General features: G+C 41.8%; 43 protein-coding genes and 5 pseudogenes (1 of these 48 running past the window's edge). 14 read left to right on the top strand and 34 right to left on the bottom strand.

Annotated elements, in window-relative coordinates; all coding sequences use genetic code 11:
* Positions 1-753 carry the 5' portion of a class 1 fructose-bisphosphatase gene (locus tag H5232_RS04200; protein ID WP_145234740.1) on the bottom strand. 216 nt of this gene lie to the left of the window's left edge, so the window shows 753 of its 969 coding nt (coding positions 1-753); its start codon is at positions 751-753; its stop codon lies off the left edge, out of view.
* Between the two features lie 161 nt (positions 754-914).
* Between H5232_RS04200 and H5232_RS04195 the strand changes: the two genes are divergently transcribed.
* Both H5232_RS04195 and H5232_RS04190 read left to right on the top strand, forming a co-directional pair.
* On the top strand, positions 915-3344 hold the full coding sequence (locus H5232_RS04195; protein ID WP_182718328.1) for a zinc-dependent metalloprotease: 2430 nt from the start codon (positions 915-917) through the stop codon (positions 3342-3344).
* A 104-nt stretch (positions 3345-3448) separates the two neighbouring features.
* Positions 3449-4222, top strand: coding sequence for a YggN family protein (locus H5232_RS04190; protein WP_149983146.1), 774 nt, complete (start codon positions 3449-3451; stop codon positions 4220-4222).
* A gap of 66 nt (positions 4223-4288) precedes the next feature.
* Here H5232_RS04190 and H5232_RS04185 read toward each other — a convergent pair whose 3' ends face one another.
* Both H5232_RS04185 and rsuA read right to left on the bottom strand, forming a co-directional pair.
* A complete protein-coding gene (locus H5232_RS04185) occupies positions 4289-5959 on the bottom strand; it encodes a methyl-accepting chemotaxis protein (RefSeq protein WP_182718327.1) in 1671 nt (556 codons plus the stop codon).
* An 83-nt stretch (positions 5960-6042) separates the two neighbouring features.
* Complete coding sequence (rsuA, locus tag H5232_RS04180; protein ID WP_182767276.1) at positions 6043-6741, bottom strand: 16S rRNA pseudouridine(516) synthase RsuA; 699 nt, start codon at positions 6739-6741, stop codon at positions 6043-6045.
* Positions 6742-6799: 58 nt separating this feature from the next.
* On the opposite strand from rsuA, the gene zapE reads away from it, so the two are divergent.
* Both zapE and tnpC read left to right on the top strand, forming a co-directional pair.
* Positions 6800-7909, top strand: a complete 1110-nt coding sequence (zapE, locus tag H5232_RS04175) for a cell division protein ZapE (RefSeq protein WP_182830581.1) — start codon at positions 6800-6802, stop codon at positions 7907-7909.
* 317 nt (positions 7910-8226) lie between these two features.
* A pseudogene (gene tnpC / locus H5232_RS04170) lies at positions 8227-8958 on the top strand (IS66 family transposase); the annotation flags it as partial.
* Positions 8959-9023: 65 nt separating this feature from the next.
* Here the strand turns inward: tnpC and H5232_RS04165 are convergent.
* The 6 genes and pseudogenes from H5232_RS04165 to H5232_RS04140 form a co-directional block, all read right to left on the bottom strand.
* Positions 9024-9577: pseudogene (locus H5232_RS04165) on the bottom strand (IS1 family transposase); the annotation flags it as partial.
* A gap of 2 nt (positions 9578-9579) precedes the next feature.
* Positions 9580-10044, bottom strand: a pseudogene (locus tag H5232_RS04160) (transposase); the annotation flags it as partial.
* 265 nt (positions 10045-10309) lie between these two features.
* Positions 10310-11572, bottom strand: coding sequence for a hypothetical protein (locus H5232_RS04155; RefSeq protein WP_038898430.1), 1263 nt, complete (start codon positions 11570-11572; stop codon positions 10310-10312).
* 112 nt (positions 11573-11684) lie between these two features.
* Complete coding sequence (locus tag H5232_RS04150; protein ID WP_220493354.1) at positions 11685-11897, bottom strand: hypothetical protein; 213 nt, start codon at positions 11895-11897, stop codon at positions 11685-11687.
* Between the two features lie 310 nt (positions 11898-12207).
* Positions 12208-13118: pseudogene (locus H5232_RS04145) on the bottom strand (IS5 family transposase).
* A 297-nt stretch (positions 13119-13415) separates the two neighbouring features.
* Positions 13416-14315 carry a LysR family transcriptional regulator gene (locus tag H5232_RS04140; RefSeq protein ID WP_182717227.1) on the bottom strand — a complete coding sequence of 300 codons (900 nt, stop codon included), beginning with the start codon at positions 14313-14315 and terminating at the stop codon, positions 13416-13418.
* Between the two features lie 200 nt (positions 14316-14515).
* On the opposite strand from H5232_RS04140, the gene H5232_RS04135 reads away from it, so the two are divergent.
* Positions 14516-15004 (top strand): GNAT family N-acetyltransferase, encoded by a 489-nt coding sequence (locus tag H5232_RS04135; protein ID WP_064626658.1) that lies wholly within the window; start codon positions 14516-14518, stop codon positions 15002-15004.
* Between the two features lie 38 nt (positions 15005-15042).
* On the opposite strand, the gene H5232_RS24110 is transcribed toward H5232_RS04135, so the two are convergent.
* The 3 genes from H5232_RS24110 to H5232_RS04125 all read right to left on the bottom strand — a co-directional run bounded on the left by H5232_RS24110 (position 15043) and on the right by H5232_RS04125 (position 16462).
* Positions 15043-15174 (bottom strand): hypothetical protein, encoded by a 132-nt coding sequence (locus H5232_RS24110; protein WP_259398433.1) that lies wholly within the window; start codon positions 15172-15174, stop codon positions 15043-15045.
* Positions 15175-15371: 197 nt separating this feature from the next.
* Positions 15372-15818 carry an NUDIX pyrophosphatase gene (locus H5232_RS04130; RefSeq protein ID WP_114867254.1) on the bottom strand — a complete coding sequence of 149 codons (447 nt, stop codon included), beginning with the start codon at positions 15816-15818 and terminating at the stop codon, positions 15372-15374.
* 314 nt (positions 15819-16132) lie between these two features.
* Positions 16133-16462: a 5-carboxymethyl-2-hydroxymuconate Delta-isomerase gene (locus tag H5232_RS04125; RefSeq protein WP_149983139.1), complete on the bottom strand. Its 330-nt coding sequence runs from the start codon at positions 16460-16462 to the stop codon at positions 16133-16135.
* A gap of 342 nt (positions 16463-16804) precedes the next feature.
* On the opposite strand from H5232_RS04125, the gene H5232_RS04120 reads away from it, so the two are divergent.
* The 7 genes from H5232_RS04120 to H5232_RS04090 all read left to right on the top strand — a co-directional run bounded on the left by H5232_RS04120 (position 16805) and on the right by H5232_RS04090 (position 22953).
* Positions 16805-17275, top strand: coding sequence for a CreA family protein (locus H5232_RS04120; RefSeq protein ID WP_182717226.1), 471 nt, complete (start codon positions 16805-16807; stop codon positions 17273-17275).
* A gap of 15 nt (positions 17276-17290) precedes the next feature.
* The gene (locus tag H5232_RS04115) at positions 17291-18073 is read left to right on the top strand and encodes a hypothetical protein (protein WP_182784606.1); all 783 of its coding nucleotides are present in this window, start codon (positions 17291-17293) and stop codon (positions 18071-18073) included.
* Positions 18074-18075: 2 nt separating this feature from the next.
* Positions 18076-18699, top strand: coding sequence for a LysE family transporter (locus tag H5232_RS04110; protein WP_182739846.1), 624 nt, complete (start codon positions 18076-18078; stop codon positions 18697-18699).
* A gap of 34 nt (positions 18700-18733) precedes the next feature.
* Positions 18734-19228, top strand: a complete 495-nt coding sequence (locus H5232_RS04105; protein ID WP_145234768.1) for a gamma-glutamylcyclotransferase family protein — start codon at positions 18734-18736, stop codon at positions 19226-19228.
* 29 nt (positions 19229-19257) lie between these two features.
* Positions 19258-20802: a serine hydrolase gene (locus tag H5232_RS04100; protein WP_182784604.1), complete on the top strand. Its 1545-nt coding sequence runs from the start codon at positions 19258-19260 to the stop codon at positions 20800-20802.
* 72 nt (positions 20803-20874) lie between these two features.
* A complete protein-coding gene (locus H5232_RS04095) occupies positions 20875-21798 on the top strand; it encodes a histone deacetylase family protein (RefSeq protein ID WP_182784602.1) in 924 nt (307 codons plus the stop codon).
* A gap of 78 nt (positions 21799-21876) precedes the next feature.
* Entirely contained in the window at positions 21877-22953 is a 1077-nt protein-coding gene (locus tag H5232_RS04090) for a DKNYY domain-containing protein (RefSeq protein WP_182784600.1), read from the top strand.
* A 65-nt stretch (positions 22954-23018) separates the two neighbouring features.
* Here H5232_RS04090 and H5232_RS04085 read toward each other — a convergent pair whose 3' ends face one another.
* The 9 genes from H5232_RS04085 to H5232_RS04045 all read right to left on the bottom strand — a co-directional run bounded on the left by H5232_RS04085 (position 23019) and on the right by H5232_RS04045 (position 38888).
* Entirely contained in the window at positions 23019-23171 is a 153-nt protein-coding gene (locus H5232_RS04085) for a hypothetical protein (protein WP_179959234.1), read from the bottom strand.
* Between the two features lie 121 nt (positions 23172-23292).
* A complete protein-coding gene (locus tag H5232_RS04080; protein ID WP_182717220.1) occupies positions 23293-25098 on the bottom strand; it encodes a hypothetical protein in 1806 nt (601 codons plus the stop codon).
* Between the two features lie 22 nt (positions 25099-25120).
* Complete coding sequence (locus tag H5232_RS04075; RefSeq protein WP_182717219.1) at positions 25121-26230, bottom strand: VWA domain-containing protein; 1110 nt, start codon at positions 26228-26230, stop codon at positions 25121-25123.
* Positions 26215-28446 carry a DUF5682 family protein gene (locus H5232_RS04070; protein ID WP_182830580.1) on the bottom strand — a complete coding sequence of 744 codons (2232 nt, stop codon included), beginning with the start codon at positions 28444-28446 and terminating at the stop codon, positions 26215-26217. The genes H5232_RS04075 and H5232_RS04070 overlap by 16 nt, the downstream gene beginning before the upstream one ends.
* Complete coding sequence (locus tag H5232_RS04065; protein ID WP_182830579.1) at positions 28434-29489, bottom strand: AAA family ATPase; 1056 nt, start codon at positions 29487-29489, stop codon at positions 28434-28436. The genes H5232_RS04070 and H5232_RS04065 overlap by 13 nt, the downstream gene beginning before the upstream one ends.
* An 84-nt stretch (positions 29490-29573) precedes the next feature.
* Positions 29574-33302 (bottom strand): DUF4132 domain-containing protein, encoded by a 3729-nt coding sequence (locus H5232_RS04060; protein ID WP_182830578.1) that lies wholly within the window; start codon positions 33300-33302, stop codon positions 29574-29576.
* Between the two features lie 81 nt (positions 33303-33383).
* A complete protein-coding gene (locus tag H5232_RS04055) occupies positions 33384-37103 on the bottom strand; it encodes a DUF4132 domain-containing protein (RefSeq protein ID WP_182830577.1) in 3720 nt (1239 codons plus the stop codon).
* Between the two features lie 256 nt (positions 37104-37359).
* Positions 37360-38337, bottom strand: a complete 978-nt coding sequence (gene hemB / locus H5232_RS04050) for a porphobilinogen synthase (protein ID WP_182717214.1) — start codon at positions 38335-38337, stop codon at positions 37360-37362.
* Between the two features lie 254 nt (positions 38338-38591).
* Positions 38592-38888: a DUF4144 family protein gene (locus tag H5232_RS04045; protein WP_182717213.1), complete on the bottom strand. Its 297-nt coding sequence runs from the start codon at positions 38886-38888 to the stop codon at positions 38592-38594.
* A 79-nt stretch (positions 38889-38967) separates the two neighbouring features.
* Between H5232_RS04045 and H5232_RS04040 the strand changes: the two genes are divergently transcribed.
* Entirely contained in the window at positions 38968-41484 is a 2517-nt protein-coding gene (locus tag H5232_RS04040) for an EAL domain-containing protein (protein WP_182784591.1), read from the top strand.
* On the opposite strand, the gene H5232_RS04035 is transcribed toward H5232_RS04040, so the two are convergent.
* The 13 genes from H5232_RS04035 to rsmD form a co-directional block, all read right to left on the bottom strand.
* A complete protein-coding gene (locus tag H5232_RS04035; RefSeq protein ID WP_149983115.1) occupies positions 41463-42272 on the bottom strand; it encodes a DUF2797 domain-containing protein in 810 nt (269 codons plus the stop codon). The two genes, H5232_RS04040 and H5232_RS04035, sit on opposite strands and share 22 nt — an antisense overlap.
* A 67-nt stretch (positions 42273-42339) precedes the next feature.
* On the bottom strand, positions 42340-44859 hold the full coding sequence (locus H5232_RS04030; RefSeq protein ID WP_182830576.1) for an EAL domain-containing protein: 2520 nt from the start codon (positions 44857-44859) through the stop codon (positions 42340-42342).
* Positions 44860-44951: 92 nt separating this feature from the next.
* The gene (purD, locus tag H5232_RS04025) at positions 44952-46235 is read right to left on the bottom strand and encodes a phosphoribosylamine--glycine ligase (protein WP_149983113.1); all 1284 of its coding nucleotides are present in this window, start codon (positions 46233-46235) and stop codon (positions 44952-44954) included.
* A 14-nt stretch (positions 46236-46249) separates the two neighbouring features.
* Positions 46250-47068 carry a class I SAM-dependent methyltransferase gene (locus H5232_RS04020; protein ID WP_182717209.1) on the bottom strand — a complete coding sequence of 273 codons (819 nt, stop codon included), beginning with the start codon at positions 47066-47068 and terminating at the stop codon, positions 46250-46252.
* Between the two features lie 108 nt (positions 47069-47176).
* Positions 47177-48763, bottom strand: a complete 1587-nt coding sequence (purH, locus tag H5232_RS04015; RefSeq protein ID WP_182717208.1) for a bifunctional phosphoribosylaminoimidazolecarboxamide formyltransferase/IMP cyclohydrolase — start codon at positions 48761-48763, stop codon at positions 47177-47179.
* Between the two features lie 211 nt (positions 48764-48974).
* A complete protein-coding gene (gene fis / locus H5232_RS04010) occupies positions 48975-49265 on the bottom strand; it encodes a DNA-binding transcriptional regulator Fis (protein ID WP_002957804.1) in 291 nt (96 codons plus the stop codon).
* 20 nt (positions 49266-49285) lie between these two features.
* A complete protein-coding gene (dusB, locus tag H5232_RS04005) occupies positions 49286-50257 on the bottom strand; it encodes a tRNA dihydrouridine synthase DusB (protein WP_179959235.1) in 972 nt (323 codons plus the stop codon).
* Between the two features lie 281 nt (positions 50258-50538).
* A complete protein-coding gene (gene prmA, locus H5232_RS04000; protein ID WP_149983109.1) occupies positions 50539-51420 on the bottom strand; it encodes a 50S ribosomal protein L11 methyltransferase in 882 nt (293 codons plus the stop codon).
* A gap of 68 nt (positions 51421-51488) precedes the next feature.
* Positions 51489-53330: an RNA polymerase sigma factor RpoD gene (gene rpoD / locus H5232_RS03995; RefSeq protein ID WP_145234798.1), complete on the bottom strand. Its 1842-nt coding sequence runs from the start codon at positions 53328-53330 to the stop codon at positions 51489-51491.
* A gap of 131 nt (positions 53331-53461) precedes the next feature.
* Complete coding sequence (dnaG, locus tag H5232_RS03990) at positions 53462-55216, bottom strand: DNA primase (RefSeq protein WP_182797866.1); 1755 nt, start codon at positions 55214-55216, stop codon at positions 53462-53464.
* A gap of 169 nt (positions 55217-55385) precedes the next feature.
* Positions 55386-55832: a GatB/YqeY domain-containing protein gene (locus H5232_RS03985; protein ID WP_145234803.1), complete on the bottom strand. Its 447-nt coding sequence runs from the start codon at positions 55830-55832 to the stop codon at positions 55386-55388.
* A 20-nt stretch (positions 55833-55852) separates the two neighbouring features.
* The gene (gene rpsU / locus H5232_RS03980; RefSeq protein ID WP_002957797.1) at positions 55853-56068 is read right to left on the bottom strand and encodes a 30S ribosomal protein S21; all 216 of its coding nucleotides are present in this window, start codon (positions 56066-56068) and stop codon (positions 55853-55855) included.
* Between the two features lie 163 nt (positions 56069-56231).
* Positions 56232-56831 carry a 16S rRNA (guanine(966)-N(2))-methyltransferase RsmD gene (gene rsmD / locus H5232_RS03975; protein WP_145234805.1) on the bottom strand — a complete coding sequence of 200 codons (600 nt, stop codon included), beginning with the start codon at positions 56829-56831 and terminating at the stop codon, positions 56232-56234.
* Positions 56832-57043: 212 nt separating this feature from the next.
* Between rsmD and H5232_RS03970 the strand changes: the two are divergent.
* Positions 57044-57671: pseudogene (locus H5232_RS03970) on the top strand (signal recognition particle-docking protein FtsY); the annotation flags it as partial.

Genomic DNA, 57671 nt, shown 5'->3' with positions numbered 1-57671 from the left:
GGTAAAAATACCACCGCGACATAACACGCGATGAACATCACCGACCATGGCGGCAATCCAGCGCATGTTAAAGTTACGCGCTCGTGGGCCTGTTTCGCCAGCCATTAAGTCATTTATGTAGTTTTGCATCGCAGGCTGCCAATGGCGTTGATTTGACGCATTGATGGCGTATTCGTTGGTCTCTTCTGGTACTTGGGCAAAATCTTGAGTTAATAAGAAGCTGCCGTGTGTTTTATCTAGCGTGAAGAAACGTGTACCTTTGCCAGTCGTTAATGCAAGCACTGTAGATGGGCCATATAATACATATCCCGCAGCGACTTGGCTTTTACCCGGCTGCATAAAGATACTTTGATCTGCAGGATCTGAGCCTTCAGGCGCTTTCATTACTGAGAAAATAGTACCAACCAATGAATTGATATCGGTATTTGATGAGCCATCAAGTGGGTCAAACGCAACGATATATTCTGCATTCGGGTTGCCAGCTACAGTGTAGTCTTCTTCTTCTGAGGCTATCGCTTTTACGTAGCCTGACTCCAGTAAAATATCTTTAAGTAGTTGGTTGGTCAGAACATCGAGTTTCTTTTGTGTTTCGCCTTGAATGTTTTCATCAAGCGTTGAACCTAGTACACCGGACAGGGCACCTTGGCCGACGCGGAACGAAATTTCTTTACAGGCCGCTAAAATCGTTCTGATCAATGAGATTAACTCTCTAGGGCAACCGTCTTCAAGTAATACCGGAGGTAGTCTACGCATTCTATTTTCCTGATAACGTTATGGGCCATGATAATCATAGGGTGAGAGGGATCATCACAGCAAGCGCTGAATTTCGTCTTAAATAACTGTATTTTAGGTGCAACATCCTATACTGGACACACCTTAACCGTATTTAAAACGCGAATAACAAAGATAAGATTATGCAAAAAATACCATTGATACGTTACATACTCTTTACTGTGTTGCTAACTATGATAACCCAAGCGCACGCAGCAATTAAGTCTATTAATGATTTTACTGAACAAATGAATCATTTTCCGGGCTACTTCTCTTTTTATTACGACACTCAAAACGGTAAAATTTATTTAAAAGTTGATAAACTCAAGCAGCAATTTTTATTACAGCAAAGCTTGCCTTATGGTGTCGGCTCTAACGATATTGGCCTTGATCGCGGCCAGTTAGGCAATACGCATCTAGTACAGTTTGAGCGCTTTGGCGATAAAGTGATGTTACGGGCTATTAATACCTACTACCGTGCAAATACCAGCAATAAAGCCGAACAAAAAAGTATTCAAGAAGCCTTTTCATCAAGTATTTTAGCGGGTTTTAAAGTGGTTGCACAAAGCCCGCAAGCTGTATTGATTGATTATACGCCCTATTTACTGAGCGATGTGCATGGTGTGGGTCGAACGCTTGCTGCACGTAAACAAGGCAATTTTAGCCTTGATGAAAGTCGCAGTGCAGTAAATATGGATCGCTCAAAAGCGTTTATGAAAAATACTGAACTTGAAGCTGTGCTGACATTTAATGGCACTCAACCGGGTGAGTATATTCGTCAGGTCAGTGCTGACCCTTACGCATTAACCGTGCATATGCATCACTCTTTAATACAGTTACCTGATGATAATTACACGCCACGTGCGTTTCATCCGCAATCAGGTTATTGGAGTATTGAACATAAAGATTATGCCGCGCCATTAAGTGAATCAATGTTGGTACGTTATATCCCGCGTCATCGTCTAGCGAAAAAAGACCCAAGCTTACCTATTAGCGAACCCGTTGAGCCGATTATTTATTATTTAGATCCTGGTGTACCAGAGCCGGTAAAAACAGCGTTACTCGACGGCGCAAAATGGTGGGATGATGCGTTTTCTCAAGCGGGTTATAAAAATGCATTTATTGTTAAAGTGTTACCAGATAACGCCGATCCTATGGATGTGCGTTATAACGTGATCCAGTGGGTGCATCGTGCAACGCGCGGTTGGTCTTATGGCAGCTCGGTGATCGATCCGCGTACAGGTGAGATTTTAAAAGGTCACGTTACATTAGGCTCACTGCGTGTGCGCCAAGATATTTTAATTGCTGAAGCACTTGCAGCGCCTTATTTAGAAGGTAATGAAGTGGCAAAAACGTTACAAGCAATGGCACTTGATCGTATTCGCCAGCTCAGTGCTCACGAAATTGGTCACACACTTGGTATTGCACATAATTTTGCAGCCTCGGTGGCCGATCGTGCGTCTGTTATGGACTACCCACATCCATTAGTTGGCTTTAATGATAAAGGTGAGCTTGATGTGAGCCGAGGTTATGCACAAGGTATGGGGCAGTGGGATACGCAAGTTATAAAGTACGGTTACAGTGATTTTCGTAACCTTGATGAAGATGCAGAACTAAGCGCAATTTTAGCGGATAACCAAGCTAAAGGGCTGGAGTTTATTTCTGATAGTGATGCACGAGCGCAAGGTGGCGCGCATCCAACAGCACATTTATGGGATAACGGCAGTTCGCCAAGTGAAGAGTTATTAAGAGTGCTTGATGTAAGACAACAAGCACTCGCTAAATTTGGTATTAACAATATCAAAGAAGGAACGTCACTATCTCAGCTAGAAGAGATGCTGGTGCCGCTGTATTTATTCCATCGTTATCAGGTCGAGTCTGCTGTAAAACTGATTGCAGGTGTTGATTATGATTACGAAGTACGTGGTCAAGGTATTTTAAAAGGTGCACAAGTTGTTGCAAAGGCAACTCAACAGCTCGCTTTAAAGGCCATCTTAGCTACCCTAAATGCTGACAATTTAGTATTACCAGAATCAGTGTTAGCGCTAATTCCACCCAAGGCCTATGGCGAATCTAAAAGCCGAGAAAGCATTGTTGGCCGCACTGGCTTAACTTTAGATGCAATGGCGCTACCCGAAGTGGCTGCACAACATAGTTTAGCGTTATTGCTAAATAGCCAACGATTAAATCGTTTAGCACAGCAACAAGCGCGCAGTGATGCATTTTTTAGCTTAGATGAATTGCTTGCAAAAGTTTATCAGCAGGTGTTTTTGATTCAGAGCAAAAAAGGCATGGCAGGTAAAATCACTCAGCGGGTGCAGTTATTAACAGCAAAGCAGTTTGCTGATTTAGTCGCCAGTGATAAAGTTGCTCCAGAGGTGCAAGCTCAGTTGCGTTATTACTTAGTAAAACTGAGTAAGGCGTATCAGCAAGAGTCTTTACTTAGCAGTGCTGATGTTGGTGAAAGTGCGTTTAAGCAATACTTAGCCGATCAAATTAAACAGTTTCTGGCTACCGGCAATTGGCCTACAAATTTTACTGCATTACCAATTCCACCAGGATCACCAATTTAAATGTTAACTACAAGGCCCTAGAAGCTAGGGCCTAGTTTCTCTTGCATAAAACTGGTTTTTTGTTAACCTAGCCGCCTTCCATTTTTAGTCTTTTTGAGGTGTTTATGGCGTTTTTATCTCGTTCGATATTGGCGATGTCCATAGCACTATCAAGTCTTAATGTCAGCGCTAAAGCCGTGTGCGAAGTAGAGCTAAGGCATGGTTTGATCATCACTGATGATGTCATTCGTATTGTTGATAAGGGCCAAACCCGCGTACAAATAAATAATGATAATCAACTATTTATCCGTGGCTATTGGATTGATCTAACGTCAGATGAAACCCTAGTGTTAAAACAGTTTAGCGCGGGTATTCGCGATACGGTGCCTGAGTTGGTAGAGTTGGCAACTGACGGTGTTAATCTTGGCTTAAGTGCGATAGAGCAAGTTGTTGAAGGTATGTCGGACAAAGAGTCGGAAGTGCTAAAAACGCAACTGCAATATGTTGAGCGCGCTTTAATGGATAAATTTAAACGCGGTGATGATTTCTTTTTTATTGCCCCACAATCACTATCCAAAATTGATGATTTTTTTACCGAAGAGATCAGTCAAAAAATTCACTCTGCCGTGCATGGCTCTCTCGGCGCTATTTTAGTTTCTCTAGGTGATGCATTTAAGTCCCGCGAAGGTAATATTGAAGATCGTATTAATGACATGGGACAGCGCATGGATATTATTTCAAAAGAAATCGATAAGTCACTGCAGAAAAAAGCTCAACAGTTAGAGTTAAAAGCCTCAGAATACTGTGAATGTTTAAACTCGCTTGATGTCACCGAATCACGATTACAAATGATAGTACCAAGTATGGCTGATTTTGATTTAGTACAAATTAAATCTTAACTTAATCAATTCAATTAAAAAGCCCGCGTAATTAACGCGGGCTTTTTAATTTTAGGTAACCAATTACTAGGATCTAAACTTGCCTGTTTCAGCTTCTAAATCGCTCGTCAGTCCTTTTATCAAGTCCGTTGCAGCATGGGCTTGATGCGATAGGTCTGCGGTCTGTGAGGCGGTGTCAGAGATGGTCACAATGCGTCTTGCTGTGTCTTCCCCTGCATCGAGCTGCTCTTTAGCTGCAATGGCTATTTGATGGCTCATTTGTGCGATGGCACTCAAAGATGCAGCAACACGCTGCAACTCTTCACTGGCATCTTTAGATTTCGCTACGGTTTGTTCACTGGTGGCAATACTTAAGTTAACTGAAGTTTTTGCATCTTTCGTGGCGGATTGTAATTTACCGATCATAGTACGAATTTCTTCTGTGCTAGTTTGCGTGCGCTGCGCTAGTTGACGTACTTCATCCGCAACGACCGCAAAGCCTCTTCCTTGTTCACCAGCACGGGCAGCTTCAATGGCTGCATTGAGTGCTAACAGGTTAGTTTGCTCGGCAATACTTTGAATAACAGTAAGCACATTTGCAATATTATTTACTTCATCATCAAGGAGTTGGATGTTATTACCAGCGCTGTCAATTTGTTGCTCTAAAAGAGCTATGGTATTTGCTGCCTCAGCAGTTAAATGACTGGCATTTTGTCCTTGGCTTTCGGCTTCTTGTACTGAAAAGGCGGCTTGCTCGGCATGCTCAACCACTGTTTGCGCAGAGGCTGTTAGCTCAGTGATAGCTGATGCGACCATATGGGTTTCTTCGTTTAGGCTGCGGGTCAGTTTATCAAGCTCAGTTGAGCGGGATTCGTTATCTAAACTCTGATTTTTTAGACTATCAGTAACATCTTTAATACTGCCAACTACACCCCGTAGCCCTTGTTGCATATAGTGCATGGCAGCAATAATGCTTTCAGGTTGGGCGTCAGTACGAATATGCGAATTTAAGTTGCCACGAGAAACTTGCTTAACAATACCAATTACCTCAGTGACTTCACCGCCTAACGCGTTGCTTAAAGAAATACCAAAGCGAGCAATTGCAGCAGTTAAAGCAAGGGCAATAAGTAGTGACAAGCCTAGTAACCACTTAGCGGTATTCCAGTAACGCTCATCAACTTCTTTTTCGCTGATCCCGGTACCAACATACCAACCAAAGTAAGGGGTTTTTTGTACCACAGAGGTTAGGTCAACGGTTTCACCATCACGGACAGAATCCCAATGATAAGTAATAATTTTGTTGGTTTGATTACCGACTAATTGTTCAACCATACGACCAATACTGTTACCGCTGGCATCTTTGAAATCATTAAAGCTGGTGTTGTGTAGCTGCGGATCGTGAGGTGTAGCAATAAAGTCGAGTTTATCATTCACTACGTAGACATATTCACTGTCGTGGTATTTGTTTTCACGCAACATTTGCGTGGCAAAGTCACGCGCCTGTTGCTCGGTTAGTTGCCCATTTTTAGCAAGTAACTCAAATTGCTCGACAATATTTGTCGTGCTTTTCATGAGTTGATTGATACGGGCAATATTATCGTTTTCACTAGCGTGACGAAGAGATTGTAAGCCCAGTAATGCTATAGCATTGAGTGCTATAAACATTGCTCCAGCGAACAAGATTATTTTAGTTCTTAATGCTAAACCTGACAGCACATCGAGCCCCTTATTATTGTTATGACCATGATTTTCTACCATGTTTGTCGGCTAGATGTTAGCTTTAATTAACAATAATAACGGAATTAGACGTGACTTTTACTCAAGTTTCCACTGTAGGTAATTTAAAGTAAAATTTCTGCTGCGCTTAAGAGTCGATATTCTCCGCTGGCAAGGGTCTCATCAAGCTCGATATTTGCTACTTTTTCTCTATGTAATTCAACTACCTTATTACCGACTGCGGCGAGCATACGTTTAACCTGATGATATTTACCTTCGCAGATCGACAAACGCATACGGTATGTGGCAAGTTGCTCTGCAATTGCGGGTCTGGTTAGCTCTTTTTCGTTGTGTAATTGCACCCCTTGGCGCAGTTTTTCCAGCGCATCATCCGTTAGAGGTTCTTGTGTTTCAATCAGGTAAGTCTTAAATTTGTTATGTTTTGGGGAGGTGATTTTATGTGACCAATCGCCATCATTGGTAATGATCACAAGCCCAGTTGTATCGAGATCAAGCCGACCTGCAACATGAAAATCACTCATGTTAGGTTCATCGAGTAAATCAAATACCGTTGGGTGTAACTCGTCACTGTTAGCGCATACATAACCGACCGGTTTATTCAGCATATAATAGCGTTTACCTAGAAAAACTAGCGGCTTACCTTGCCATAATACGTTATCTGTCGCTGTGATTGGATGATCATAAGCGCTGATCACCTCGCCATTTACGCTGGCATCTTTACGCTTTATTCCTGCTCTCGCTTTGGTGCGTGGCGTTTCTGCTAGATGGCTAATAAATTTATCTAGGCGGCAAGGGAATTTCATTGGGTTCACACTTCTAGTCGACTACAATGGCGGCGAGTATAACGGATCGTGATAACGCATGACAGTACACAGCGGACAAATATTAGCATATTATCAACAGCAAATAGCCACCGGTAAATTGCAATTTGATGATGCCCAATTAGCGGCGGTGAATGCACTAGACAATCTCGCAATTGCCATTGATAAACCGCATCATTGGTGGCAAAAATCGATATCTTTGCAGGGCATTTATTTGTATGGACCTGTTGGACGGGGTAAATCGATGCTAATGGATGTGTTTTTTGAGACTGTAGCTATTAAACAAAAAACACGGTTACACTTCCATCATTTTATTGCTCAAGTACATACTCGCCTAGGACAGTTGCAAGGGGTTAAAAACCCGCTGGATAAAATAGCCAATGAGTGGTCAGAAACGCTGAGACTAATTTGTTTTGATGAGTTTTTTGTCTCTGATATTGGCGATGCTATGATCATGGCTGGGTTATTTAAAGCCTTGTTTGCCAAAGGCATCGTTTTGGTTGCTACGTCAAATTGTCAACCTGAGCAGCTTTATTATAACGGCTTGCAGCGAGCGCGCTTTTTACCCACCATAGCGTTAATTAAAGCGCATTGTCATATTATTAATGTCACTGGCACTGTTGACCACCGATTTCGTTTTGGAAAGCACGCGACTCATTATTTTAACAGCTCGGCTAACTCTGAACTGGATGCTGATTTTTTGGCTTTCGCAGATAACTTACAAACAGCAACTGATATTACTATTTACGGGCGTAAACTAGCGTGTTTAAGGCTCAGCAATAATGCCATTATGTTTGATTTTATGGCGTTGTGCTCAGGCCCGCGTAGTACCGCTGATTATATTCATTTAGCAAAGTACTATCAGCGTGTATATATTTGTAATGTACCAGTAATGGGCGCTGCGGCGACAGGTAAGCAAATAGTGCATGGTATTGAAGATAGCTATCAGCGTGAAAAACAAGATTTAAAAGAACATACACTAGACGATGAAGCGCGACGCTTTATTGCTTTAGTGGATGAATTTTACGACCGTGGTAAGTTATTGATACTGAGTAGCGAGGTTGGCATTGCTGATTTATATCAAGGTCAAAAGCTGGCATTTGAATATGCGCGTACAGAATCTCGGCTAATAGAAATGCAAAACTGGTAGTCACTCTATCATTACTCTCTACTTATAAGTGAGAGTTGCATTCTCTTTATCTGTAGTAGCTCATATCTGATTTTGCAGTTTTGACGAATAGGTTTAGATTTAACCTGACAGGCAGCTATGAGCGAGAAGCAGACGGTCGAGTAAACTCGTTTTTGGACAAAAGCTTGTCAGTGACATTTCTAATTTAGAATATTACGGATAATCTCAGGTATTGTGATTATTCGTAATACTGTCTATTCGACATTCATTTGTAGCGTAAGCGCATCATAAACCCCGCATTCTAATCGTCTAGCCCGAATAATAAGATCAAACCTCCATGGCTTTACTGCTCAAGCGCGGACTCGCCAGGTGCCGCACTCCCTAATGTGAGACATATCGTCTTGTATGACTATCAAAACAGTCGCGCGAGGTCGTGCCCTGTAGCCTTCTTGGGCGACTATGATGGGTATCTGCAAACCGATGGCTATGTTGTTTATGATGGGCTTCATCTCGTCACCAATGTCGGTTGCTTCGCGCATGCTCGGCGCAAGTTCATGGACGCGAAAAAGCTTCAAAGCAAAGGTAAGTCAGGCAAAGCGGATAAAGCGCTAGCCAAAATCCAGAAGCTCTATGGGATAGAATCCCGCTTAAAAGGTGAGCCTGCGGAAAAACGAAAAGCAGAACGCCAGCAGCATGCCAAACCGATACTGGATGAGCTTTACGAATGGATGACAACTCAACAAGTGCTTGAGTCTAGCCCGCTGGGTAAGGCGATAAAATACACGCTCGGCCAATGGCCGAAGCTGATCCGCTATATCGATGACGGTCACTTATCGATAGACAACAACCGAGCTGAACGCGCAATAAAACCGCTGGTTATTGGGAGAAAGAACTGGCTCTTCTCGACCAATCCCAATGGAGCGGAAGCGAGCGCGATGCTTTACAGTATCGTCGAGACAGCGAAAGCCAACGGCCTTATCCTTTACGACTACATGGTCAAGTGCATGCAGGAGTTAGCGAAAGCTGAACCTGATATCGATGCACTCCTGTCTTGGAACTTCAAACACTAACAATATCGCCCCGTGGGATCATGGGGCGCATACTCTTTTTCTGGTCATGACGCCAACTTGTTGAACTAACATTTGTAAAACTCACGCTCAATAAATGTGCCAATTACCTTGTCATGTATTTCTTCAGATTTAGAGAAACCAATGGTTTTGCGATTTAGCCGTTTTAATCGCGTTCTCAATGTTAGATTTTGCCGTTCTATACGTTGAGTAAAAAACTTCCCGGTAATGTGCTTTTCTGCTGGAAGGTTTGAGGCGTAAACCTTGAAGTCATCAGTACAGAAGAAGTTGATTGTAAATGGTTTTAGGAGCATCAATAGAGCTTGAAATGTTTCTTCACTGCGACGACCAAAAGTATGGGCGATGATCCGATTAAACCTTGGTTCCCAAGCATACCAAAGCCAACGTTGGTTCTTTTTGTTTTGAACAAATGATCATTGCTCATCGACCTCACAGATAAGCTCAATTCTAGCATTATCAAACGGGACTGTAGTTACTTGTCTTGGTTGGAGTTTTTTAGTGTTCTCAATACGGTATTAAATCCCACTTTCAGCACTCTGGCAGTATCACGTAGACCTGCGTTATTCATGGCCATATCTACAATTTGTTCTTTCACACCAGGATGATAATAATGTGTAGCTTAAAACCGAAAAACCAACCTATTGTCCCTTTACCGCGTTTCGCAACACCATCAAAACACGATGTCTTGGTATCCTAATGTTATGACAAACTTTTATTGATGTTGAATCGACAAAAGCTATCCCTGTTGGCTTTCCTTTTAATGAGCTGAAGTAGCTACAAAGTGGAACAAGTACTGTTGGCATCAATTCCAGAAAGCGAGTGTAACTCAATAGATTAGGGAAATAGTTACGCCAGTATCTTGCAACAAAACCAGTGTAGAAGTTCTTGAAATCACGGTGATTTGACTGATGAAAGCAGATAACTATGGTCATAATTTCGCTTGTCGACATTCGAGAAGCACGTTTACGCTTTGCTAGTCCCATCAGCTAGTTGAAGCTTCTCCCACTCAGGAATGAAAACTGAACAAAAATCATCGACATCACAAAAAACATCAACTAGCTTATCCATAAAGCCCACCATGTTTGTGTTCAAATCGTTTTTAGTCGAAGGATCTGATCGCAAGGTGGGCTTTTAGTTCATTTTTTATCCCGAGCTCAGGTTAAGGAATATTGAAATTCCTTACCATGAAGGTAATAACGCAGATACATCATGATAATATCCGATGGATAATGTCGACCTGAAAAGTTAAGTCCCATATTAATAATGCTCCGTTATTGTAACGTTGCATTATCAAAATATCGCTTTGCGTCGTCAACTTTGCGACAGAACCAAATTAGCCGCCAAATGAACCCATTTTTGATACTAATGAACCCAAGCCATTAAAGCGTTTATCATAGTATTCTACTAACCAATTAGTGATTAGATTATCGCTATGGCTAGAACCTGAGTCTGGACTTGAACTTATAATACTGTTGAAGTTAATATCACTAGTTTCTTCTTGTGGTACTCCGATTCCCATCATAGAGAGACCAAATAGATATTCGTCCACAGTGACAGATTCGCGTGACTCATCCTTCAATATATATTCATACATAGGCGTTGGTTGTGCATTGTGGGATAGGTTATAGACGTTGTTCGCATATTCCATAATTCTTCCAATGCGTCCTGAATCTGGATTGTTATCTTCCACGTTTAATTCCTGTTGATAAAATGGGATTGTCAGTTTTTGATATGCGTCTATCGAAATATAGTTGAAGGTTGTAGTAATATCACCATTGCTATGATAATCCCAAACATAACTAATTTTTGGTGTATATGAGTAGTTCTGGAGTGGTTTTTTAACTGGTGGTGCAGGACATGCAGAGCATTGTCCAGAACTTATGGCATATGTTTTTACCTCTTGGAAGTTTGTGTTTTCTTGATCGGTATAAGTGATAACAAATGTACCGATTGGAGAACCAATAGAGGGGTCATCAAAATCAATACCATCAAGAGGTGATAAGGCAGCAGCGATGGTGTTATAGAGACTACCGAGAATGCTAGCGGTAGCATGCATTGCATCAATACGCTGTTGATTTTTATGTATCATAGATATAAGTTTAGTGCCAATCCTGAACTTATTAACTACTGTGGCGCGACCATGTTCATCTCTTTCAGCGACGACAAGAACCCATTTTCCTGACATTGGGAATGTGGGTGACTCTGCTTTGGCACTAAGTGAGTATGTTTCTGCAATCTGATCTTTGGTACCGGTTACACGTTCACGCCCTTGGCTAAATAGCATTATGGCCTTTAAACGTTTTCTCCCATTAACATTTTCATACTTAAAATAATGAGAACCAACAATTGAATTGTAGATAGTATCTCCATCGTTTCCACTATCAGTGCTTTTGAATAGCATATTGACAGCAGATAGTTCGTCACTATTGTAGGAGAATTTGTATGACATCTCATTTGGCATTACATTTCCAAAGATGTCTGCTCCTTTAGGCTTTACGATTATTTCATCTTGAGTCCAACTATTTGATGCAAAAGCATTAATACATGCTGAAGACAACAGTATAGCTATGGTAACTTTTTTAATAGAAAACTTCATACTATAACTCCTTAAGTTGTTTTTATGAGGCTCTTCGCATACGACTAGCAAAAAGGTTTGGTTGTGCCACAAAGTTATTACGAAATACAAATGTACTGATTTCCAGATATAATTAGGCTGGAACATAGGCCTGTTTCGCTTGGGAGACGTCAACATCTACAACTTTGCCTGCTGGCGCATAAGAGCCTGCTGTTATGATTAGGTGGTCGAAGGTACCGATGGTTTCGAAGTAGTGGTACACCGATTGTTCTTCACTGATGTCTAATCCTGTTTTGCGACTGGCAACGTATACGATGGAGCCTTCACTCTCTAGTTGTTGCCCCAATGCCTGATGTGCCACCTAATACGACGTAAGACGTTTTCTCCGCTGTCATAACTTGTTTCTCTAATGTCGTTTTTATGAAGCTAGTATATTAAATTGAGTGAATGTGACAATTAGGTAATATTCGAATTCACTTTTCACTTCAGCCGGAATAATAAAGCTAAAGGAGAGGCCGTGGACAAGTTTTCTAATATGACGATGTTTGCCTGTATCGTTAAGAATAAAGGGTTAGCAGCAGGTAGAGAGTTAGGTTTATCTCGGATTTGTTGCCTAATTCAGCGTAAGAGCGAATGCTAGCTAAATCGTGCGTATTTTAAACAATATACTGAGTTTCGGGCATACCTATCCCAGTTAGCTTGTTGAGTGCTTTGATCATGGCGTAGGTCTCACCAACTTGTGCGTTGTAATTTCGAAGCTTGAGTGAAGCTCCTAGTAGTTGTTTTACACGATACATAGCGGTCTCCGACAATGAACGCTTATGGTATCCATACTTCTGTTTCCATTTTTTGTTCGAGCCATAGAGCTTTTGGCAGCCAACTGCCATATTGCGTGGATGCCCTTTTTCCCAGAAAGCTGCACCCTGATTAGAGGTATCGCTTTCTTAACCCTAATCGCCCTGTGACACACTCTTGTATCGTATGCACCATCTCCCGAGATTTCCTTGATAGTTCGGCGTGTTTGCTTGAGTAGATTGGGGAGTACTTCCGCATCTGTCACACCTGATAGTGTTAGCTCAGCGGCGATAATTTCGTGTGTATCTGTATCAACCGCAAGATGGTGTTTACGCCAGACTCGACGCTTGTCATCGGTTCCATGTTTTTTCACTTTCCATTCACCCTCACCGTGTACCTTGAGACCAGTTGCATCGATGGCTAGGTGTTGGATAGCGCCTCGTGTTGAGGTTTTGAAATTAACCTCAACATCCTTAGCTCGGCGACTTATACAGGTATAGTGAGGGCAAACCAATGGGACGTTCGCCAATCTAAAAACAGAGTCGATAAAGCCTTGTAGCGCCCTTAATGGTAAGGAAAAGATGCGCTTTACCATGAGAGCCGTCGTGATAGCGAGATCACTAAACATCCTTGGTCTGCCACGTCTTTCCTGTTTTGGTTGTTTCCACTCAGTTATGGCCTCCTCGTCAATCCAGAACGTCAGTGAACCTCTGTTGATCAAGGAGTTATTGTACTGCTTCCAGTTAGTTGTGTTGTAACGAGGTTTAGGCATGAGGCTACGATGATTGATGGGTGTAGCCGATCAGATCGTAGTTTCTTGATTTAGTTCCATCGATTTATGCAACAAAGCCGTACGAAGTAGGAACTTACCCCCGTAATACAACATGGGGACTCACAACGAACAGTACTAGAAGAATGGATAAGTTTCAGTAGGGGAAAAACTCATTAACAGGATGGGAATGAGTAAAAGGCCTAAGCAACTTTGGGGCACTTTCGAGTTAGAAAGTGCTATGGGCAAAAACTCAGCCTATGAAGGTTTTGGACATAAAGTTAGTGCGGTTACTTTATCTTATCGCTTTGCTAAGTGGGCTTTGAACTCGGGTTCTAAGAAGGTTCGAAACCATTGATGAGCGGGATCGTGATGATGCTTTGCGTGCCAAAGTAAATAGTATTTATGCGCAGGCAAATCAAATGGCAGTGGCTTTATGCAAAGAGCACGCTGCTTGGCATATTGTTCAACTAAGTGGCGTGGTGCGGTAATGATGCTGTCGGTTCGACATAGGGTTTCTAGGGCTGATGGAAAAGAAGGCAGTTTGGCAAAAACACGTCGCTCTATCGAGTGAGACGATGTGGCGAGATCCACTTGGCGGTGGCGTTCGCTAATGCCGTTGACCAAAATATGTTTGGCATTCAAATAGTCTTCAACCGATATTGAACGATGACGAAATGGATGTTGGTCTCGACACACGATGACGTAGTGATCTTGGCCGATTTCTTTTCCATAGAGATTTTCTGGGATCTCTTCCGCCGTGACGGCGACTAAGTCAATCTCTTGCGCAGCGAGTTCTTTAAGCTGTTCTTCTTGCCATAACACGCAACTGATATTGGCGTTGGGTGTTTGTTCTTCTAGCTTTTCACACAGTAACGGCAATATTTCCGGTGCAAAAAATGGGGTTAACGCCAGCGAAAATTGGCGTTGGCACTGTGTAGGATCGAATTCTGCCGAAAGATAAAGTGAATCAATTTGCCTTAGTAGTTGCGGCAATTGCTGTTTAAGGCTTTTGGCCCGTTCGGTTAGGAGGTATTGATTCCCTTCTCGGATCAAAATCGGATCTTGGAAGGCCTCACGGATCTGGCCTAACGTTTTACTCATGGACGACTGGGTGACATTGAGCGCTCGCGCTGAGTCGGTCAAATTTCGGGTCGTGAGCAATGAGTCCAATGCGGGCAGCAATTTGTAATTATTCACTGGTTTTGGTCGCCATCTTTTTAGTTATTGAACCGTTATAGCACAGCAAACCAAGGTAAATCAGCACAGGCATGAAAAAAATTCACACTTGTGTGTCGTTTTATCAATTATGGAAATGTTCTTGAGTTGGCTATGATGGCTTTAACAAAATAGAACAGCCGAGTTACTCGGAGAGTATCAATTAGAATTGGAAGGGTAGTATGTCTTGTGTCGTTGAACCGTTAACCGCTCAGTATGATGAAAATGTTAGACAAATCATCGAGCAAGTTGGAGCAGAGTTTGGGGCCGTTGGTGAAGGGTATGGGCCGTCTGACCCAGAAGTGCTCTGCATGAGTCAGCATTATGGAAACGAAAGTAAAAGCCTCTATTTGGTGGCCCTATTGGATGGGAAAGTTGTCGGCGGTTGTGGTTTAGCGTCATTTAATAGCAGCCCAGATGTGTGTGAGCTGAAAAAACTGTTCATTTTGCCTGAAGGACGAGGGCATGGACTAGGTAAAAGAATGGCCATCGCGTGTTTAGACTATGCTCGTACTCAAGGTTATCAAAGCTGTTACTTAGACACATTAACCTCAATGAAAGTGGCAGTTCGTCTATACGAAAACTTAGGCTTTGACCACTTAGATGCGCCGTTAGCTGACACCTTGCATAATAGCTGTGATGTGTGGATGCTTAAGTCGCTGGTGGAATAGCAAGTAAAACGTGAAGCACGAGCCGAATCGTTTGGTAATTAGACCATCAATATCCCCTCGGTATTGCTCCAATTACCGTGTGTAAATAAGCCCGCGTTTGCGGGTTTATTTTTAGTTTCAATATCAACAAGGTAGTACTTTGTACGCTCATCATCACTTAAATGTGTCATTTTAAAATCTTCCTCCTTTATAATACGAACAATAATCATACAAGTTGCATATCGATTTGTATAGAAAGCAGGCTAGGATTAGTGATGTATCCCCCTTCCTGATAAATTTCAGTAGGGGAAACTCGTATTGATAGGATATGTATGAGCAAAAGCACTAACGAACAAAGGGGCTGAAACGAAGATGGACAGATTCGATTTTAATTCTTCATTTGATGGGCTTTAAGTCGTTCGCTTAACTCCCATAAAGCTATTCGATTTGAATCATACTTGAGAAGTTCGCTCGCCTCAGTTGCGTTACACCAACGGAATTCAGTGTGTTCCGAAGATAACTGTGGCTCCCCCGAAACCTGCACTGAGAATGAGTATTCTGGTATCACATAAGGGTGATCGCTCCATTTTTCATGACCAGAATAAAACACTCTAGGTAACATGCACATAGAATCAAGTTGAACCCAGTCACTACCTGTTAACGACGTCTCTTCATACAATTCTCTTTTTGCGGCATCGAACAAAGACTCTTGATCTTCTCCACCACCAGAAATTGCCTGCCATTCACCATTGTCTGTACGGCAAGCAATCAAGAAGATAGGTTCTGAAATTTTAAATTTATATGGAAATATCAGAACCTGAAATGGTGCTCTCACTGCGTTGGTTCCACTGTTGTTGCGAATCAATAGATACTACAACCATTAGGAAAAGTTAGGCAATTCTCAGATTACATTATTCTCGGTTTTATTGCGCAAACGCGGAAAGGGGCAGAAACGAGTTGATCATGAATGACTGCAAATGGCACATATGCGACTGTCAGATTTGATTGAGTCCTGTTAATCGAATCTGACAGATCAAGTTAAGACTTATTCACTTTTATCTGACGCGACCAATAAATTTAAGACCACCTTCTTTCGAAGATGGTGCTGTTATTGCAAATTGATTAGAGATTGAAATTTACTTTAAATATTTAACACTTTCGGTAAATTTCGTGTTCCATATCGTGAACGTTAACGCTTAAGCTGTCTGATTCTCGGCAGTATATTTTTAAACAGTCTAACAACTGCTCGCTGAGTTGTTGCTTTTGTTTAATCGTACGTCCTTGCATAATGTGTGCGCTAATATGGATAAAACCTTCCTTACCATCGCCCAATTGATAATGTGTATAGGCTATAGCGCGAGTTTTGATCGTTGCTAATTCAAACAAGCCACTGTTAAACGTTGCTTGATGAATTTTTTCAACCAATACCTGCGGTAATACCGGTAAATCTTCAGAATGTTCAATGATGATATGTGGCATGTTATCTATTTGATCCCCTAAAAACGATATGTGAAACCTAAGCTGGTTTGAAACTGATTGAGTATATCACCATCAAAATGCCACAAGCATTGCTTGTTTTCGTCTGTTGGTAATGCACATGAAACGTTACTGGCATTATTGACGATTGTTACAAGCCAGTATAAAGACTCAGTGAATAACCAGCTAACGCACTCTGACTTACTAACAGTAAGCACCGTAAAACAAATACTTTTTTCATGGTGTCGTGCTCGTTGTTGTGATTAATTTAAGTTAGTATTGAAACATAGCTGAATATTAAATGTAAGCCACGAATCGTTTACCCCTACATGGAGCAAGTAATATATGAAACCTATAATGATAGGCGTATTGACAGGTTTATTGATCACCTTAGCGGGCTGCTCTGATGATGTTGCATCAGTTAGTTTGGGATTATTTACCACTAAAGATATTAAAGTTAACTCGCAACAAGACCCTCTAGTAAAAGGCGTAACCTGTCATATTAGCCATATCGAAGCGAACTTAGATTTTGCTGATCCTTCTGATATGTCTATTTCGTGTCGCCAAACTGGACCAATTACTGCCGACCAATTACAAGCGATTGACCGTAGTAAGTCGGGTGAGGTGGTATTTAAATCATCAAAAAGTATTTTATTTAAATCATTAAAAGTGCGTCGAATTTATGATGCGCAAACGCGAACTCTGTTATATCTGTCGTATTCAACTAAAGAGTCAACCGGCAGTCATCATCATGCGTTATCCACTGTGCCATTGTATAACACCCAAGCATGGGCATGGGCACAAGAGCAAGAATAAGCAAAAGAGCAAACTATGTTAGCGTTATTTAAAAGCAAACCTTTATTAGATGAACAAGAGCAGCAATGGCTGATTGATACTTTTGTGTGGGCGGTGGAAAATTTTGACAGCGATTATTTCATTAATAACTCGCAATTAGTTTTGCCAAACCACCAATGCTTTCCCGATGCGGTTTCAAGCATTGAAGAAATGGCCAGTAAAGTGTTTGAGCGAGTGGTTGGCTATGCGGGGCTGCAAGCTTGGCCAATTACGCTGGTGGCTCCACAGCAATTGCAGCCGCAAGTATTTCCTCATTTTGCTTTTAGTAATCAGTTACGTGGTGATAATAGCCAATTAATTGTGCCGCCAAGCCATACGGTTAATGTGTCATTTAATCCAAATCAAATTAATCAGCCACAAGATTTAGTGGCCAGCTTTGCCGGTACTTTAGCGACAATTATGATCCACCATGTGGGCGTGTTACCACCAGGCGGTAAAGAGTTTTTACCACAAGCCGCCGATGCCGTGGCATGTTTTTTAGGTTTTGGGGTAATGATGAGCAATACGGTGTATCAGTTTAAAGGGGGCTGTGGCTCGTGTTACAACCCCTATGCGAACAGGCAAGCTGCACTTAGTGAACCGCAAACCTTATTTATGCATGCCCTTATTTGCCACTTTAAAGGCTATAAAGATTCTAAAAAGCATTTAAAGCCGCACTTACGCAGCCAATTCAAAAAGGCGCAAAAAGAAATAAAAGCCTTAGTTAATAGTACTGCTAGTCCGTTGTTGTTAGCGCTTGATGATAAAAAAGCGGGGTAATCGTGGCTTATTTAGATGAGTTTTTATTGATTGCACTGGCACACTTTTTTGCTGTAGCAAGCCCTGGCCCAGATTTTGCCATTGTGCTTAAACAAAGTGTTCAGCAGGGGCGTCGTAATGCATTGTGGACCAGCTTTGGGGTAGGCCTGGCTATTTTATTACATGTTAGTTATTGCTTACTCGGGGTTGCGGTTTTATTAACGCAATCGCCAAACGTATTTATGGCATTAAAATATTTAGCGGGTGCATACTTGGCCTACATTGGTGTGCAAGCGCTTAGAAGTGCTAGACCGGCGCCAGCGCAGCAAGAAACTGTTCTTCAATCTCAAGGTGTTGAATCCAGTTGGATTGCATTTCGTCGCGGCTTTTTAACCAATGCGTTAAACCCAAAAGCCACGTTATTTTTTATGTCGTTGTTTACTTTAGTGATCAGCCAGTCAACGCCATTAATTGTGCAAGCAGGTTATGGGCTGTATATGGCATTGGCAACGTGGGCGTGGTTTTCGTTTCTATCCTTGGTGCTATCAAAGCCTAGTGTTCGCGGTTTTTTTCAAAAAAGTGGCTATTGGTTTGACCGTGGTATTGGCGTGATTTTGATCGCTCTAGCAATAAGAATTGTAGTGTAAGTATTGTTTTAACAGAAATCTGTAGTAGGTGAATATGGCTGTATATAATTTTTCGTTTGGTTCAAATATGTCGTCGAGTCGTTTGTTGGCGCGTTTACCAAACGCTACTCGTATTGGTACGGCAATACTAGCCGGTTACGAGTTAACCTTTGATATGGTAAGTACTGATGGCTCAGGAAAAGGCAATGTACGCCCATCAAATGATAAGAACGCGCAAGTATATGGCGTGGTATATCAACTCAATGACGCAGAAAAAACGATTTTAGACGCCATCGAAGGGCCCCGTTATGACTGCGTGGATATTCAAGTAACATTACTTGATGGGCAACAAGTAGCGGCGCATTGTTATATTGCCAACACCACTGATGCGCAGATACTGCCTTACGATTGGTATATGCAGCACGTTCATCGCGGTGCGCTTGAAGCTGGTGTGCCAAATGCGTACAGTGATGCCATAAAGTCTCGGCCAACCTGCCAAGATAGTGACAGTGCGCGTGCAGCCATTGAGTTTGCTGTACATCAAAAATAAAAACTAAAATGATAACTCCAAGGATTGTTATGAAATTAACTAAACTAGCGATTGCGGCCACCTTATTAGCAGGCTGTGCATTTAATAGCTATGCCGATATTGATACCAAGCACATCAATCAAGTGATTGAAAATTCAATGGCGCGCTTTGATGTGCCGGGTATGGCCGTGGCGATTGTTGAAAACGATAAGGTTATTTTTGCTAAAGGCTTTGGTGTTAGTAACTTAGATACTGGTAGCAAGGTGAATAAAGACACCTTATTTGGTATTGCATCAAATACTAAAGCATTTACGGTTGCGGCATTGGCAAAATTAGTTGATGAAGAAAAGCTTAGTTGGGATGACAAGGTAATTGATCACCTTCCTGAATTTCGTTTATACGACCCTTATGTAACCCGCGAAATGACGATCCGTGATTTATTAAGTCACCGTAGTGGTTTAGGGTTAGGCCAAGGGGATTTAATGATTTGGCCTGACACCGATAAATCAATCGAAGAAATTCTCGCAGGCCTTAAATATTTAAAACCAGCTAGTAGCTTTCGCAGCACATACGCTTATAACAACTTGATGTTTGTGACCGCTGGCGAGGTAGTCGCGCGGGTCTCAGGTATGAGCTGGAATGATTATATTGAAAAGAATATTCTCCAGCCTTTGCACATGGATAACTCACGCGCTGGTTTTTCGCGTATTCCAAAAAGTAATAATAACTGGGCAACGGGTCATATTCCTATGGATGGTCAATTACATCCATTTTTCGTTAATTACTTAGAGGATTTTCGTGGTGCCGGCGCGATTGCATCCAGTGTGAATGATATGAGCCAATGGCTACGTACACAATTAGCCCATGGTAAAATGCCAAATGGCGAGCAGTTGTTTAGTGAAAAACAACAAGAGCAAATGTGGCATCCACATATTACCTCACTGGCGTCAAAAAGCGCTTATGAGGCTTATCATCAGCAATTTAGAGGTTATGGTTTAGGTTGGAGCATTGAAGACTACCACGGTATTAAAAAATTAGGCCATGGTGGTGGTATTTTAGGAATGGTATCGCAGGTGACGTTATTGCCTGAGAAAAACCTCGGGATTGTTATTTTATCTAATCAGCAAGCATTCGGTGCGCTCTCTGCTATTACTCATGAAGTGCTTGAAGACGCCCTTGAACTTGAAGATAAAGACTGGGTAGCAGAGTTGGCTAAAAAGCATTTTGAAGGTAAGCAAAAAGCGTATGCTAATGCTAAGCCGGACGCTCCTGCAGACTATCAACCACAGTTACCAAATATTAGCTACACCGGCACTTTGCATGATGATTGGTATGGTGATGTTATTATTGAAGAGCTGGACGGTAAGCTACGTATTGATTTCACGCATACTAAACGTTTAAAAGGGCAGCTTGAGCATTACACGGGCAACACATTTATCGTCAAGTGGGATGAAAAGCTACTCGAAGCTGATGCGTATATTAGCTTTGATATGAGCACTAACAATCGTGTGAATGAAGCGACAATGCGTGCAGTATCAACAGCGGTGACTGATTTCAGTTTTGATTTTAGAAATCTTCATTTGCAAGCTAAATAGTAAACCAAAGTCGCAAAGCCACCAAAGGGTGGCTTTGTTATAGTTACAGTCGTTAACTCATTTGGAGCATTTATGCGTACTGCGATTATTTCTCATCCTTTTTGCCGTAAACACAAAATGATCGCGGATCATCCAGAGTGTCCTGAGCGCTTAGATGCTATTACCGATCGTCTTTTGGCCAGTGGCTTGGATATTGCCGTGCAGCAAAAGCAAGCGCCTAAAGCATTACGTGAGCATTACTTATTAGCCCATGATGAGGCCCTTGTATCGCTGGTGGAAAACACCCTCCCGGAACAAGGTTTAGTATCACTTGATGGCGACACTTGGTTATGCCCAGAGTCATTTTTGGCAATTGAGCGGGCGGTAGGGGCAGGGCTATTAGCCGTCGATGAAATATTAGCGGATAACCTCGATGCCGCATTTTGCTCCGTACGGCCACCGGGTCATCATGCAAACCGTACAACCTCTGCCGGCTTTTGTGTGTTTAATAACTTAGCAATTTCGGTGAAGTACGCGCAAAGTAAAGGGATTAAGCGCATTGCGATTGTCGATTTTGATGTTCACCACGGTAATGGCACGCAAGACATTTTTATCGATGATGATAATGTGTTGCTTTGCTCATTATTTCAGCATCCTTTTTACCCTAATACCGCCGTTGAAAATAACGATACATTGGTTAATTCACCGTTGCCCATAGCTAGCGATGGCAATGATTTAAAAACGTTGTATAACCAACAGTGGTTACCTAAATTAACAGAGTTTAAGCCAGAGTTATTGTTTATTAGCGCAGGATTTGATGCGCATTTTGAAGATGATATGGCAAGTCTCAAATTTGTTGAGGCCGATTATGCTTGGTTGACACAACAGCTGTGTGACATGGTAAAAAGTACTGGCTGTAGAGGGATTATCTCTTATTTAGAAGGCGGGTATAATTTATCAGCGCTAGGGCGCAGCGCCGTAGAGCATATTAGAGTGTTTACACAAGCAGAAGAGTAGCTTTATATTCATTCTACAATTAAGTAAAAATATTGGTTGTTGTATGATACCAATACCACTAATTAAACAAGGAAGATAATGTCTGTAGTAATTAATATCTTAGTCACGTTGGCACTGTGCTTTTGGGGAAGCATGATGATGATGTCGCCGATGATGTTTGGTGCCCCTGGCGCGATGAATAATAAGCAAAAAGTGTTCTCTGCCATACTCATATTAAGTTTTCCAGTACCATTATTTTTGCTTATTGGTTTATTTGGCGGCAGTTATTTTGGTATTGATAGTTATAAAATGGCGCTGATAAGTGCTGTTGTTATTGGGTTTTTCTTTGTGATATTTGGCTATACGGGTATGATCAGTAATCTGCTTCGAGGTATTGCCAATGGTGGCTACTGTGTGGTCGAACAGCGTGTTTACTTTAATGCTAAGTTAATAGAAAACGCTGACGCTGAAAGCTTTACTACTTACAGTTTAGCCAATTTGAATACCTATGACGCTGCATTATACGCCAAAGATAAACAGCACCTTTACTATTGTGGTAACGCTATTAGCGGTGTTAACTCTGATAATCTAAAGGCTAAGATTATTGGTACTGATCTTTATTGGATTAATGATTCGCAAGTGGTTAAAGGCGAGCGTATTGTTGCAGGAGCTGATCCTAAAAGTTATAAGGCCTATTCTTATAGCTTTTGGAATATCTCTGGAAGGAAAGGCCGACAAGTCATTTACCATAACGATGAGCCAGTGCCTGAAATAGATGCGCAGTCATTTAAACCTATCGATGATAGTTACGGTAAAGACCAGCAACATATCTTTTACGCAAATATAGCCATCTTAACTGACATTGATGTAGATACCGCTAGTTTTACACGATTAGACGAGAACTTTGCTAGCGATAATCAGCATATTTTTTACTTAAATGGTGAAGATAGTCATGTATTGATGGGGGCTGATCCCAGCAATTTTGAAATTTTTCAACGCGACTACTATCGCAGTGGTGAGACTGTTTATTACGTAACTCAATATAAGTCGGCAAAGCCGATGACACAAGTCGATGCTGACAGCTTTAAAGTCACTCAATATGATGAACAAACTCATTCGGATGCTTACGATAAATATCATTATTATTTTCGCGGTGAGATTGTTGCAACGCGCTAAGTTTAGAAAAATATAGGACCTGTTAGGGCGTTGCGATGAACGAGGTAATTTGCTGTTGAAAATGATTAAACAGAAGGAAGTTTATTCATACTCTTGGGTAACTTGCCTACGTTTGTTTGCGTTGCATCAACTTGGTTTATATCGATAAAATTAAGCTCCCCGTTAGCGATGATCTGCTCACCATTACTCAGTTTTAATCGTGTAGGGGCAAAACCCATGCGGATCTCCCGACTCCAATTACAAGCATGCGTACCGTTTTGGCAGCGCGAAAGTGCTTACTGTTATACTCAATAATACTCCCTAAAAAAATGCATAATATAGCTGAACTTTAATCAGCACTTAGTTTTGCAGCTCATTAAACTTTACAGGTTTAAGACTGCTTAACTGTAGTAGCTGCTCGGCGCAGTAAGCTGCTTTTAAACGATGTTCTGGCCCAGAGTTACTTAAAAAATGGCTCAACGTGCGCAGTCCTAATTTTTGCGCCATTTCACTGTGTGATTGCTGAGGCATGCTATGGCTTTGCGCTAATTCATCGAGCACTTTTAGCAAAAATTGCTGTACTTTATCTCGTCTTGGCGATGACAGTTGCGGCTGTGGAGATTGTTTTGCAAGCCAGTTGCTAAATATATTAGTTGTTTTGTTGTCGGTTAAATCATCAAAATAGAGATTAATCCAACGATCCAGTTTTACAGTAATCGGACGTAACTGCCACTGCGTGCTATCGCGCTCAATACGAGCCACAATGAGCTGTGGCAATTGCTGCTTAAATAGCATCATATTATTGATCGCATGGTGTGCCAGCTCGCTATAAGGCAAGCTAAAAAAGATCGTATTGTGCTGTTTATCTTGATAGCTAAGCCGCATACATTGCGTGGCTTCATCAAATGTGTGTTGATGACTATAACTTGGCGCAAAACATACATAGTCGTTTTGCCAATCAATCAGTGTTATATCATCGATGAATTGTGGATTTAGTGATTGTTCGCTTGGTTCAACATAGGTCTTTTTAAGTTGGCGAAGCCGCTGCCAGCCATTGAGCTGAGCGTTTGAAATACGTTGTGTTTGCCCAAACCAATTGCTGCCAGAAGGCGCACCTTCAAGTAATTGGTTTGCTTGCCAGATTTGGCTATAGTTAAGTGTTTGCTCGGTTGTTGTGCGACTTTCGGCAAGCGTAATAAAGCGGCCGTATTCGTCTTGTAAAACCAACGTCAATCCATGTGCGCCACTGCTACGACGCCACGGATAACCGCCTAAACATAACAACTGCTGTGGAGGACAAATATGTTCAGCATCTTGCGTTTGTGTTTGCTCTTGGCGTTCAAGCATCACCAAAACGTGTGCTAGTTCAAGCAAAACAGTGCGTTTGTCTCGCAGATGTTCACCACTAAGATAGCGTGCGAGTGTGCCGCATAAACGTTTTAGTGGTGCAATGTTAAAGCCTGCCTTTTCCATCGGGATCTGCAGTAATTCAATAGTGAGCAGTGATTCACTGCGCAGTTGCGCTAAGGGTACTCCTGCAAGCATAATGAGTTCAGCGTAGCATGCCTGCTTAAGCTGCGTTTGTGTTTGGTTTAATAGTGTTTTTTGGTGCTCTTGTTCTAGTTGCAACCAGTCGGGCCATTGCAGCATTTCACCTTGTTGCTCAAGCCACAAGTAAACGCCCAGTAGTGCGTATGCTTGGCTATCTTCATTGCAGATAATATCATTAATTGTGGTTACGTTAGTAAAATGGAGCGTGTGCTCCTTGATAGTAATGCAAACCTGCGCGCCTTGTTGCACGATGTCAGCTTGCCAACGACGCTGAACTTGACGATAAAGCTGGCGTATTTTTACTTTGCCAGCACTGGCTAATAACGTATTAGTATCGATTTGCGGCACTTCATTTTCTTCAATCGTTGCTGCAGATACTGGCGATTGTTGCCAAGCAAATATGCTGGCTGCAATGATATGCTTACAAATACCATTTGCGGCGCAATCACATTGGCTATTATTAGGATTATGTAAATCCAGTACACCTTGCTGGCCTTCGAATGTAAACTGAATTGGCGAAGCGCCACTTATATGTGGGCTGGATTTATCGAGCGCTTTTTGTGCTCGGCGGACTAACCCCGCACTGGCGAGGGTTTCAAAAATACTGATATCCATTATTGTTTTATGCTCATGCTGCTCATTTTTGTAATCCCATCGTGGATGCTAGCCAACTTGCAAAGTGGTCAGGCGTTAATGAAGCAATCTGCATTTTCATACGGCTAAGTTTGGCTGTTGCGTTAGTATCATAAAAAGGCATTGATTCTGGGCTCAATGCGGTCATGCCTAACATTGTCACCCCACTATCAATAAGATGCTGAGCTTGTTGAAACATTGCTTGCTCAGGGCCACCTTCACAAAAATCAGACACGGTAGCAATAATGGTACGCGAAGGAGTCTCGATTAGCTGCTCACAGTATTGCCATGCTTTAGCAATTAAAGTGCCACCACCAAGTTGAGTCGAGAGCAATACTTTTACGGGATCATCAGCTTGCTCGGAAAGATCAACAACTTGTGTATCAAACACCACCAGCGAGAGTTTTATACAGGGGAGTTGTTTTAAAATACCAGCGATCACCGCTGAATACACCATAGAACTGGACATAGAGCCTGATTGGTCGATACATAAAACAACGTGCCAAGGCAATTGTGGTTGCTGGCGAGCATGAAAGTAAATGCGCTCAAATAGCACGCGTTTGCCATCAAAGTGTTTAAGGTTCTTGCGAATACTTGTTTGCCAATCTAAGTTAGCAAGTCGTTTTTGTGGACTGTGCGCTTGGCGATTTAGCTTACCATTGAGCTTGTTATTAAACAGTGGTCGTAATTGCTTTAGCAAATCCTCTACTACAGTTGTAATGATTTGTTGCACTTGCTGCTGTAATTTAGGGTTGGTATGCGCTGAAATACTCATTAATTGCTTTAACAACCCCATAGAGGGTGAAATATTTTGTAGTACTCGTGGTTCTTCTAATAGCTGCTTAAGATTAAAGCGCTCTAATGCTTGATGTTGCAAGGTGTCATTAACACTTTTAGGAAACAGCTTTTCAGCGTTATCGAGCCACTGTACTACCGATGGCTGGCTTGCTTCTAAGCCCCCCGATATTTGAAAACCTCGCTCTTTTAAACCCTGTTGATAAAGTTGCTCAAGGACTTGGTCTTGTTGATTTTGCTCACTTGATAAACTGGTATCGAGTGATTCAGCATAGCGCCCTAATACTAAACGCCAGCGCTGTTTTAGCGAGTAGTCCATGCACTTAATCCTTGTTCAAGCAGTTGCTGTTGTAATTGTTTATCTAATAACATTGCTTGGTTTACATCATGCTCGCTGATATCTTCATTGAGCCAATTTAATTGCTGTTGCCATTGATTAAGTGTACCGAGTTGCTGGCTAATACCATCAATTTCCCGTGCATCTTTATCGCAAAATAGCCCACGTAATTGTGGTAACTGCTCAACAAACTGCTCATCATCGAGTTGCTCAATACTGTGATTGAGTAATGACAATAGCCCGTTTTGATGATTGAGCCAATGGGGTACAACCGTCAGCAGTGTGCGCAAAATAGTGAAACGGTCGCCGCTATAGCGTTGTAGTTCATTTAATAAAGAGGCAGGGTCTAACTCATCTAAGTCTACAGCCAACGCTTTAAGCGCAAACCAAAGGGTAGGGGTGTGTTCATTGTGTTCTATTAGCCAGTGTAAACGCTCACGCCAAGGTTGTTTAAGTACATCCATTTGTTGGCGTGCAATAGCTTGTAATGACAACAGTACTTGTTGCGCTTCATCTTCAGGTAGTTGATTTAACGAGGGCAAGTGAAAGCTTAATTGACGCCACAACGGTGTAATTAATGCGTTGAGTTGCTGGTGGTAGTCATTAAAAAGCGGGTGCTTACTGGTGCGATATAACTTAATGAAGCTATCTGATAGTATTTTTATGGTACTGCAATCGTTTATTTCACGGGTTATTGCAACTGAGTTAAATTGATATTGCACGCCTAATTGAAGTGACAGTATTAATTTATCAAGCATTTGTGGCAAATCGCTTTCACTTTGTTGCGCCAAGCGATGCTGTACAACTGTTTTGAGAGTGCCGCCTAAAGTACTTAATTCAATTAATGCCACTTCTACTGAAGGGGTCCAATGGTAGCGCCAGCTCTCATGCTTTGCGGCTGTATGAATATTATAAAAGGCATGCATGCTTTGTTCGTATTGGCAAAAGCCGATGTCTAAAAATAGTAATTGGCTCAATAGTTGGCGGCGCTGGCGTTGCCGCTCGGTTAATTCATATAAAGAAAAATGGCTACGATTAACTGTACCAATTGTCAGCTGTACATGTTTGCAATGGGCTAATACATCGTCGACTAATGGCAAATTACGTTGATTTGCTGGTAGTTGTCCCATGTTTTCGCCACGCAACAGCTGCTGCCAAGGTCGATAGTCGCGCGAGCTACTTTGTTGTTTAAACTGGCAACTTCCTAAAGAATCGAGTAGATCATAGCAACCAGCGCGCACAATTCCCCGCAACTGACAGAGCTGACTTAAGTGCTCAAAAACATTTTGTTTAGCTATAAGCGTTAACTTAGGCATTTGTGCTAATAAATACAGTAGCCAATCACTGGCTGATAATGAACGTTGTTCAAACAGCCAACGGCAAAACGCAGGGTAGGGCATTCCCGCTTGGTAGCCTTGATGAGCATCAAGTAAAGAATCGCTGTAACGGATCACAAAACTATCCTCAGTACTTTTACGAATAGAAGTTGATTCTTGCTCGTAATCAAACAGTGCACTGGTATGGAAACCGCCGGTCATTACCGCGATGCGTTGATAATCATGACTAGCTGTGCGAATGCAGGCACGCATTTGTTTCTCGCGGTCTAGATCGCCTAGTTGCTGCAAACTTTTTTGATCATAATAAAGGCGGCTAGCAGCACAAAATAGTAATACTTGCTCAAAAAAATCATTCGCACTTTCAAAATTTTGTAGCTCAAATAAGCGCAGCCAAAGCTCATCGGCATCACGGCAACCCATGGTTTGTTGTAGCTGACGACTATAGCTTGAGCTTAAAATACGGGCATCGCTGTAGCGATCAAGTGGTTCTTCTTGCTGCTCGTCAGTGCTGTCTAAGTCAATAAATTGTACTGGCACGTGGTTGTCGCCAGCCCAGCGCAGTGCTTGCCACTCAGGGCTATTTTCAGCGAAAGGAAAATAGCTTTGCTGTTGATAAACTGCAATCGGTGGCACCACATGTTTGTTTTGCAATAGGCCAAGGTGTTGCCCAAAACTGTGCGGTGCTTCAATCAATACAACATCTGGTTGCCAAGCGTTTAATTGAGCTAAAGCAAAATGCGCACAAGCAGGGCTGTGATGGCGTACTGGCAACCAGCGTATCTTTTCATCTTGTAAAAACTGTTGGCTGAGCTTTGCTAATGCTTGGCTAAAGCCGTTGTTATCTGGTGTTATTTCATCCACAACGCTTTACCTGCATCAAAAAAAGCACGCCACTCTTTGCGTTCACGTACAACAGCATCAAGATAGTGAGCTAATTTTTTAATGTCATCGGGTTTATCTTTAATCAAGGTGCCGTGCATCTGTTGTACTAACTGCTCAGCACTCATGGGTTGATGCCAATAGAGACTATGTAAGGCACAAGAATGCACAATATTGACCGCTTCGGCAGTTGATAAAGTAGCATCTAAAGATTGTGCACCAAGGTTGTTACGCAAGTCATGAAATACCTGTACTAATAACTGTACTAACTCTTCATTAATTTGTGGTTGCTGTGCTTCGTTAATAAAGCGGGCATTGACCTGAGATAAAATAAGCTCTTGCTCTAGTTTTACATCATTAAGTACTGGCACTGTTTCAAAATTAAAGCGACGTTTAAGGGCGCTCGACATCTCATTAACGCCGCGGTCGAGTAAGTTGGCGGTGGCAATTACATTAAATCCAGGCTTGGCTTGAATGGCGATCCCCAGCTCTGGGATTGTGAGTGTTTTTTCCGACATTAAGGAAATAAGCACATCTTGGATTTCCTGCGGGCAGCGAGTGATCTCTTCAATACGCACTAATTTACCTTGCTCCATAGCAGCATAAATAGGGCTTTTTAACAGCGCATCAAAGCTAGGGCCATTGGCTAGCAGCATGGCAAAGTTCCAACTATATTTAACTTGCTCCTCAGTCGTCCCCGCAGTACCTTGGATCAATAACTCGCTGGTGCCACTTATCGCCGCCGCGAGTAGCTCTGACAACATTGATTTTGCTGTACCTGGTTCGCCAACCATCATCAGGCCATTGTTGCCCATTAGGCTGACAATCGCACGTTCAACAAGTGCATCATCACCATAATATTTACGGCTGATATTGTGCTGTTTATCGCCACAAATAAAGCGTTTTACGGCACTTGCTGAAAGCTGCCAGCCGCTCGGACGAGCACCACTATCAGTGGCAATGAGCTGTTCTAATTCAACTTGATAGCGTTGTTCGGCGCGAGCACGAATAATCTGTTTATTCATTAGGTACGTCCTTTACTACAGTACTGACTGTATATAGCGTTCTTTGCCGGAGTCAGGGCAAACAACGAAGTATAAATAACTTTATTACCACGGTAGTTTTGATAGCCAATTAGGATCTGCATGGCATTTCTTAGCTATTGCTTGATAATCCAGAGCCATTGCGTTAAGCAGGCTTGCGGGCGCTTGCGCAAGTGGTATGGTTTGATAGCGACTACGTGCGCGCGAACCTTGAATTTGCTGCAATATTTTGCAGCTATAAATGGCAACGGGTTCATTTTCCTCTGGTAAATAGTTACCACTAAACTCAAATTGAATGCGAAGCCCTGCCTGCTCAAATGATTTTTCGTAGTAATTAAAAAACGCCCCATCTTCTGTTTCACCGCGTTGATAATCGAGTTTGGTGAGTAAACCGCGCAGAGTAAAAGCATCACTCATAAGGCCCAAATGATGCTCCAATGATATTTGCTCAGGTGTGACGCTAATATTAGCGGATTTGAGCTGCTCAAAAAGTGGCTTTATCTTATAATCTTTTAAATGTAGTTGCCATGCTTTAAGGGCGGCTTTATCAAGCTGATTAGCACTGAGCAAACGAATATTTGCACCCGATGGTAGCGTAACCTCTTCATCATTTACATCGACTAAACTACCATCTTCAGTCGGGCGAAAGGTATGCCAATCATTATCAAGTTGTACTTGCCATAAGGTGCGTTGTAGTAAGCGAAACATCACCGGATGTTGGTGTAAATATTCATGCCACTCATTTAAAGGCCAGTGACGCTCGGTGATCATGGCTGCATATAGGCGGGCATGTTGTTGTTCAATCACTTGTTTTAGCTCTTTTTTACAACCACTAAACCATTTTTTAGTTTGGTTGATCTGATCTTCGCTATCCTCTTTGCGTGGTTGTGGCAGCGATTTAATCACCTTGCCTTCTTCGTTTATTAATTGCAGCTTAAGTGAGTCGCTCAGTTGCAGTTGTAAAGCGCGATTGCCAAAGCTAAACGGTGTTGGATCTTGTATATGCTCTAAGCCCGCGGTTTGGATGGTGCGATCTGCCAATTCATCAGTCGTCCAGCTGTTACGCTTTGCAATTTGGCCAACTAGCTCGCGCGCCAACGCTTGTATTGATTGGGTACGATGTTGGCGGGCTATCGACAGCATAAATTGGATAATCACTGTATTGTTGATGTGAGCGATGGCGCTGATCATCGCTTCTATTTGTGTACGGCGCAGATAGTGTTTTTTCATATACGGCTGGATCAGTGCTAACAACGCTTGGGGATTACCACCATTGATTAATGCCAGTAAGCCTTTTTCTTTAATAGCCGAGCCATGCAATTGAGATTTATATAAGTTGTAACATGCATTGTAAGCATCGAGTAATGTGCGTGTAGCGTATTCTTGGCCCCAATCATATTGCGCTAAATCTTGGTACCTGTTGTACTCGCGTTGCTTATTCGCTTGCGCATAGTCATGCGCCTGTTGATCAGAAGGGGCAAGCGTATCTTGACTTATAAAAGCTGATAATAAAAAGTGGCCTAGGCGAGCCTGACTGTCATCATCGAGGAGTGATAAATATAACCTTAATAGGTTGCTCCCTTGGGGTTGTTTAAGCTTTACGGCTAACACACACCACCAATAGATAATGCTTGGCTCCACAGGGTCGCCATGACGAAAGTGGCAGGTGGGTAACATCGCTTGTTGTAGCCAGGCCATATGTTTAGGGGCTGCTTTTTTGAGCCCTGTAGCTGCTTCTTCAGCTAAAATAGCGGGGGTGATGAAATAGCTAATATCACCGCCGCATTGTTGTAGCGCATCCAATAATTGGTTACGAGTAGTGGTATCTTTTTCTGTGGTGATTGCGTCTTGCAGTGCGGGCTTCGCATCAGGGTGTTGCAGGTGAGTTAACCACTGTGCAGTGAGGCTGCGGGTTTCTTTATTGCTTGATGCTAAACCTGTCGTTATTTTTTCAATGAGCAATTCATGCTGCTGCACGGCGTATTGCGCTAACTTGCGTACGTGCTTGCGATTATCAAAGGCGAGTTGATATATGCGTTCGAGCCAATAGGGGGGTATCGCTGGAAAATCAGCTAATAAAGCCAAGGCTTGTTCAGTAATGCGCGTGCTATCGATACGATCATTGAGAAGTGACTCAATGATCCATGAGTCGGTACTTGAACTAAATGTTGCGCTGCTCAGTTGGCCATCAAGTGCTAGCGTCATCGTTTGTGGATAGTGCGCAAATAGCGGCCATATTTCAAATGACTCTAAAGCTATCGGGAGGCTGCCACTAGGTTCATGTCTAATATCAAGGATGTAATTAGTTAAATCGCTAGGGCTAATACCAAAAGGGTGCAGTACTGGCTGTAACTGGCGTATATCTTTGATATCACGTTGGATCAATTTACTAGGGTGAGGCTCTTCGAGTACCGTTGAAAGCCCATAAAATAAACCAGTAGCTAATAGGAAAAAGTGCACTAGTTGAGCATCACTTTGGTTCATCAGTTTAGCTTCGCCAATAATTTGGGCTGCGTATTTATTATCAACTAGCCTATAAATAATATCGTAGCCGGGCTGTGTTTGTATTTGGCGTTGCTGTAGTTGCGCAAGCGCTTGGGCAAGTTGTTCTGGCGTAAGTGAGCGCAGCCCTTGTAAGTCGTCACGATCAGATGCCAAACGTTGCTGCCTTTGGTGACAATTTTGCGGATAATCCAAAAGTGCTTGCTGCGCCGTTGCAATTTCTTGTTCCGCTTTGGCTATTTCAGTGCTTAACACTTGCTGGCAAACATCAAGCCAACGCTCTGGAAAATCATGGCTGATAGAAAGGGGGGGGAGGCTTGGCAGTGGCCAATCAAAATACTGACTTTTTTGTATCAGCTGATATTCATGCAATGCCTGCGTGAGTTGTTGTTGCAATACTTTGCTGTTTGTTTCACTAAGCCACTGGGTTAAAAGTGGCTGCGCCGCATTATAACGGCTAATAAGTGTAATCCAATGGGCTTGGGTGGTGGTGCTTGCATCATGAAAGTGTTCTTTAAGGTAGTTGACCCACATTGCTGTATCAAGGCGTGCGAAGGCAAGCGCCGCGGCTTGTCGTACTTTGCTGGTGGAATCATCCGCTAATGTCATTACTAGCGGTAGTAAGGTGTTGGGTAGTTCACAGTACTTTGTCAGTTGACAACCGAAAATGTAACGACCTTCGCTATGAAGTTGTTGTAGCTGTTGGTCGAAATCAGGCTCGTTGCTGACACTTAGCCAGTTGGTATGTGTGAGTAAATATTGGGCATACTCTGCTGGAACATACTTGTTATTACGCTCTAATATAAAAGCATCAATATACCAGCTAGGTAATTGATATATTTTTAATAATTCCAGCAGTGTGTGTCGATTGGGTAATTGCTCTACAGATGACGCTGTATGCGTTTTAAATTGCCTGTTCAGGAAGTTTAGAAGATAGGCAAACCAGTTATCAAAGCTCGAAAGTACATGGCTAAACGCATCAAAATAGGGCTCGTTAAAACAAGCAACGACTAAACCTAAGCGATGCAAAAAGTCCAGTTGCTGGCTTTGAGTAGACATGAGTACTTGCCACATCGCTTCTGCTGCTTCCCAGTCATAGCAACCAGGTGCCTGTTTACTTTTTGTATCGGGAAGCTGTGCTAAAGTAATTAAACAACGGGGATTTTCCCCATGTAATAAGTAATGTGTAACGTTATGAGCGAGACCTGATTCTGCTATTTCATAGCCTTTACAGGCAAGAGTTAATAGTTCAGCAATGTCTGTGTTCGGAGGCGTGTTTAACGTATTAAGCATAAAACGTCCTTGCTAGATAGATCATCTTGATTTCTAAACGCTGGCCATCGTTAATGTGGCCAGCATTTACTGTTATAGCGGCTAATTAAACGGTAGCTTTTGCTGCCACAGTGGATCTGCATGACACTTTTTCGCCACCTCTTCGTAATCCAAGGCGATAGCGTTAAGCAGATTAGCAGGGACTTGAGTAAGCGGTAATGCATCATAGCGGTTCCAGCCACGTGCTTTTGGATTAAATTGCCATACTGTGATGCTATAAATAGCTGCAGAAACATTCTCTTCGGGGACACAGTTACCACTGAAGTCAAATTGAACTCTAAGTCCTAATTGATCAAACAGTTTATAGTAATGATCAAAAAATCCTGCGTCTTCAGGGTCGCCTTGCTTGTAGTCTTTTTTGGTCAATAAGCTGCGTAGTGTGAAGGTATCAGTCATCAAGCCTTTATGATGATCCAATGCTAACTGTTCTGCAGTTATATTTACTTCAAGCGACTTGAGTTGCTCAAACAGCGGTTTAATTTTGTAATCTTTTAAGTGGGCCTGCCAAGCTTGGCTTGCTTCACTATTGAGTTGATTACCACTTAGCAAGCGGATACTGGCCTGGGCTGGTAATTCAATTTCATCATCTTCTGTATCAATGAGTGCGCCATCTTCTGTGGGGCGAAAACTGTGCCAACCATCATCAAGCTGTACTTGCCAAAGCGTACGTTGCAATAAACGAAACATGATAGGATGCTGATGTAAATATTCTTGCCAGTCGCTTGCAGGCCAATGACGCTCAGTAACCATAGACTCATATAGACGACTAGTTTGTTGCGTTATTACCTGTTTTAGCTCTTTTTTACAGCTGCTAAACCATTTTTTAGTTTCGCTGATGGCTGCATCGTCATCATCTTTACGCGCTTGCGGCAGTGACTTAAGCACCTTGCCTTCTTCGTTGAGTAGTTGAAATTTAAGATCATCGCTTAGCTGGAGTTGCAGCGTACGCTGACCTAAATTAAAAGGTGTTGGCCCTTGTGTGTTTTCAAAGCCTGCAGTTTGAATAGTACGATCGCCTAGTTCATCGGTCGTCCAGCCGTTTCGCTGGGCAATTTTATCAACTAACTGACGTGCTAACTCTTGTATTGATTTGGTGCGGTAACGTCGCGATAACGACAGCATAAATTGAATAATTATCGGATCATTAATATTGGCGATAGCACTCAATATTGCTTCAATCTGCGCACGACGTACATAATACTGCTTCATGTAGGGTTGTAGTAGGGCTAAAAGCTCATTCGGTTTACCGCCAATAATTAAGGCGAGCAAACCTTTTTCTTTAATAGCACTACCTAATAGCTCTGACTTTTTCTGTTTGTAACACGCATTATATGCATCTTCCAAAGTATGCGTTTTGTACTGTTTCCCCCATTCACTTTGAGCCCAACGTTGATACATATCAAACTCTTGCTGCTTATGAGCTTGGGCGTATTCATGCGCTTGTTGCTCGGTAGGGCAAAGTGTATCTTGGGTGATAAATGCTGATAATAAACAGTGAGCGAGTTGTGCTTGGCTATTATCATCAAGCAGTGATAAATACAAATGTAGCAAGTTACTACCTTCGGGCTGTTTTAGTTTAACGGCGAGCACACACCACCAATAAATAATATCAGTGTCGACTGCTTCACCATTAACAAATTTACAGCTAGGTAGCCTATCTCGTTGCAGCCAAAGCATATTTTTAGGCACTGCTTTTTGAAGCCCTGCAGCTGCTTCTTCAGCCAATGCAGTTGGTGAGGTAAATTCACTAATATCACCGCCACATTGCTGCAAGGCATCTAACATTTGCGCACGAATTGCGGTATCTTTTTCTTTTCTAATTGCTTGTTGTAGTGCTGGTTGGGCATCACTGAGCGCCAGTGTTTGCAGCCATTTTGCTGCAATACTACGAGTATTATTGCCGCTTGATAGTAATTTTTTGCTGACTCGCTCAACAACGATGCCATGCTTTTGTGCGGTCGCTTGTGCCGTGAAGCGCACTGATTTTCGACTATCAAACGCTAATTGATAGATGCGTTGTAACCAATGGGGAGGAAGTTTAGGAAAATCAGCTAATAAAGCCAGTGTCTGGTTGATAACCATATAGTTATCATAGTTATCCTTGGAGTCGAGGCGATCGATAATCGTTGGCTTTGTGTCATCTCCTTGCTGGATGAGCTTTGTGTATAGGCCATCAAGTGCGTAATCTATTGTTTCTGGGTACTCGGCGAATAAGGGCCACACATCAATTGATTCTAACGCCAATGGGCGAGTACCCAACTCTTCACCATGGGAACTTACAAGTATGTTCGTTAAGTCACAAACGCTAAAGTTAAACTCTTGTAGTAATGGCAGTAATTGGCGAGCATCGCTAAGATTCTCTTGCAGTAATTTGCTCGTATTGGCTGCATTTAACAGATTATTAATGTGCCATCTGCCAATTTTCTGCAGTTGAAAAAAATGTGCTATTGCAATGTTTGGCTGTTTGAGTAATTTAGCTTCATCGATAATGTCATAAAAGATGTCATTACCAAGCTTTTGACCTTGTTCTAGAGCGTTTAAAGCTTGAACAACATCATCTTTAGTGATCGTTTTATATATCGCAAGCTCTTCTTTTTCACGCTCTATCGCCTTTGCCCAGTAGCTGCCGGGTGCTTCGGGCTTGCTGTTTTTTATATATCGTTCAGAACGCGCAATTAGCTTTTCTAAGCTTTGCATACAGTCTTCAACCCAATGCGCTGGGAAATCACCGTGAAAGTTCACGTTTGTGTATGCAGGCAACTGCCAATCAAAGTTGTCGCTTTGCTGCTTTAACTGATATTGCTCAATGGCGAGTGTAAGTTTAGTGTGTACTGATGCTGTTTTTTCACTGGCTTGCCATGTTTCAAGTAATGTTAATGCATTACTACACTCAACCACACTGCTTATCCAGTGAGTTCGTGTGCTTGCATTAGCCTTTTCATAATGTTCAGAGAAAAACTCAAGGCATTGTGCATCATCGATTTTACGGATCACACTGTTCGCTGACAGACGCACCTGACTGGACTTATCAGCGCTAAGCTGTGCTAAAAACGGTAATAACGAAGTTGGAATTACCGGCTGCTTAAGTAGAAACTGGCAAAGCGTATTACGACCGCTGGCGTCGATTTTTTGTAGTTGTTGGCATTTTTCAGGTGTTGAACAAATCGTTATCCAATCACTATTAGCTAGCAAATGATCTGGATAGATAAAGCCTCTTTGTGCATAGGAGCGCTCAAGAATATAGGCATCAATATACCACAGCGGTTGGTCATACGTTTCTAGCAGCGTAAGCAGTTCATCACGACTAGGGAATTGAGTTGCCTTGGTGTCATATTCAAAATCAGTGTGTTGGTTAAAATAAAACAGTAAGAAGGCAAACCAGCCTGTTAGTTTAGACTCCATATGATTTAAATAGTGATGCTTTGCAATCGCCTCTGTTACTAAACCTAAACGATGTAAAAAGTCGTTTTGATGGCCTGTAGCTGACTTTAAAACATGCTGCATGGCTACTAAAGAGCGTCTATCATACTCGCCATTATTATTTACCGAGTAGTGGCCTGGCAGTTGCGAATGGCGCGAATTAGGTAGTTGATTTAATATGTTAAGACAATCAGCTCCTTCTCCTGTTACTAAGTAATGAGCAACCTTAGCGGCTAAGCCTGTTTGCGTATGGTTATAGCCTTGGCAAGCAACTATTAATAAATCTTTGATGGTTATTTGTTTATCTTCACCGAAAAGCTTACTAGTAAATTTTTTGAACATAGTACTTCCTTGATTATTCAAAGTTGTGGTGATTATTGACTCTTTTTATCGGTTATCTATGAGCAATATTTGTAAAAACACAGCAAACATTACTTATCCCCACTCTATAAAACAAGACAAATTATGATTTACGAGATCAAGTTTTGTTTTTTAATTTTTGCGCATGTAACACGTTAAGATATTTACGTAGGTTTAAACTAAGCCAATATAGGGTTAGCGTGTTCTAAAATGTTACATGCCCAAAAAGTGACAACGGTTATTCTTTTAACCACTGTGCAACTTGTTTTGTATAATAACTCACTATTAAATCAGCGCCTGCACGTTTGAAGCCGGTCAGTGTTTCAAATACCACTTTTTTTTCATCAAGGGCACCTGCTAAAGCTGCAAATTTAATAGCGGCATACTCACCACCAACTTGGTAGGCAGCTAAAGGTAAGTTTGTTTTCTCTCTCAAGCTGCTAAGGACATCAAGATAGGGCGTGCCTGGTTTCACCATTAGAATATCAGCGCCTTCTTGTTCATCAAGAAGGGCTTCTTGAAGCGCTTGACGAATATTTGCGTAATCCATTTGATAGCCTTTGCGATCACCGCTTAATTCACAATCAACAGCAGCTCTAAATGGACCATAGAAAGATGAAGCAAATTTAATGGCGTGAGCTAAAATGGCAACATGTTCAAACCCTGCATTATCAAGGCCTTCTCGAATAGCTTTAACTTGACCATCCATCATCGCAGATGGGGCTAGCATATCGGCACCTGCTTTTGCTGCGCACACACTCTGCTTTACAAGATTAGCAACAGTTTCGTCGTTACAAACTTGATTATCTTCAACAACGCCACAGTGTCCATGATCTGTATATTCACAAAAACAAATGTCGGGTATTACCATCATCTCGGGGCATGTTTGTTTGATTGTTTTAATCATACGTGCCAGTAAACCATCATCGTGCCATGTATCACTGCCAACACTGTCTTTATGATGCGATATGCCAAAAGGCATAACATACTGAATTCCTAATCTATGCAGTTCAGTAATTTCTTGGGCTAATGCATGTTCAGGAATGCGCTGTATACCAGGCATAGTGGATATTTCTAGACTTTCAGTTAACGACTCTTCGATAAAAATAGGATGGATAAGATCGCCAATATTAAAATCAAATTCGCGTACTAACTGTCGCATTGCGTCACTGTGGCGAAGCCTGCGCATGCGTCTTGATAAATTAGGTGTACTCATTGCTATATGCCTTACTGAGCTGAGTATAACGAGATGTTTATAATATCATTTTTATCACTGTAAACGATATGCGTTAAATCAATATTAAAGGCGTGTTCATGATAGTAAGCTTTTTCTTTATTTGTAATAAATAAACTGTAATTACTAGGTTACCGGTGTAGAAGTCGCTGGTGGGGTTTGCTGTTCTTTATTGTTATCGCTGCCACCACAGGCGACTAAACTCATGGATAAAACGGCTGATGCAACTAAACGTGCTATTTTATTCCTAATAGATCAAATGCTTGGGAAGCTGTTAGGCTGGTTATTTTAGTTAAGCAGCAGTGTCCTTCTTGTGCTAAGTGCTGCGTTACTCTGCGAGCTAACTCTATGTTAGTCAGCGGTGTTGCAAGGTTAAATGCTAAATCAAAATATTCGCCTTGTTTATTCAATATCACACAGTGTTGCTGTTGTTCAGCGGTTAAACTGTGTAGATAGTCATTTAAATCCCGTTGTTCATTAATAATTTCTAGCTCGTTGTCACTACATATCAAGTAAGGGAAGTAAGTATGCATGTATTTATTGTCCTGTATCAAATAGCGCGAGCAATATAATAATATAATTATAGTTCGTATTATACTAAGGACGAATATTATGAAACAAACTCGCCACCCTCAACAGGTATCAGATATCTTTTCAAGGAAATTAGTATGTTGTTCCACCGATACCTCTTTAGTTGATGCTGTACGGTTGATGCAGGTTCATAATATAAGTGCAATTTTTATAAAAAAACGGCAAGAAATCGTTGGTATTTGGACTGAAGCAGATTGCATTAAACTAGATTTTACTGACAGCAACCTTAAACATATTGAAATTCAAAGCGTAATGAGTAGCCCGGTATTGAAAATCTCCTGTCAGCAATTACTGTGTGATGCCGCGCTTATTTTTTATCAACACAGTGTTCGTCATTTATTAGTTGTGGATGATGATGAGCTACCATGCGGCGTTATTAGTATTAGTGATATTGTACGTAATCAAGGGCTTGATCACTATTTACAATTTAGACCAATCAAAGAGCAATATCATAAAGATGTGTTAGTGGTACCTAGTTATTTGACGCTCAGTGAAGGCGTTGAAATGATGCGCGAGCGAACCGCCCAAGTTATTTTAGTGTATAACCAGCAGCAAGACGAACATGGCATTATCACCCAGCGAGATTTACTGCATTTGATCGTCGAACCCGATAGTAATGCGTCATGTTGGAGTTTTGCAAGTCGGCCCTTGTATCGGGTAAGCTCAAAAAGCAGTTTATTCGATGCATATCGGTTAATGTCTACTAACAATGTACGCCATTTAGTGGTCAGTGACGATTTGGAGATTAAAGGGGTGCTCGCCATTGAGCATCTTGTTAATGAAATAGAAAGCGCTTATTGCAGTGATCTTGAAAAAGTACTTGAACAACGTGATATGGATCTTCAGCATTCACAGCGTAATTTGTATCTCGCGAATAAAATAATTGATGCGTCACTTGATGGCATTATGATCACCCAACAAGATGGTGTGATCATGCAAGTTAATCCTGCTTTTACCGCCCTTACTGGCTATCAAGAATATGAAGTGGTCGGCAAACACCCTAGAATTCTAAGCTCCGGAAAGCACGGTAAAAATTTCTACGTAAAAATGTGGCAATCCATTACCCAAACTGGTGTGTGGCAAGGGGAAATATGCAATCGTAAAAAAAATGGTGATTTGTATGTTGAATGGCTAACTATTATTGCTATCCGCGAGCCAAATGATGATGAGCTAGTGTATGCGGCGATTTTTAGCGATATCACTGAACGTAAAACTGCAGAAGACAAAATCGTTCAGTTAGCTTATTTTGATGAGCTAACTGGCTTGCCTAATAGGCGCTTATTTAATGACAGGTTAACTATGGCATTAGCTGCTGCACATCGTAATAATGACATGTTAGCAGTGATGTTTATTGACCTAGATCGGTTTAAGGAAATCAATGATAGCTTAGGGCATAGCGCTGGGGATGAGTTATTAAAAATGGTGGCAATACGGCTGCAAAACGTATTATGTGAAGGTGATACTTTAGCACGTTTAGGTGGCGACGAATTTGTGGTGCTGTGCGAGATTGAAGACATTAGCGCTGTGATTAGTTTAGCCGATCAAATTTTAAATAACTTAAACACTCCTTTTCAGCTCGAAGGGCTTGAGGTAGGCGCGACAGCATCAATCGGTGCAGCGGTCTATCCTGATGATGGTCTCGATAGTGAAACTTTACTAAAACATGCTGATATTGCCATGTATCGCTCTAAAGAAGTGGGTAGAAACTCATTTCAGTTATTTAAAGCATCGATGAATGCACGCTCTTTAGAGCGCTTGGCGATGATGAGCCGGTTTCAATATGCGCTCGAAAATGATGAATTTGAACTATATTTTCAGCCTAAACAGTGTTTAAGAAGTAAAGCTATCAAAGGTGTTGAAGCACTCTTACGTTGGCAAGATCCCGCGCTTGGCATAATATCGCCTGCACAGTTTATTCCATTGGCGGAAGAACTCGGTCTAATTGTAAAGCTGGATCTCTGGGTGCTCAATAATGCAGGCATGCAATTGGCATTATGGCAACAACAAGGAATAACGGCTGGTCGGTTGGCAATTAATATCTCAGCTTGCCATCTTAGTCAGGGAAGTTTATCAAGTAACGTTGAAAAAATGCTCCAGCGCTATAATTTATCGGGAAATTGTCTTGAAATAGAGTTAACTGAAAGTAGTTTTATTAGCTCGTTTAGTCAGGCGAAAAGAGAGTTGTGGCAACTTAAAAAAATGGGCATACAGATTGCGCTAGATGACTTTGGTACCGGCTATTCGGCACTGAGTTACCTTACAAAATTACCCATAGATACATTAAAGATAGATGCCAGCTTTATTGCTAAAGTACCCGATGAATACGGTAATAGTGAGATTGTTGCCGCGATAGTGGCAATGGCGAATAGTCTTAATTTACAAGTTATCGCTGAAGGGGTTGAAAAGCTTGCCCAGTATAGTTACTTATTGGATTTAGGCTGCGATGTGATCCAAGGCTATTACTATTGCCGCCCGTTAACGCAGCGGCAATGGTTTGAATTTTATCAGCTGCAAAATCAACCTACGGTGATATCGTAAGAAGTAAATTTACGAATGTTGATAACGCCAGTATCAAAGATCAAGTACTGGCCTTTAATACCGTTTAAAATACCACTGACGACCGGTTCTTTATCAAAATTAAATGAACTGATTTTGGTTGGGTAGGTAGTAACTGGAAACTCTAATTCAACCACTTCTTCATCAAGTTGTTCTATCGCTGTAGCACCAAAGAGCTCTGCAAGTTCATTTAGTTTATCGGCAATTTGTGGAATAAGTTCTGCCGCAGCAGCTTTTAAATCAAGGACATCGCTTTGTCCTTTGAGCATATTACGCCAATTGGTTTTATCGGCAATAAATTGTGCTAAGGCAACTTCAACTAATCCTGATTGTAAGCGCGTTTGTACTTTGAATATTGGCAGTGCTTGCGTTGCACCTTGATCAATCCAGCGGGTTGGAATTTGTGTATGACGGGTGATCCCCACTTTCAGCCCTGACGTGTTCGCAAGATAGACATAATGTGGGATCATACAGTTTTCTTCGCCCCACTGTGGCTCACGACAAGTACCTTGGTCAAAGTGACATGTTTCAGGTTTCATAATGCACATATCGCAGCTAGCAAGCTTACGCATACATACAAAACAATGACCTTGCGAGTAACTTTTTTTGGTTTTTTTACCGCAGCTAGAACATACAATAGCGCCATTAAAAGTCAGTGTAAGTTGCTTGCCAATATAGGCATTAAGATCGACCAACTCATCACCCACAGGCAAATGATACTGAATCGGTTGTGTTAGCGATGATTTTAATTTTTTGATAGTGCCTTGCATCTTTACGCCCCTAAAGATGTGAAAAAGAGGATTCTATCAGTAATCCTTAAACATGTGGCAATTTTACTTAATTAGCTTGTTTATTTTCAGCTAACCACAGCAAATAGTCATCCACAGCGATGGCTTTGGAGTAATAGTAGCCTTGCCCGTAGTCTGCCCCCATGGCCTTTAAAAGTTGTTGTGTTGTGACATCTTCAACTCCCTCGACGGTAACTTTTAAACCCAAACTATGCGCCATTTCTATCGCAGCCTTAACAATTACTCGATTAGCACTGTGAGTAGGGAGACCTATAATAAATGATTTATCTACTTTTAAGGTTGAAAAGTTGTAGCTAACAAAACAATTTAGTGACGAATAGCCAGTGCCAAAATCATCTAAAATCACTTCAATACCAAGGCGGGTTAATTGTTCAACTAAGCTAATCATTTGCTGTTGGTTTGCAATTAAAGCTGACTCAGTAAGTTCAAATTTAAGTTGTTTAGCAGGAACGTTATGTTTGAGTAAAGTGTTTTCAATTTTCTCAATTAAATTATGGATCATTAAGTTTTTAGCACTTAAATTAACGCTTACTTTATGCTTAAAAAAACCTGCGTGATTAAACTTAGCGATATCTTGGCAAGCCTGATCGAGCACCCATAATGTAAGTTCATTGATAAGACCAGTACGTTCAGCTAATAGAATTAAAGCTTCAATATTGATTTGTTCATAAGGAGCATTAGGCCAGCGCAATAAGGCTTCACTGCCAATCGTTTGGCCGCTGCGTAAATCTATTTGTGGCTGATGATAAATAGTTAACTGGTTAGTTTTTAAGGCATTTTGGAATGCAGCCGCTAAGCTAATGTTCATAGTGACAGGCATTACTTTTGAGTGATTATTTGGATAGCTTGTTTGTGGCGCTTCGGTTAATGAAAAATAGCCATTTTGCAACCATGTATCAAAGCCACTTTCACCATCTAGGATACAATAACCCATTGCGTAGTTTAACTGTAAATCAAACCCTTGCACTGGATGATGCTTCGGTAAGCTTTTGCGGATTTTGGTTAATTTATCATGCAGTGATTGCGCACTTTGAGTTTTAATTGAAATGAATGCTAGCACACCGTTGCTCAAATCGGCAATCCGCGGATAGGTATCTAAATTGTTATCTAAATTGATAAACTCGCGCTCTTTACTCAGTTGCAGCTCAAGAGATTTAGCTATAGCAACAACGAGCTGACAGCTTTGAGTTTGATTTAAAATATGACTGAGAGAATTAAAATCAGTAATTCTAATTAAGCATAAGCTTGCTGTGCGCTGATTGAGCTGTAAAGTCATATAGGCTTGTTTTAGCATAGCACTGTTTAATAACTTGGTTTGTTCTGTATGAGTGGCGTGGTACAACGCCTTTTCTCGTTGATAGCGCACTCTATCGGCAAGCGCCATAGCCATTAAGATGACTTCACAAAGAATCGCAACCAAAAAAGCATGGCGGGTGGTGAAGCTATATTCTAATACGCCTGTTAGTTCTAAAGGTTGGATTGCAGCGCCAATGATCAGTGGGATCCACGAGATCATATAAAACTTAGCCCAACGAAAGCCGCTAAGTAGTTTGTTGTAAATTAAAATAATACAAACAATATAGAGTAATACCAACACAGCAAAAAATATTTGCGAAGAAATATATTCAACAATGAAAAAGCTGGCGAACCCTAAAACGAACATTAAGCTCAATAGTATTAGGCTTAGTTTATAGCGCCAGCATTTATCTTTATGATAACGTAAAAACATAGTACAAAATGACAGCGTAAAAAATGCGATGGCGTAATTACTTACCACTATATGGAGGTTAAAAAGCTTTTGTAAGGATACTGGCCATAAGTAAAAACCAAAGCCTAATACCGAGCCCATTAGGATCAACGCTGACAGTATGTAGCCAATATAAATAAGATAAACCCGATCACGAATACCAAAATACAGTACTAAATTATATAAAGCCGCCATGATTAGTACGCCAACAAAAATGCCCCAGATAGCGGTTTGTGCACGGAGTAAATCTTTAAATTCAGCCTCGCCATATAAGTTAATTGGGGTTTTACTGATCCCTGTAGTGTCTATTTTTATGACCAAAAAACTCTGGTTTTGTGCGGCAACAGTAAATTCTATATGCGGTACACTGTATTCAAATAAGCTTAATCCTGTTTGCCGATCGCCTAAATTAAAGGTGTTAATTAACTGGCCTTGGTTATCGAGTTGATAAACAGTCAAATAATCAATCATCGGATTATCAAAGTGGGCGTAAAGCTCTTTTGATACTGCTGTCCTATTGTCTAACTTCATCAGCAGCCAATAGTTTTGAGATTTTAGCCCCCATGGAATGGTGTCAAAGGGCTCTGCAATACGTGAATTAGATTCGTCTAAAAATGCTGTAAGTGTTAATGATTTTGATGGATCTATGCGATAGCTTTGCGCTAAATAAACCGCAGCTGTTTTATTGATTGTATAGCGAGTAGGGGTGGCTAAATGATTCGCAAACGTATATACGATGAACAATAGTATGCTCAAAATAAACAATGCAATAATATGGTATTTAAATGGCTGTTGTTCCAAGGTGCTACTTATATGTAATACATCACGGTTTTAGTGTAGCACTAAAAAAGCGCAGATAAACTGCGCTTATTATTAATAGCTGCTGGTTAGACCTATTTTTCGCGAGCAATAGCGCGATAAGCAATATCTGTACGGTATTCCATACCTTGCCAGCTAATTTCATCAACTAGTTGGTAGGCACGTTGCTGCGCTTCGGTAACTGTGTTACCTAGCGCCGTTGCACATAATACTCGGCCACCGGCAGTCACTACGTTATCGCCGTCTTGCTTAGTACCCGCATGGAAGACTTTTTCGCCTTCTGGGTAGGTTACTTTCAAGCCACTGATTGCATCACCTTTTGGGTAGTTATCAGGGTAGCCTTTAGCTGCAAGTACCACACCCACTGCTGCGCGTGAGTCAAACTCAATCGTCGTTTTATCAAGTTCAACACGATTAGCTGCTTCAATCAGTTCAACTAAGTCAGACTGTAAACGAAGCATCATAGGTTGTGTTTCAGGATCACCAAAACGGCAATTGTATTCGATTACTTTAGGGGTCCCAGAGTCATCGATCATCAAACCAGCATAGAGGAAGCCAGTGTAAGGATGGCCTTCGCTTGCCATACCTTCTACTGTTGGGTAGATCACTTCGTTCATAATGCGCTGATGAATTTCATCGGTTACCACTGGCGCTGGTGAGTATGCCCCCATACCGCCAGTGTTCGGACCTTGATCGCCATTATAAGCGCGTTTGTGGTCTTGGCTGGTAGCAAAAGGTAATACGTTTTTACCATCAACCATCACGATAAATGAGGCTTCTTCACCTTCTAAGAACTCTTCGATTACCACGCGGCTGCCAGCTTCACCAAAAGCGTTACCGGCTAGCATATCGCGAATAGCATCTTCAGCCTCAACTTCAGTCATGGCAACAATGACGCCTTTACCTGCGGCAAGACCATCAGCTTTGATTACAATCGGCGCGCCTTTTTCTTTTAAATAAGCAAGCGCAGGGTCGATTTGTTCAAACGTTTGATAATCCGCAGTTGGGATAGCATGACGGGCTAAAAAGTCTTTAGTGAATGACTTAGAGCCTTCTAGTTGCGCAGCGCCTGCTGTTGGGCCAAAGATAGCTAAACCGTGTTCACGGAATTTATCTACCACGCCAAGTACTAATGGTACTTCAGGTCCAACAATGGTTAGCTCAACATTATTGTTTTGTGCAAAGCTAAGTAGGCCATCGAGATCTTCAACGTTAATGGCAACATTCTCAAGCTTGGGTTCAAGCGCTGTACCGGCATTACCTGGTGCAACATAAACAGTGTTTACTTTTGTATTTTGAGCGGCTTTGAACGCAAGTGCGTGTTCGCGGCCGCCGCTGCCAATGACTAATACATTCATGGCGAATATCCTATTTAAAGCGGTTTTTTAAATTTCAGCGTCATGCGGTCGCTTTCACCAATAGCTTTATATTTAGCGGCATCTTGCTCGCCAAGTTTAAGGCTTGGTGGAAGGGTCCATACACCCTGTGGGTGATCGGCTGTATCAAGTGAGTTTGCATTTATGTCACTGCTTGCTGCAAGTTCAAAGCCTGCTTGTTTAGCAAGTTCGATTACCACGCTTTGCTTCATATAACCTGATGACTTTTGCATTTCATCAGCTTGCGCTTCAGGTAGGCGATGCTCAACCACACCTAAAGTACCACCTGGTTTAAGTGCTTTGTAAAAAGATTTAAATGCATTAGCTGCGGCGTCTTTATCTTTGCTCATATACCAATTATGTACATTGCGGAAGGTTAACACCATGTCTGCGCTGCTCGCCGGGGCAATGTCTAAATGTGTTGAAGGGGCGAATTCAGTCAGCTTTACTTTATTGAATCGCTCATCTTCAGCAATTTTCTTTTTAAAGCCAGCTAGAGCTCGTTGGTAATAACCCACCGATGAGTCAGCAGGGAAATGCGCGGCATAATAAGTGCCTTGCTCTTTCAGTGCTGGCGCTAAAATTTCACTGTACCAGCCGCCGCCAGGCGCAATCTCAACAACAGTCATAGTTGGTTTAAAACCAAAAAACTCTAATGTTTCGACAGGGTGGCGGTATTGATCGCGATCACTGCTGCGCTCGCTTGATTTAACTGCATTATTTAATGCTGAATCATGGCCATGCTCATGGCTAATAGCCATAGTTGATGTCATCGCAAGGGTGGCAACAAGTAGAGATTTTAGTGCAAATTTCATCGTCTGTTCCTTCACATTATATTTTTAGAATAGGTTATAGAATAAGCAGAATACGTGAATTTGTAGCAAACAAAAAGAGCTAACTGATGCAGTTAGCTCTTTTTGTGATTAATGGCGGAAGTGACGCATGCCAGTAAACACCATTGCCATACCAGCTTCGTCAGCGGCAGCGATAACTTCTTCATCGCGCATTGAACCACCTGGTTGGATTACCGCAGTAATACCAGCCTCTGCAGCTGCATCAATACCATCACGGAATGGGAAGAACGCATCAGATGCCATTACTGAACCTTTAACTTCAAGGTTTTCATCAGCGGCTTTAATTCCGGCAATTTTAGCTGAGTAAACGCGGCTCATTTGGCCTGCGCCTACACCAATGGTCATACCGTCACGGGCATAAACAATGGCGTTTGATTTAACAAATTTAGCCACTTTCCAGCAGAATAATAAGTCTTTAAGTTCTTGCTCAGTAGGCTGGCGCTTAGACACAACCGTTAAGTCGCCTTGCGTTACCATACCTAAATCACGGTCTTGGATGAGTACACCGCCATTAACGCGTTTGATGTCATGACCTGTCGCTTTGCCTGACCATTGGCCACACTCTAGTAAGCGTACATTTTGCTTAGCCGAAATAATTTGTGCAGCAGCTTCTGATACTTTAGGTGCAATGATCACTTCAACGAATTGACGTGACACAATCGCTTCAGCGGTATCAGCATCAAGCTCTTGGTTAAAGGCGATGATGCCACCAAATGCTGACGTAGGATCGGTTTTGAATGCGCGATCATAGGCTTCAAGGATGTTGTCACCGATTGAAACGCCACAAGGGTTAGCATGTTTAACAATAACACAGGCTGGTACATCAAATTCTTTCACACATTCAAGAGCTGCATCTGTATCAGCAATATTATTGAAAGAAAGTGCTTTACCTTGCAGTTGTATGGCAGTTGCAACAGACGCTTCTTGAACGTCGTTTTCAACATAAAAAGCTGCATCTTGGTGTGAATTTTCACCGTAGCGCATGTCTTGTTTTTTAGTAAACTGCATATTGATAGTGCGTGGGAATTTAGTTTCCTCAGCTGCTTCATCAGTGTAATCAGCAACCATCTTACCGAAGTAGTTAGCAATCATGCCATCGTACTGCGCGGTGTGCTCGTAAGCTGCAATGGCAAGATCAAAACGTGTTTTGTATGTAGTTGAACCATTGTTGCTTTGCATTTCGCTGATCACGCGGTCGTAATCTTTGGCGTTTACTACAATAGTCACGTCTTTGTGGTTTTTGGCCGCAGCACGCACCATCGTTGGGCCGCCGATATCAATGTTCTCAATGGCATCTTCAAGGCTGCAGTTTTCTTGAGCGACTGTATTCGCAAAGGGGTATAAGTTAACTACAACGATATCGATAGCTGAGATGTTATGAGCGTCCATTACATCTTCATCTTGACCACGACGCGCTAAAATGCCGCCATGAATTTTTGGGTGAAGAGTTTTTACGCGACCATCCATGATCTCAGGGTGACCTGTGTGGTCAGATACTTCAGTGACTTTAATGCCGTTATCAGCAAGTAATTTACAAGTACCGCCAGTTGATAAGATGTCTACGCCTTGTGATTCAAGAGCGCGAGCAAATTCAACAATACCGGTTTTATCTGACACACTTAGTAGTGCGCGACGAATTGGACGATGTGTATCCATTGTAGTTTGATTACCTCAGTGTTTGAGCTAGCTTAGAAAGGCGCTATTTTAACTGAATATCGCTTAAAAAACGATATTTATACACAAGTCATTTGGGTATACAGAGTGAGGATTTTGCAATTAGACGCTTTTTTGAGGATTTTTAAAGATATAAAAAAAGCACCCGAAGGTGCTTTTTCAAACGAATGTTGTGATAAATCACAACACGGTATTAGTTCATGCCGTATTTCTTTAGTTTCTTACGTAAAGTACCGCGGTTGATACCTAGTAAGATTGCCGCACGTGTTTGGTTGCCACGTGTGTAAGTCATTACTTCTTCAAGTAATGGTGCTTCTAGCTCTGAAAGAACAAGGTCGTAAACGTCTTGCACATCTTGACCGTTAAGCTGTTTTAAATAGTGATGAACAGCTTTCTTCACTGCATCGCGTAATGGCTGCGGTTTCTCGTGTGACTGAACATGAGGGTTAGTGATAAATGGAGAAGTCACGTTTTGTTCGAACATTGTTTATATCTCTTTCTTTCTTAGTTAGCTGCTAGTGTTTTAAAGTATTGCTCTAATGTCTCGATTTGTGCCTGTGGATTATCGAGAGCATTAAATACTCGCCTAAACTGACCGTCACTGTCATGGGTTTGCAAATACCAAGATACATGTTTGCGAGCGATGCGCGCTCCCATTGGTTCGCCGTAAAACGCATGAAGGTTCACTAAGTGTTCCATCAAAATACCACGTACTTCCTCAATTGGAGGCACAGGTAAATGTTCACCGGTTCGCAAATAGTGGTCTATCTCCCTAAAAATCCAAGGGCGACCTTGGGCGGCTCGACCAATCATAATGGCATCTGCACCCGTATAGTCCAAAACCTGTTTTGCTTTTTCAGGAGACGTTATATCTCCATTTGCAACGACAGGTATCGACACTGAACGTTTAATATCCCTAATAGTGGCGTATTCAGCTTCACCTTTGTACATACATGCGCGTGTACGCCCATGTACGGCCAATGAAGCTATGCCATAACGTTCAGCTATTCTCGCAATCTCGACACCGTTACGGTTGTCCTGATCCCATCCTGTACGGATTTTTAGTGTTACAGGTACATCAACAGCGCTAACCACTGCATCAATAATCTCTTCCACTAAATCAGGAAACTGTAATAGGGCTGAGCCTGCGAGTTTCTTGTTCACTTTCTTTGCTGGGCACCCCATATTTATATCTATGATCTGTGCACCATTAGTTACATTGAATTGTGCAGCCTGAGCCATAAGCTCGGGATCAGCTCCTGCGATTTGCACCGCACGTATTCCCGATTCACCACTATGATCCATACGGTTCATCGATTTCTCGGTTTTCCATACCAAAGGATTCGACGAGAGCATTTCAGACACGGCAAGCCCCGCACCTAAGCGGCGACAAAGTTGTCTAAATGGTCTATCAGTAATTCCCGCCATTGGCGCTACAATTACATTGTTCTCTAATTGGTATGTTCCGATACGCACTGTATTCAATAGGCCTCTTTTCAAGGGGCGCTAAGTTTACGGTTTTTTTTGCAAAAATCAAAGGCTATAAATTGAACAAAAGTGACTTTTTTTTGACTTTTGCGTATTGACATTTGATAACAGTTTGACGAATGGCTTTATTTGTGTGAATTTTATACAGAAGTAATTTGTGGTAAGAAATCATTCTGTTTTTTGGCGTGTAAATAATAGGTAAAGCCTGTTAATTACAGGCTTTACCTGAAGGTTTTACGTTAATACTCTAAATTGCCGATCCCAGTAAGTTAAGCTTTTTTTATGCCACTTACTCGTGTCCATTCACCTTCAACAGCGATATCATCAAGCGCTAAAAAAGGGGCATAAACATCTGCTACCGACTGCGCTTGTTCTTCTAAAATTCCCGACATGGCAATTTTACCACCTGGTTTTAACAAGCCTAATATCACACTGTGTAATTCACGCAGTGGCGCAGCTAAAATATTGGCCACCACGATATCGGCGCTAAACTCAGGCTGATTTTCTGGCAGGTATACTTCGAGTTTATCGGCAACGCCGTTACGCTGTGCGTTATCTAAGCTTGCTTCAAGGGCTTGAGGATCGATATCGATGCCGATCATGCGCTCAGCGCCAAGTTTGATAGCTGCGATACCTAGAATTCCAGAGCCACAACCAAAGTCGACCACAGTTTTACCGGTCAAATCTTGGCTTTCAAGCCATTTTAAGCACAAAGCGGTGGTAGCATGAGTGCCAGTGCCAAAAGCAAGGCCAGGGTCAAGCAGTACATTGACGGCATCAGGATCGGGAATATCACGCCAGCTTGGGCAGATCCATAGTTTTTCACCAAACTGAATTGGGTGGAAGTTATCCATCCATTCACGTTCCCAGTCTTTGTCTTCAAGTTGCTCTATTTTGTACACTAAGGTGTCTTTTAACTCATCATGGCGCTGTAATAGAGCTATCACCGCATTCATATCGTGGTTAGCTTCGAATAAACCAATTACAGTCGTGTCAGCCCAAAACACCACAGTGCCGATTTTTGGTTCGTAAATAGGGGTGTCTTTAGCATCAATAAAGGTAACAGACGCACTACCTGCCTCCATTAATAGATCACTTACTGCATCTGCGGTTGCAGCATTAGCATTGATACGGATTTGGATCCAAGCCATAATTATTTCCTGTAAATAGAAAAAAGGCCGCTACAGCGGCCTTTTAAATTTAAATCTGTATTTGCTAATTACTTAGCATCTAAGAAGCTTTTCAATAAGTCAGAGCGTGAAGGGTGGCGTAATTTACGTAGTGCCTTCGCTTCGATTTGACGAATACGCTCACGCGTTACGTCAAACTGCTTACCTACTTCTTCTAGGGTATGGTCGGTATTCATATCGATACCAAAACGCATACGCAATACTTTAGCTTCGCGGGCTGTTAAGCCAGCAAGCACATCATTGGTAGCGCCACGAAGAGATTCCATTGTTGCCGAGTCGATTGGCGAATCAATAGTGGTATCTTCGATAAAGTCACCTAAGTGCGAATCTTCATCATCACCGATTGGCGTTTCCATTGAAATTGGCTCTTTAGCAATCTTAAGTACCTTACGGATTTTATCCTCAGGCATCATCATGCGTTCTGCTAATTCTTCTGGATTTGGCTCACGACCCATTTCTTGCAGCATTTGACGAGAAATACGATTAAGTTTATTAATCGTTTCAATCATATGCACCGGAATACGGATTGTACGCGCTTGGTCGGCGATAGAGCGGGTGATTGCTTGACGGATCCACCACGTAGCATAAGTTGAAAACTTATAACCACGGCGATATTCAAACTTATCAACAGCTTTCATCAAACCAATGTTACCTTCTTGGATTAAGTCCAAAAATTGTAAACCACGGTTGGTGTATTTTTTCGCAATTGAGATCACAAGACGTAAGTTAGCTTCAACCATTTCTTTTTTCGCACGGCGCGCTTTTGCTTCACCAATGCTCATACGACGGTTGATGTCTTTAATACGCTCAATGCTTAAACCTGTGCTTTCTTCGATTACACATAGTTTATTAATACAGCGGATGATTTCTGGTTTGATTTCTTCTAATTTTGCAGAATGTTTTTCATTCGCAGCAATCTCAAGATCAATCCATGCAGCATCAGTTTCATTATTAGCAAAGTGCTTAACAAAAGTTTTCTTCGGTAACTTAGCGATTTGTACAGCTTGTTTCATGACGATACGTTCTTGAACACGAACTCTGTCCATCATTTCACGCATGTTGTTAACCATACGATCAAACTGTTTCGGCACTAGTTTAAAGGTTTTAAACAGCTCACCAATCTCAAAAATCGCAGCTTGCGATTCTGGATGTGAACGGCCTTTACTATCAAACGTGTCGCGCGCTTTATTATAAAGATCACGAAGATTTTCAAAGTGAACACGAGCCTCTTCAGGATCTGGGCCAGTATCTACTTCTTCTTCGTCTTCATCATCGCTATCAGTATCATCGTCATCTTCATCATCAAGTTCTTTTTCGCTTAATTCAGAACCGATATGGGTAGCAGAGATTGGCGCAGCATCTTCATTAGGATCGAAGAAACCAGAGATAATGTCGCTTAAGCGCATTTCTTCTGCTTCAAACTTATCCCATTGCTCAAGTAGGTATGTAATTGCTTCAGGGTATTCTGCAACCGAGATTTGTACTTGGTTGATCCCTTCTTCAATACGCTTAGCGATAACAATTTCGCCTTCACGGGTAAGCAATTCAACAGTACCCATTTCACGCATGTACATACGAACCGGATCCGTTGTACGGCCGATTTCTTTATCTACAGTAGCAAGCGCAGCGGCTGCAGCTTCCGCTGCGTCTTCATCTGTTGTTGTTTCTTGCATCATCAATTCATCGGCATCAGGCGCGTTTTCGCTAACCTTGATACCCATATCATTGATCATACTAATGATATCTTCTACTTGATCTGAATCGATAATATCTTGTGGAAGGTGATCATTAACTTCTGCAAAAGTTAAGTAACCTTGCTCTTTACCTTTTTGAATCAGAAGTTTTAATTGTGACTGAGGAGTTGGATCCATAGAGATTGTTTCTTCCACTCTGATAAGTTGATACAACAGGCGCCAGCTTGCTTATTTATTAAGCCAAGCTAAGTATTATTTGACGCAGTGAATAGCACAGTATAACAGCATAATTCATTTTTGACTAGCTGTTAGTGTCTTTTCGACCCTTTTAACGCTTGAGTAAGGGCTAAACATTCTAGTCTTTCTTCACTCGTAAGTCCTTGGGTCTTGTCTTTTATTAATAAGGTCTCGAGTCGATAATTTAAACACTGATCTTCAATAAATCTGAAAGTATTTTTAAATTCGTCCTCTAAACGGTCGTCATTGATCTCATGACGCCAAGTAGCGAGCTTAATGAGCGCCTCGTACTCGGGTGTTTCTCGAAATGATTCAATTAATTGCGCTGTAGTAATGTCACTTTTTTGTAAAGCGCAATGTTGCAACCTAATAAGCAAGGCGATACCGGCAATATTCATTTGTGCTAAATCAGCTAAATAAGGCACTGTATTGGCTAATTTAGGGTGCTGAATTAGTAACCCAATTGCGCGACGCATTGGCGTAATTTTAAATTTTCGCTCAATCGCATGCTGCTGTTTAGGTGTTTTTAAGCGATTGTTTAACTGCTCTTTAGTGCGGCCTATTAATCGACCTAAGTGCTCTAATAAGTTTTCTTGATAAAACTGACTAGGGATTTTCTCAACCAACGGAAGCACAGCACTAAGAAGCTTAGCTTTACCTGCATCGGTAGTTAAATCAATCTCTTGGCTGAGTTTATTAAATAGCACTTTAGTAAAATCATCGGCTTGAGATAAACGTAGTTCAAACGCTTCTTTGCCTTCTTTTTGTACTAATGAATCGGGATCTTCACCGTCTGGTAAAAATACAAACAGTAGCGCTTTGCCATCATTTAAATAGGGCAGGGCATTTTCGAGTGCACGCCAAGCGGCATCTCGGCCAGCGCGGTCACCATCATAACAACAAATTACCCGGTCAGTGGCTCTAAACAATGTATGCATGTGTTCAGTGGTGGTGGCAGTACCAAGCGCAGCTACCGCATATTCAATACCTTGCTCGCTCAGTGCCACAACATCCATATAGCCTTCAACTATGAGTACATGGTCGAGCTTTTTATGCGCTTGTTTTGCTTCATATAATCCATATAGTTCAAAGCCTTTATGGAAGATACGGGTTTCTGGCGAGTTTAAATATTTAGGTCCTTGATCCGCTTGCATCACACGGCCACCAAAGGCAACAACACGACCACGTTTATCGCGAATAGGGAACATTAAGCGATCACGAAAGAAGTCAAATTGGCGGCCTGGGGTTTTCTCTGAGGCCAGCTTTAGCTCAACTAATTGCTCTTTTTGTGCTTTATTGCGGCCAAGTTGTTGGCAAAGGCCTTCCCATTCACTGGGGGCATAACCAATCATAAACTTTTTAACGGTTTCGCCACTTAGGCCTCGGCCTTTTACATAGTCTATTACGGTTGCTGAATTAGCATGATGTTTTAACTGGTGTTGATAAAAACGCGCACTATGGAGCATTAAATCGTAATCTGAGCGTTTTTGTTCTGCGGTACGCTCTGGACCATTACTGGTGCCTTGCTCTCGAGGTACATCAAGATTTAGGATGCTTGCAAGTTCTTCAATGGCATCAACAAATTCAAGCTTGTCGTATTCCATAACAAATGAAATAGCGTTGCCGTTCGCACCACAACCAAAGCAATGATAAAACTGTTTGTCTTGAGATACTGTAAATGATGGGGATTTTTCGTTATGAAAAGGGCAACAGGCTTGGTAATCTTTGCCCGCTTTTTTTAAGCCAACTTTGGAGTCAATTAGCTCAACAATATCGGTTCTGGCAAGTAAATCATCTATAAAATTACGTGGGATCTTTCCAGCCATTAGTAAAGTGTAGTCCTGAGATAAATAGAAAATAAGGTGAACGAAATATCAGATAATTTAGTTCTACAATTTAGATTTGAACACAAATGCTATTTTTATTAAAGCGAAAAACGAAGAAACCGAGCACATGGCTCGGTTTGCTTAAATCATACATCTGTATGTGGGAGTATTAGGCAGTTAATCGTTGCTTAATTAAACCAGAGATCTTACCTAAATCGGCGCGACCTTCAGCTTTGCTTTTGATTATACCCATTACTTTACCCATATCTTGCATACCTGCTGCGTTAGTATCAGCAATAGCCGCATCAATAAGAGCTATGATTTCTTCTTCACTCAATTGTTGAGGTAAGAATTCTTCAAGAGCTGTAATCTCATTGGCTTCAATTTCGGCTAAATCTTCACGGCCAGCATCAGTATACTGAGTGTAAGAATCACGGCGTTGTTTAACAAGCTTCACTAATACTGCGGTAATACCGTCATCATCAAGTGTTATTTGCTCGTCAATTTCACGCTGCTTGATTGCAGCAAGCACCATACGAATTGGGTTAAGACGAGATTTGTCTTTCGCTCGCATCGCATCTTTTTGCGCATCTTTTAGCTTTATTAAAAGGCTCATTTATACAAGACCAATACTGATCAATATAATTTAACGCGACGTGCGTTATCGCGAGAAAGCTTCTTCATGTGACGCTTAACCGCTGCAGCTTTTTTACGCTTACGCTCAGCTGTTGGCTTTTCATAGTGCTCGCGACGACGAACTTCTGAAAGGATACCTGCTTTTTCACATGAACGCTTGAAGCGACGAAGTGCTACGTCAAACGGTTCGTTCTCTCTTACTTTAATTACTGGCATTAAAAATTCACCTACCTAAATAATGAGCGTTGCTCAAGTTGATCAAACAATGATCAAGTGGTTCAAAAATGGTGCAGTATTGTAATCCGAAGCCGCACCACATGTAAAGGATAAATATTGTCTGCTCCAAGTGGAAACAAAAAATATTTCTATGTTACTAATTTTACTGTAGTTCATAGAGGCGGCAAAATACTTGTCCCGCCGCTTTTTCTTTTAATAACAGCCAATTGCTAGGCGTTTGCAACGCACTCATCTCACTTTCTACTTCAACATAAATGAGGGCATTTTTACTTAGCCAGTCATTTTCAGTAAGTAAGTCACAGCATTTTTGGGCTAAACCTTGGCGAAAAGGTGGATCAATAAACACTAAGTTAAACTGTTGTTGCTGAGTATTGTTACTTAAATAAAGCAAACTGTCGGTGCAAATTACTTCAGCATTAGTGAGTTTTAACGTGTCAATATTAGTTTGTAATTGGTTGGCGGCTAGTTTATCCATCTCTAAAAAGCGTGCACTGAGAGCAAAACGAGAGAGTGCTTCAAAACCTAATCCACCGGAACCTGCAAAACAATCGAGTACTTTAGTATCGCGAGTATCTTGCATTAACCAGTTAAATACCGTTTCTTTGATACGATCTGTGGTTGGACGAAGACCTTGCACATCTTTTACTGGTAATTTACGACCACGAAATTGCCCGCTGATGATCCTAATAACGCCATCGCTGGCTTTATTACTCACTTGTTTTTGTGGTGATTTATTTCTCATTTAGCTCACTAAAAAATGGTATCTAGAATCCAGCTCAGATAATATTGCAATCATATAGTAGCGTGTCATTTTTCAACTGCGCTAAAAGTGTTACTATGAGCATCTTAGACAATATGTTGTGGTTATTAGCGGCTTTGTTTTAAAGCAATGCAGCGAATACACAAAGTATTACCGTTAGTTTATCAGATTTTTATAAGTGGTTATTAGCAAGTATGGCAAAAAAAAATAAATTCCTGTCTTGGTTTGGTTTTGGTAAGTCAGATAAAAACCAACAAGTAGAGCAGACCGCCCAAGAGGCCGATAACCAACAAGCGGAAGTTGAGCGCTTAGAACAACAGCGTATTGCCGCAGAGCAAGCTGAAGCTGAGCGTTTAGAGCAACAACGAATTGCTGCAGAAGAGGCGGAAGCTGAGCGCGCAGAGCAACAGCGCATTGCTGCAGAGCAGGCAGAGGCTGAACGTGTAGAGCAACAGCGCATTGCTGCAGAGCAAGCGGAAGCTGAGCGTGCAGAGCAACAACGTATTGCAGCAGAACAGGCCGAAGCTGAGCGTGTAGAACAACAACGTATTGCCGCAGAGCAGGCCGAAGCTGAGCGCGCAGAACAACAACGCATTGCCGCAGAGCAGGCTGAGCGTGTAGAGCAACTGCGCATTGCTGCAGAGCAAGCTGAGGCACGTGATGCTGAACGCCAAGCTATCACTGATGCTGAATTAGCAGCAACAGAACAAGCAGAACAACAACGCCGCGATGAAGCCGCTCGTTTAGTACAGCAAGAAGAAGCAATGCTTTTAGAGCAAGAGCGCATAGCAACAGAGCAAGCCGAAGCTGAGCGTTTAGAGC

The organism is Pseudoalteromonas sp. SG41-5 (assembly GCF_014164495.1).
Lineage (GTDB): Bacteria > Pseudomonadota > Gammaproteobacteria > Enterobacterales > Alteromonadaceae > Pseudoalteromonas > Pseudoalteromonas rhizosphaerae.
The sequence above is the reverse complement of the archived record's forward strand: the minus strand, read 5'-3'. Positions and strand labels throughout refer to the sequence as shown.

What these genes read in the sequence shown, in the direction of transcription:
- H5232_RS04195 (WP_182718328.1), top strand. Translation starts at nt 915, where the DNA reads ATGCAAAAAATACCATTGATACGTTACATACTCTTTACTGTGTTGCTA.
- H5232_RS04190 (WP_149983146.1), top strand. Translation starts at nt 3,449, where the DNA reads ATGGCGTTTTTATCTCGTTCGATATTGGCGATGTCCATAGCACTATCA.
- H5232_RS04185 (WP_182718327.1), bottom strand. Translation starts at nt 5,959, where the DNA reads ATGGTAGAAAATCATGGTCATAACAATAATAAGGGGCTCGATGTGCTG.
- rsuA (WP_182767276.1), bottom strand. Translation starts at nt 6,741, where the DNA reads ATGAAATTCCCTTGCCGCCTAGATAAATTTATTAGCCATCTAGCAGAA.
- zapE (WP_182830581.1), top strand. Translation starts at nt 6,800, where the DNA reads ATGACAGTACACAGCGGACAAATATTAGCATATTATCAACAGCAAATA.
- H5232_RS04155 (WP_038898430.1), bottom strand. Translation starts at nt 11,572, where the DNA reads ATGAAGTTTTCTATTAAAAAAGTTACCATAGCTATACTGTTGTCTTCA.
- H5232_RS04135 (WP_064626658.1), top strand. Translation starts at nt 14,516, where the DNA reads ATGTCTTGTGTCGTTGAACCGTTAACCGCTCAGTATGATGAAAATGTT.
- H5232_RS24110 (WP_259398433.1), bottom strand. Translation starts at nt 15,174, where the DNA reads ATGACACATTTAAGTGATGATGAGCGTACAAAGTACTACCTTGTTGAT.
- H5232_RS04125 (WP_149983139.1), bottom strand. Translation starts at nt 16,462, where the DNA reads ATGCCACATATCATCATTGAACATTCTGAAGATTTACCGGTATTACCG.
- H5232_RS04120 (WP_182717226.1), top strand. Translation starts at nt 16,805, where the DNA reads ATGAAACCTATAATGATAGGCGTATTGACAGGTTTATTGATCACCTTA.
- H5232_RS04115 (WP_182784606.1), top strand. Translation starts at nt 17,291, where the DNA reads ATGTTAGCGTTATTTAAAAGCAAACCTTTATTAGATGAACAAGAGCAG.
- H5232_RS04105 (WP_145234768.1), top strand. Translation starts at nt 18,734, where the DNA reads ATGGCTGTATATAATTTTTCGTTTGGTTCAAATATGTCGTCGAGTCGT.
- H5232_RS04100 (WP_182784604.1), top strand. Translation starts at nt 19,258, where the DNA reads ATGAAATTAACTAAACTAGCGATTGCGGCCACCTTATTAGCAGGCTGT.
- H5232_RS04095 (WP_182784602.1), top strand. Translation starts at nt 20,875, where the DNA reads ATGCGTACTGCGATTATTTCTCATCCTTTTTGCCGTAAACACAAAATG.
- H5232_RS04090 (WP_182784600.1), top strand. Translation starts at nt 21,877, where the DNA reads ATGTCTGTAGTAATTAATATCTTAGTCACGTTGGCACTGTGCTTTTGG.
- H5232_RS04085 (WP_179959234.1), bottom strand. Translation starts at nt 23,171, where the DNA reads ATGGGTTTTGCCCCTACACGATTAAAACTGAGTAATGGTGAGCAGATC.
- H5232_RS04080 (WP_182717220.1), bottom strand. Translation starts at nt 25,098, where the DNA reads ATGGATATCAGTATTTTTGAAACCCTCGCCAGTGCGGGGTTAGTCCGC.
- H5232_RS04075 (WP_182717219.1), bottom strand. Translation starts at nt 26,230, where the DNA reads ATGGACTACTCGCTAAAACAGCGCTGGCGTTTAGTATTAGGGCGCTAT.
- H5232_RS04065 (WP_182830579.1), bottom strand. Translation starts at nt 29,489, where the DNA reads ATGAATAAACAGATTATTCGTGCTCGCGCCGAACAACGCTATCAAGTT.
- H5232_RS04060 (WP_182830578.1), bottom strand. Translation starts at nt 33,302, where the DNA reads ATGCTTAATACGTTAAACACGCCTCCGAACACAGACATTGCTGAACTA.
- H5232_RS04055 (WP_182830577.1), bottom strand. Translation starts at nt 37,103, where the DNA reads ATGTTCAAAAAATTTACTAGTAAGCTTTTCGGTGAAGATAAACAAATA.
- hemB (WP_182717214.1), bottom strand. Translation starts at nt 38,337, where the DNA reads ATGAGTACACCTAATTTATCAAGACGCATGCGCAGGCTTCGCCACAGT.
- H5232_RS04045 (WP_182717213.1), bottom strand. Translation starts at nt 38,888, where the DNA reads ATGCATACTTACTTCCCTTACTTGATATGTAGTGACAACGAGCTAGAA.
- H5232_RS04040 (WP_182784591.1), top strand. Translation starts at nt 38,968, where the DNA reads ATGAAACAAACTCGCCACCCTCAACAGGTATCAGATATCTTTTCAAGG.
- H5232_RS04035 (WP_149983115.1), bottom strand. Translation starts at nt 42,272, where the DNA reads ATGCAAGGCACTATCAAAAAATTAAAATCATCGCTAACACAACCGATT.
- purD (WP_149983113.1), bottom strand. Translation starts at nt 46,235, where the DNA reads ATGAATGTATTAGTCATTGGCAGCGGCGGCCGCGAACACGCACTTGCG.
- H5232_RS04020 (WP_182717209.1), bottom strand. Translation starts at nt 47,068, where the DNA reads ATGAAATTTGCACTAAAATCTCTACTTGTTGCCACCCTTGCGATGACA.
- purH (WP_182717208.1), bottom strand. Translation starts at nt 48,763, where the DNA reads ATGGATACACATCGTCCAATTCGTCGCGCACTACTAAGTGTGTCAGAT.
- fis (WP_002957804.1), bottom strand. Translation starts at nt 49,265, where the DNA reads ATGTTCGAACAAAACGTGACTTCTCCATTTATCACTAACCCTCATGTT.
- prmA (WP_149983109.1), bottom strand. Translation starts at nt 51,420, where the DNA reads ATGGCTTGGATCCAAATCCGTATCAATGCTAATGCTGCAACCGCAGAT.
- rpoD (WP_145234798.1), bottom strand. Translation starts at nt 53,330, where the DNA reads ATGGATCCAACTCCTCAGTCACAATTAAAACTTCTGATTCAAAAAGGT.
- dnaG (WP_182797866.1), bottom strand. Translation starts at nt 55,216, where the DNA reads ATGGCTGGAAAGATCCCACGTAATTTTATAGATGATTTACTTGCCAGA.
- H5232_RS03985 (WP_145234803.1), bottom strand. Translation starts at nt 55,832, where the DNA reads ATGAGCCTTTTAATAAAGCTAAAAGATGCGCAAAAAGATGCGATGCGA.
- rpsU (WP_002957797.1), bottom strand. Translation starts at nt 56,068, where the DNA reads ATGCCAGTAATTAAAGTAAGAGAGAACGAACCGTTTGACGTAGCACTT.
- rsmD (WP_145234805.1), bottom strand. Translation starts at nt 56,831, where the DNA reads ATGAGAAATAAATCACCACAAAAACAAGTGAGTAATAAAGCCAGCGAT.